This is a genomic window from Cupriavidus sp. GW823-FHT06D04 (assembly GCF_058795055.1).
The window spans coordinates 1-56,063 of sequence record NZ_JBXAHL010000009.1; the positions used below are offsets into that span (position 1 = coordinate 1).

52 protein-coding genes, 1 tRNA gene and 1 pseudogene are annotated in these 56,063 nt (G+C 66.5%); 8 read left to right on the forward strand and 46 right to left on the reverse strand.

Annotation, left to right across the window (positions count from 1 at the left end; genetic code table 11):
* Positions 1-123: 123 nt before the first annotated feature.
* Together AC1Q7H_RS13780 and AC1Q7H_RS13785 are read right to left on the reverse strand one after the other, a co-directional pair.
* Entirely contained in the window at positions 124-1,704 is a 1,581-nt protein-coding gene (locus AC1Q7H_RS13780; protein WP_211979829.1) for an isocitrate lyase, read from the reverse strand.
* 393 nt (positions 1,705-2,097) lie between these two features.
* Complete coding sequence (locus AC1Q7H_RS13785) at positions 2,098-2,985, reverse strand: helix-turn-helix domain-containing protein (protein WP_492381397.1); 888 nt, start codon at positions 2,983-2,985, stop codon at positions 2,098-2,100.
* 330 nt (positions 2,986-3,315) lie between these two features.
* On the opposite strand from AC1Q7H_RS13785, the gene AC1Q7H_RS13790 reads away from it, so the two are divergent.
* The 3 genes and pseudogenes from AC1Q7H_RS13790 to AC1Q7H_RS13800 all read left to right on the forward strand — a co-directional run bounded on the left by AC1Q7H_RS13790 (position 3,316) and on the right by AC1Q7H_RS13800 (position 5,569).
* Positions 3,316-4,137, forward strand: a complete 822-nt coding sequence (locus AC1Q7H_RS13790) for an alpha/beta fold hydrolase (protein WP_211979831.1) — start codon at positions 3,316-3,318, stop codon at positions 4,135-4,137.
* A gap of 231 nt (positions 4,138-4,368) precedes the next feature.
* Positions 4,369-4,809, forward strand: a pseudogene (locus tag AC1Q7H_RS13795) (cysteine hydrolase family protein).
* 64 nt (positions 4,810-4,873) lie between these two features.
* Entirely contained in the window at positions 4,874-5,569 is a 696-nt protein-coding gene (locus AC1Q7H_RS13800) for a dienelactone hydrolase family protein (RefSeq protein ID WP_211982277.1), read from the forward strand.
* A gap of 333 nt (positions 5,570-5,902) precedes the next feature.
* Here AC1Q7H_RS13800 and AC1Q7H_RS13805 read toward each other — a convergent pair whose 3' ends face one another.
* Positions 5,903-6,148 carry a DUF1484 family protein gene (locus tag AC1Q7H_RS13805; protein ID WP_013957083.1) on the reverse strand — a complete coding sequence of 82 codons (246 nt, stop codon included), beginning with the start codon at positions 6,146-6,148 and terminating at the stop codon, positions 5,903-5,905.
* A gap of 496 nt (positions 6,149-6,644) precedes the next feature.
* Between AC1Q7H_RS13805 and AC1Q7H_RS13810 the strand changes: the two genes are divergently transcribed.
* Complete coding sequence (locus tag AC1Q7H_RS13810; RefSeq protein ID WP_492381415.1) at positions 6,645-6,869, forward strand: helix-turn-helix domain-containing protein; 225 nt, start codon at positions 6,645-6,647, stop codon at positions 6,867-6,869.
* Positions 6,781-7,551: a LysR substrate-binding domain-containing protein gene (locus AC1Q7H_RS13815; RefSeq protein ID WP_492381398.1), complete on the forward strand. Its 771-nt coding sequence runs from the start codon at positions 6,781-6,783 to the stop codon at positions 7,549-7,551. Before AC1Q7H_RS13810 ends, AC1Q7H_RS13815 begins: the two co-directional genes overlap by 89 nt.
* Here AC1Q7H_RS13815 and AC1Q7H_RS13820 read toward each other — a convergent pair.
* The 4 genes from AC1Q7H_RS13820 to AC1Q7H_RS13835 all read right to left on the reverse strand — a co-directional run bounded on the left by AC1Q7H_RS13820 (position 7,548) and on the right by AC1Q7H_RS13835 (position 12,655).
* On the reverse strand, positions 7,548-9,050 hold the full coding sequence (locus tag AC1Q7H_RS13820; RefSeq protein WP_211979833.1) for a M20/M25/M40 family metallo-hydrolase: 1,503 nt from the start codon (positions 9,048-9,050) through the stop codon (positions 7,548-7,550). The genes AC1Q7H_RS13815 and AC1Q7H_RS13820 overlap by 4 nt on opposite strands.
* 4 nt (positions 9,051-9,054) lie before the next feature.
* Positions 9,055-10,047, reverse strand: coding sequence for a Bug family tripartite tricarboxylate transporter substrate binding protein (locus tag AC1Q7H_RS13825; protein ID WP_211979834.1), 993 nt, complete (start codon positions 10,045-10,047; stop codon positions 9,055-9,057).
* A 269-nt stretch (positions 10,048-10,316) separates the two neighbouring features.
* A complete protein-coding gene (gene aceB, locus AC1Q7H_RS13830) occupies positions 10,317-11,903 on the reverse strand; it encodes a malate synthase A (RefSeq protein ID WP_013957087.1) in 1,587 nt (528 codons plus the stop codon).
* Between the two features lie 50 nt (positions 11,904-11,953).
* Positions 11,954-12,655, reverse strand: a complete 702-nt coding sequence (locus AC1Q7H_RS13835) for a haloacid dehalogenase type II (protein ID WP_013957088.1) — start codon at positions 12,653-12,655, stop codon at positions 11,954-11,956.
* A gap of 272 nt (positions 12,656-12,927) precedes the next feature.
* On the opposite strand from AC1Q7H_RS13835, the gene AC1Q7H_RS13840 reads away from it, so the two are divergent.
* Together AC1Q7H_RS13840 and AC1Q7H_RS13845 are read left to right on the forward strand one after the other, a co-directional pair.
* Positions 12,928-13,878, forward strand: a complete 951-nt coding sequence (locus AC1Q7H_RS13840; RefSeq protein ID WP_211979835.1) for a LysR family transcriptional regulator — start codon at positions 12,928-12,930, stop codon at positions 13,876-13,878.
* Positions 13,879-14,049: 171 nt separating this feature from the next.
* Positions 14,050-14,484, forward strand: a complete 435-nt coding sequence (locus tag AC1Q7H_RS13845) for a universal stress protein (RefSeq protein WP_013957090.1) — start codon at positions 14,050-14,052, stop codon at positions 14,482-14,484.
* Positions 14,485-14,566: 82 nt separating this feature from the next.
* On the opposite strand, the gene loiP is transcribed toward AC1Q7H_RS13845, so the two are convergent.
* The 35 genes from loiP to AC1Q7H_RS14020 form a co-directional block, all read right to left on the reverse strand.
* The gene (loiP, locus tag AC1Q7H_RS13850) at positions 14,567-15,328 is read right to left on the reverse strand and encodes a metalloprotease LoiP (protein WP_114134201.1); all 762 of its coding nucleotides are present in this window, start codon (positions 15,326-15,328) and stop codon (positions 14,567-14,569) included.
* Positions 15,329-15,573: 245 nt separating this feature from the next.
* Positions 15,574-15,649, reverse strand: a tRNA-Met gene (locus AC1Q7H_RS13855).
* 273 nt (positions 15,650-15,922) lie between these two features.
* Entirely contained in the window at positions 15,923-17,218 is a 1,296-nt protein-coding gene (aceA, locus tag AC1Q7H_RS13860; RefSeq protein ID WP_211979836.1) for an isocitrate lyase, read from the reverse strand.
* Positions 17,219-17,553: 335 nt separating this feature from the next.
* Entirely contained in the window at positions 17,554-18,507 is a 954-nt protein-coding gene (locus AC1Q7H_RS13865) for an alpha/beta fold hydrolase (RefSeq protein WP_228772356.1), read from the reverse strand.
* A gap of 97 nt (positions 18,508-18,604) precedes the next feature.
* The gene (locus tag AC1Q7H_RS13870) at positions 18,605-19,021 is read right to left on the reverse strand and encodes a gamma-glutamylcyclotransferase family protein (RefSeq protein ID WP_013957094.1); all 417 of its coding nucleotides are present in this window, start codon (positions 19,019-19,021) and stop codon (positions 18,605-18,607) included.
* 2 nt (positions 19,022-19,023) lie between these two features.
* Entirely contained in the window at positions 19,024-19,521 is a 498-nt protein-coding gene (rraA, locus tag AC1Q7H_RS13875; RefSeq protein WP_211979837.1) for a ribonuclease E activity regulator RraA, read from the reverse strand.
* Between the two features lie 48 nt (positions 19,522-19,569).
* Positions 19,570-21,309 carry a thiamine pyrophosphate-binding protein gene (locus tag AC1Q7H_RS13880; protein WP_492381399.1) on the reverse strand — a complete coding sequence of 580 codons (1,740 nt, stop codon included), beginning with the start codon at positions 21,307-21,309 and terminating at the stop codon, positions 19,570-19,572.
* Between the two features lie 52 nt (positions 21,310-21,361).
* Positions 21,362-22,621, reverse strand: a complete 1,260-nt coding sequence (locus AC1Q7H_RS13885; protein ID WP_041227981.1) for an MFS transporter — start codon at positions 22,619-22,621, stop codon at positions 21,362-21,364.
* A 133-nt stretch (positions 22,622-22,754) separates the two neighbouring features.
* On the reverse strand, positions 22,755-23,579 hold the full coding sequence (locus tag AC1Q7H_RS13890) for a LytR/AlgR family response regulator transcription factor (RefSeq protein WP_013957098.1): 825 nt from the start codon (positions 23,577-23,579) through the stop codon (positions 22,755-22,757).
* Positions 23,580-23,678: 99 nt separating this feature from the next.
* Entirely contained in the window at positions 23,679-24,854 is a 1,176-nt protein-coding gene (locus AC1Q7H_RS13895) for a sensor histidine kinase (protein WP_013957099.1), read from the reverse strand.
* A 62-nt stretch (positions 24,855-24,916) separates the two neighbouring features.
* Positions 24,917-25,285 carry a DUF962 domain-containing protein gene (locus tag AC1Q7H_RS13900; RefSeq protein WP_153953593.1) on the reverse strand — a complete coding sequence of 123 codons (369 nt, stop codon included), beginning with the start codon at positions 25,283-25,285 and terminating at the stop codon, positions 24,917-24,919.
* Positions 25,286-25,552: 267 nt separating this feature from the next.
* The gene (locus AC1Q7H_RS13905) at positions 25,553-26,497 is read right to left on the reverse strand and encodes a CysB family HTH-type transcriptional regulator (protein ID WP_013957101.1); all 945 of its coding nucleotides are present in this window, start codon (positions 26,495-26,497) and stop codon (positions 25,553-25,555) included.
* Entirely contained in the window at positions 26,494-27,603 is a 1,110-nt protein-coding gene (locus tag AC1Q7H_RS13910) for a sulfate/molybdate ABC transporter ATP-binding protein (RefSeq protein ID WP_013957102.1), read from the reverse strand. The genes AC1Q7H_RS13905 and AC1Q7H_RS13910 overlap by 4 nt, the downstream gene beginning before the upstream one ends.
* The gene (gene cysW / locus AC1Q7H_RS13915; RefSeq protein WP_013957103.1) at positions 27,600-28,529 is read right to left on the reverse strand and encodes a sulfate ABC transporter permease subunit CysW; all 930 of its coding nucleotides are present in this window, start codon (positions 28,527-28,529) and stop codon (positions 27,600-27,602) included. Before cysW ends, AC1Q7H_RS13910 begins: the two co-directional genes overlap by 4 nt.
* A 1-nt stretch (position 28,530) precedes the next feature.
* Positions 28,531-29,493, reverse strand: a complete 963-nt coding sequence (cysT, locus tag AC1Q7H_RS13920; RefSeq protein ID WP_211979838.1) for a sulfate ABC transporter permease subunit CysT — start codon at positions 29,491-29,493, stop codon at positions 28,531-28,533.
* 158 nt (positions 29,494-29,651) lie between these two features.
* A complete protein-coding gene (locus AC1Q7H_RS13925) occupies positions 29,652-30,323 on the reverse strand; it encodes an RBBP9/YdeN family alpha/beta hydrolase (RefSeq protein WP_211979839.1) in 672 nt (223 codons plus the stop codon).
* The gene (locus tag AC1Q7H_RS13930; RefSeq protein WP_013957106.1) at positions 30,320-31,171 is read right to left on the reverse strand and encodes an EAL domain-containing protein; all 852 of its coding nucleotides are present in this window, start codon (positions 31,169-31,171) and stop codon (positions 30,320-30,322) included. The genes AC1Q7H_RS13925 and AC1Q7H_RS13930 overlap by 4 nt, the downstream gene beginning before the upstream one ends.
* Positions 31,172-31,358: 187 nt before the next feature.
* Positions 31,359-32,276: an ATP-binding cassette domain-containing protein gene (locus tag AC1Q7H_RS13935; protein WP_211979840.1), complete on the reverse strand. Its 918-nt coding sequence runs from the start codon at positions 32,274-32,276 to the stop codon at positions 31,359-31,361.
* Between the two features lie 35 nt (positions 32,277-32,311).
* Positions 32,312-33,115: an aliphatic sulfonate ABC transporter permease SsuC gene (ssuC, locus tag AC1Q7H_RS13940; RefSeq protein ID WP_153953598.1), complete on the reverse strand. Its 804-nt coding sequence runs from the start codon at positions 33,113-33,115 to the stop codon at positions 32,312-32,314.
* A gap of 13 nt (positions 33,116-33,128) precedes the next feature.
* Positions 33,129-34,292: an FMNH2-dependent alkanesulfonate monooxygenase gene (gene ssuD, locus AC1Q7H_RS13945; protein ID WP_011615572.1), complete on the reverse strand. Its 1,164-nt coding sequence runs from the start codon at positions 34,290-34,292 to the stop codon at positions 33,129-33,131.
* 35 nt (positions 34,293-34,327) lie between these two features.
* Positions 34,328-35,356 (reverse strand): sulfonate ABC transporter substrate-binding protein, encoded by a 1,029-nt coding sequence (locus AC1Q7H_RS13950; protein ID WP_211979841.1) that lies wholly within the window; start codon positions 35,354-35,356, stop codon positions 34,328-34,330.
* A 158-nt stretch (positions 35,357-35,514) separates the two neighbouring features.
* Positions 35,515-36,138, reverse strand: coding sequence for an NADPH-dependent FMN reductase (gene ssuE, locus AC1Q7H_RS13955; protein WP_211979842.1), 624 nt, complete (start codon positions 36,136-36,138; stop codon positions 35,515-35,517).
* Positions 36,139-36,211: 73 nt separating this feature from the next.
* Positions 36,212-37,216, reverse strand: a complete 1,005-nt coding sequence (locus tag AC1Q7H_RS13960) for a sulfate ABC transporter substrate-binding protein (protein WP_013957111.1) — start codon at positions 37,214-37,216, stop codon at positions 36,212-36,214.
* Between the two features lie 399 nt (positions 37,217-37,615).
* Positions 37,616-38,158: a ferritin-like domain-containing protein gene (locus AC1Q7H_RS13965; protein ID WP_013957112.1), complete on the reverse strand. Its 543-nt coding sequence runs from the start codon at positions 38,156-38,158 to the stop codon at positions 37,616-37,618.
* Between the two features lie 279 nt (positions 38,159-38,437).
* The gene (gene clpB, locus AC1Q7H_RS13970) at positions 38,438-41,026 is read right to left on the reverse strand and encodes an ATP-dependent chaperone ClpB (RefSeq protein WP_211979843.1); all 2,589 of its coding nucleotides are present in this window, start codon (positions 41,024-41,026) and stop codon (positions 38,438-38,440) included.
* A gap of 223 nt (positions 41,027-41,249) precedes the next feature.
* Positions 41,250-42,131, reverse strand: a complete 882-nt coding sequence (locus AC1Q7H_RS13975; RefSeq protein ID WP_013957114.1) for a MaoC/PaaZ C-terminal domain-containing protein — start codon at positions 42,129-42,131, stop codon at positions 41,250-41,252.
* Positions 42,131-44,287, reverse strand: a complete 2,157-nt coding sequence (gene phaZ2, locus AC1Q7H_RS13980; RefSeq protein WP_211979844.1) for a D-(-)-3-hydroxybutyrate oligomer hydrolase — start codon at positions 44,285-44,287, stop codon at positions 42,131-42,133. Before phaZ2 ends, AC1Q7H_RS13975 begins: the two co-directional genes overlap by 1 nt.
* 122 nt (positions 44,288-44,409) lie before the next feature.
* Positions 44,410-45,954 (reverse strand): acyl-CoA synthetase, encoded by a 1,545-nt coding sequence (locus AC1Q7H_RS13985; protein WP_013957116.1) that lies wholly within the window; start codon positions 45,952-45,954, stop codon positions 44,410-44,412.
* Positions 45,955-45,968: 14 nt separating this feature from the next.
* Positions 45,969-47,045, reverse strand: coding sequence for a branched-chain amino acid ABC transporter permease (locus AC1Q7H_RS13990; RefSeq protein WP_013957117.1), 1,077 nt, complete (start codon positions 47,043-47,045; stop codon positions 45,969-45,971).
* A gap of 11 nt (positions 47,046-47,056) precedes the next feature.
* A complete protein-coding gene (locus AC1Q7H_RS13995; RefSeq protein WP_013957118.1) occupies positions 47,057-48,082 on the reverse strand; it encodes a branched-chain amino acid ABC transporter permease in 1,026 nt (341 codons plus the stop codon).
* Positions 48,083-48,097: 15 nt separating this feature from the next.
* Positions 48,098-48,838, reverse strand: a complete 741-nt coding sequence (locus AC1Q7H_RS14000; protein ID WP_211979845.1) for an ABC transporter ATP-binding protein — start codon at positions 48,836-48,838, stop codon at positions 48,098-48,100.
* Positions 48,831-49,592: an ABC transporter ATP-binding protein gene (locus tag AC1Q7H_RS14005; protein ID WP_041227982.1), complete on the reverse strand. Its 762-nt coding sequence runs from the start codon at positions 49,590-49,592 to the stop codon at positions 48,831-48,833. Before AC1Q7H_RS14005 ends, AC1Q7H_RS14000 begins: the two co-directional genes overlap by 8 nt.
* A 92-nt stretch (positions 49,593-49,684) precedes the next feature.
* Entirely contained in the window at positions 49,685-50,872 is a 1,188-nt protein-coding gene (locus tag AC1Q7H_RS14010; RefSeq protein WP_013957121.1) for a substrate-binding domain-containing protein, read from the reverse strand.
* Positions 50,873-50,949: 77 nt separating this feature from the next.
* Positions 50,950-51,732, reverse strand: a complete 783-nt coding sequence (locus tag AC1Q7H_RS14015; RefSeq protein ID WP_492381400.1) for an enoyl-CoA hydratase/isomerase family protein — start codon at positions 51,730-51,732, stop codon at positions 50,950-50,952.
* Positions 51,729-52,382, reverse strand: a complete 654-nt coding sequence (locus tag AC1Q7H_RS14020) for a TetR/AcrR family transcriptional regulator (protein ID WP_114134230.1) — start codon at positions 52,380-52,382, stop codon at positions 51,729-51,731. Before AC1Q7H_RS14020 ends, AC1Q7H_RS14015 begins: the two co-directional genes overlap by 4 nt.
* 241 nt (positions 52,383-52,623) lie before the next feature.
* Here AC1Q7H_RS14020 and AC1Q7H_RS14025 point away from each other — a divergent pair, with 241 nt between their 5' ends.
* A complete protein-coding gene (locus tag AC1Q7H_RS14025; protein WP_013957124.1) occupies positions 52,624-53,532 on the forward strand; it encodes an alpha/beta fold hydrolase in 909 nt (302 codons plus the stop codon).
* Here AC1Q7H_RS14025 and crcB read toward each other — a convergent pair.
* From crcB to AC1Q7H_RS14045, 4 genes are read right to left on the reverse strand one after another with little or no spacing between them, the layout of a single operon-like run.
* Complete coding sequence (crcB, locus tag AC1Q7H_RS14030; RefSeq protein WP_013957125.1) at positions 53,482-53,862, reverse strand: fluoride efflux transporter CrcB; 381 nt, start codon at positions 53,860-53,862, stop codon at positions 53,482-53,484. The two genes, AC1Q7H_RS14025 and crcB, sit on opposite strands and share 51 nt — an antisense overlap.
* Entirely contained in the window at positions 53,862-54,380 is a 519-nt protein-coding gene (locus tag AC1Q7H_RS14035) for a molybdenum cofactor biosynthesis protein MoaE (protein ID WP_011615581.1), read from the reverse strand. The genes crcB and AC1Q7H_RS14035 overlap by 1 nt, the downstream gene beginning before the upstream one ends.
* A 1-nt stretch (position 54,381) precedes the next feature.
* A complete protein-coding gene (moaD, locus tag AC1Q7H_RS14040) occupies positions 54,382-54,639 on the reverse strand; it encodes a molybdopterin converting factor subunit 1 (RefSeq protein WP_013957127.1) in 258 nt (85 codons plus the stop codon).
* 30 nt (positions 54,640-54,669) lie between these two features.
* Positions 54,670-55,908, reverse strand: coding sequence for a molybdopterin molybdotransferase MoeA (locus AC1Q7H_RS14045; RefSeq protein ID WP_211979848.1), 1,239 nt, complete (start codon positions 55,906-55,908; stop codon positions 54,670-54,672).
* Positions 55,909-56,063: the final 155 nt, after the last annotated feature.

Consider the following 56,063-nt stretch of genomic DNA (forward strand, 5'->3'; position numbering starts at 1 on the left):
CTAACACTTCCCCTTGCCGGGCGTGTAGGGGACTCCCACCCCCAAGTCAGTGCGCCCTGCCGGGCGCACCCAAAAAAACGCCAACCCGTATGGGTTGGCGTTTTGCTTGGGGTATTACCGGTATCAGAACTGGTTCATGGTGTTGTCTTTACCCGCCGCTTTCAGGGCCGCTTCGCCGCTGAAATACTCCTTGTGGTCGTCGCCGATGTCCGAGCCGGACATGTTCTGGTGCTTCACGCAGGCGATGCCCTGGCGGATTTCCTTGCGCTGCACGCCAGCCACATAACCCAGCATGCCCTGGTCGCCGAAGTATTCCTTGGCCAGGTTGTCGGTCGACAGTGCGGCGGTGTGGTAGGTCGGCAGCGTAATCAGGTGGTGGAAGATTCCTGCTTCGCGCGACGCGTCGGCCTGGAAGGTCCGGATCTTTTCGTCGGCGAGCTTCGCCAGTTCGGTCTGGTCGTATTCAACGCTCATCAGCTGGGCGCGGTCATATGCCGACACATCCTTGCCCGCGGCTTTCAGCGCGTCATACGCCTGCTGGCGGAAGTTCAGGGTCCAGTTGAATGACGGGCTGTTGTTGTACACCAGCTTGGCGTTCGGGATGACCTTGCGAATCTCGCTGACCATGCCGCCGATCTGGGCGATATGCGGTTTTTCGGTTTCGATCCAGAGCAGGTCAGCGCCGTTTTGCAGTGCGGTGACGCAATCCAGTACGCAGCGCGCTTCGCCCGTGCCGGCGCGGAACTGGAACAGGTTGCTAGGCAGGCGCTTGGGACGCAGCAGCTTGCCGTCGCGCTTGATGATGACGTCACCATTACCCAGTGCGTCGGCCGACAATTCTTCGCAATCGAGGAAGGAATTGTATTGGTCGCCCAGGTCGCCCGGCGTGTGGGTCACGGCGATCTGCTTGGTCAGGCCGGCACCCAGCGAGTCGGTACGGGCCACGATGATGCCGTCGTCCACGCCCAGTTCCAGGAAGGCGTAGCGGATGGCGCGGATCTTGGCCAGGAAGTCCTCATGCGGCACGGTGACCTTGCCATCCTGGTGGCCGCACTGCTTCTCGTCGGACACCTGGTTTTCGATCTGAATGCAGCATGCGCCCGCTTCGATGAACTGCTTGGCCAGCAGGTACGTTGCTTCGGCGTTGCCAAAACCCGCGTCGATGTCCGCGATGATGGGCACGACGTGGGTGACGTGGTTGTCGATCTTCGCCTGGATGGCGGCCTTGGCAGGGCCTTGGGCAGCGTCCAGCTCGCGGAACAGGCCGCCCAGTTCACGGGCGTCAGCCTGGCGCAGGAAGGTGTACAGCTCGCGGATCAGCGCGCTGACGGAGGTTTTTTCGTGCATCGACTGGTCCGGCAGCGGGCCGAACTCGGAGCGCAGCGCAGCCACCATCCAGCCGGACAGGTAAAGGTAGCGGCGCTCGGTGCTGTTGAAGTGCTTCTTGATGGAGATCATCTTCTGCTGGCCGATGAAGCCGTGCCAGCAGCCCAGCGACTGGGTGTACTTCGACGAGTCGGCATCGTAGGCGGCCATGTCGGCGCGCATGATCTTGGCGGTGTATTTGGCGATGTCCAGGCCCGTTTTGAACTTGTTCTGGGCACGCATGCGGGCGGCATACTCGGGATTGATGGCATTCCACGCGCTGCCGTGGTTCTCTTTCAAACCAGCAACTGCCTTGATGTCGTCTTGATACTGGGCCATGGGAATTTCCTAAGAAGAAATTGAGAAAAAAGTTGAGTGTGCTGGCGGATGTCGAGGCAAGCAGCGTGGGTTCATTGTAGGGCGTTCTTGATGCGTGGCGGCAAAGTCTTATATAAGACATAAGAGTTGATTTTCCCTTATTTTTCAATGAGATAGATTGCAAATTTCGCAATGTGGAACACTTTTTCAGAGAACGAAAAATAGCGCCGGGGGAAACACGGCGTAAATTCCACAATGTGAAACGCGCTTTCAGCTGTCGGAGGCAGGGGCGAGCACGGACGGTTGGTTTGCATCTGTCGGCATGCGCGCTACCATCGCGATCCGGCCATCCAGTGGTTACGCACGCAGGTCTTCTAGCCGTTCTTCAAGTAGGTGCCCAGGCCGGGCATCGGCCTAGTGCGGCGCCTGCATGCCGAGATGCGACGCGCGCAGCGTCTGGCTGGGCAGTACGCCGAACAGCCGGCGGTACTGCATGGCGAACCGGCCGATGTCCCAGACCCCGAAGCGCATGCAGATGCTCGTGACCGTCTCGCCTGCTTTGGCATGCAACAGCGCCTGGCGCGCGCGGTGCAAGCGGTGGAGCACCAGATACCGGTGGGGGCTGATGCCGACGTACCGGTTGAACACGTTGCGAATGGTACGTTCCGAGGCACTGGTGGCCGCGCATAGGTCTTCAAGCAGGATGGGCGTGTGCCGCGCCGCTGCCAGGAAATCCATGGCCTGGCTCAGGATGCGACGGTGATTCTGGTGCCTGGCAGTGTCGGTACTGCGCGCTGCCAGCGGCAGCAGGGTGTTGAACGCGTGCCGGAGGAGTTCGCTGCGCGCGGTCTGCTCGCCAGCCGGGTGATGCAACTGGGTAGACTGGCAATCATCGATGAAGAGCAGGCGCCGGGTCAGCGCAAGCAAGGCGCCCAGGCTTGGACCGCCGGTCAAGACAAGATTGCGGGCGAGACATGACAAGTCGGCACTGTCGGCATGTGCCGCCATCCACCGGCAGACGAGCTCGCATGACATGGAGATTGTCATCCAGCTTGCCGGGCGGCTGGCATCTATATGGAACATGCGGTCCGGCGCCATCCAGCCGATTGCGTGGCGGTCGAACCGGCGCCCGTCAACCACCGTGCATTCATGTCCGCTCAGCGGCAGGAACAGGTTGAAGCATCCCGGCATGCCTGCGCCACTGTAGATCGTCGCGGCGCCTTCCTGTCCGGCCATCAAGGCAACGCCATTCAGTTCGAGCACACGCAGGCGCCAGTCCCGTCGCTGCGCCGAGCGCAGCATGTACCGGCCGTTTACGCCATACAGTGACGCTTCGAATTCATCGAACTCCGCATAGCTGGCCTTGGTCATCGTCACCCTCTTGCGCTCAAGTGGATTGGAGTGCCCTGCGGCGGGATGGCTGACACCTGGCGAAGGCTCGGCAAGGCGCCATCCGATTTGCCGATTTTACGTAGCGACTGGCCAGAGTCCAGGAGAATAATTCCGTCACCGCGATGGTTGCCGACCGTGAAGCAGGCTGCCATGTCGACAGCGCACAGGCTGGCGACGATCGCACACATCGGGTCCTCGAGCCGCCGCGGGCTTTCCAATCCCCTTCAGACGGAGCAAGCCATGGGAACGATTACAACCAGGGACGGGACCGAGATCTACCTCAAGGACTGGGGCGCGGGGCAACCAATCGTCTTTCATCACGGCTGGCCCCTGACCGCCGACGACTGGGATGCCCAGCTTCACTTCTTCCTGGCCAGGGGGTTCCGGGTCATTGCGCACGATCGCCGCGGCCACGGCCGCTCCACGCAGACCGCCATCGGCAATGAGATGGACACCTACGCCGCCGACGTAGCCGCGCTCGTTGGGCACCTCGATCTGAAGGACGCTGTCCATGTCGGCCACTCGACTGGCGGCGGCGAAGTGGCGCGCTATGTCGCGAAGCATGGCGCCGGGCGCGTGGCCAAGGCGGTCCTGATCGGTGCCGTACCGCCGATCATGGTCAAGACGGACGCCAATCCGGGGGGCTTGCCGGTGGAGGTGTTTGACGGCTTCCGCGAGCGGGTAGCGATCGACCGCGCCCAGTTCTACAAGGAAGTGCCGGTGCCCTTCTATGGCTACAACCGCGACGGCGCGAAGGTCTCGGAAGGCGTGAAGGACAACTGGTGGCGACAGGGCATGATGGGCGGGGTCAAGGCCCAATACGATTGCATCAAGGCGTTCTCGGAAACTGACTTCACCGAAGACCTGAAGGCCATCGACGTGCCGGTGCTAGTCATGCACGGCGACGACGACCAGATCGTGCCCATCGGGGCCTCGGCCCTGTTGAGCGCGGAGCTGCTGCGCAACGGCACCCTGAAGGTCTACAAGGGCCTGGCGCATGGCATGTGCACGACCCATCCGGATCTCATCAACAACGATCTGCTGGCGTTCGTGCAACGCTGACCAGTGTCGCAGAGGCACGATTGCCAGTGCCGGGGAGGACGATCATGACAGGACCCGCCTACACCAGCGAGTCCACCGGGCTTCTGCTGGTGGATCCGTACAACGCTTTCCTGCGCGAAGGCGGCAAGCTGAACGGCCTGGCCAAGCAGGTGGTCGGACAAACTCGGGACGCTGGCAAATCTGCGTGCGGTGACCAGCGCGGCGCGTTAGCGCGGCATACAGGTATTCTACGTGCCGCACCATCGCGCCCGCCCGGACGAGCATCTCGGCTGGCAGCGCGCCAGCCCCTACCAGCTCGGTCCCAGCCGCGCGCAGGTCTTTGCCGAAGGCACCTGGGGCGGGGACTGGCATCCTGATTTCCGCCCCATGGCCGGCAACGTGATTGTCCATGAGCACTGGGGCGGCAGCGGCTTCGCCAACACGGACCTGGATTTCCAGCTCAAGCAGCACGACATCCGGCAGGTCATCCTGATGGGCTAGCTGGCAAACACCTGCATCGAAGCCATGGGGCGGTTCGCGGCGGAACTTGGCTACCATGTGACCCTGGTGCGGAACGCGACCGCGGCATTCTCGCCGGAAGCCTTGCATGCCGCGCATGAGATCAACGGGCCCACGTTCGCGCATGCCATCCTGACCACCGCCGAATTGCTCGCCGCGCTGGGCGCGCGCTGACGGGGAATTGCGCTACATTGATGGCTGCCCGCATGGGCAAAACCCCCGCATAACAGGAGGCATCATGGGCGAGTACACATCGATCGACGTTCCGGACGGCAACTTCCGGGCCTACCTTGCCAGGCCGACATCAGCGGCAAGCGGCAAGGCCATAGTGGTGATCCAGGAGATCTTCGGCATCAACGACGACATGCGCGCCATTTGCGATCATTTCGCGCAACACGGTTTCACCGCCATCTGCCCGGATCTCTACTGGCGCCAGGAGCCGAACGTCGAACTCACCGACAAGAGCGATGCGGAATGGCAGAAGGCCCTGGCGCTCTACCAGGCCTTCGATGTCGATGCGGGCGTGGGCGACCTGGATGCGACCATCCAGTTCACGCGGCGGCTGGACGGCGTTACCGGCGGCGTGGGCACGGTCGGCTACTGCCTTGGCGGACTGCTGGCATTCCTGACCGCAGTCCGCACCAACGCCGAAGCGGCTGTCTCCTACTACGGCGTCGGCATCGACAAGCATCTCGGCGAGGCCGCGACGTTCACCACGCCGCTGCTGATGCATATCGCCGAGGAAGATGAATTCGTGCCGCCGGAAGCGCGGGCGCGGATCGTCGCGGTGCTGTCGGACAAGCCCAATGTCGAGATACACACGTATCCCGGCTGCATGCACGCCTTCGCGCGAAACCAGGGCGTCCACTATGTCGCCGACGCCGCCAAACGGGCCAATGCCCAGACGCTTTCGTTCTTCCAGGCAATGCCATAGCCTGCGCCGCAACCACGCTACGTCCGGCGGGACCGGGGACGGCGCCGTTGAACCCAATGCTCCCTTGGATCGTCAAGTCAGCTTCGCCGGATGAGGCTTGCGTGAATGGATCAAAAACGCAACGCCGTAGCCAGGCGGCTCAATGAACGTCCGCGCAAGACACTAGACTTCGATACACCGGCGGAACGATTTCATCAATCTGTTGCATCGACCGGTTGATTCCACAGCCGGAGTCGGTCAGCCGCTTTGCAAACAGACCCACTGTTGTTCGCGAATAGCCAGAGGGAAAGACCGCCGCCTAAGCTGCGGCCTTCCATCCGGCCAGAGCATTTCTCATCCACCGGCAACATCAGAACCCAACTCACTCGTCCGGAGAAGCTCCTCCGCAGTCTGATCAAGCTGCGCTTTGAGCATCGCCACCAGACAATGCACGCCGTGGCACACCTCTGACCGTTCGCTTTCAACTTCCAGCAGGGACAGGACGCAGCCCAGGCCGGCGCTGACGCGTCCAAGCGAGTACAGGCAGTCTGGAATGGCGGCCAGGATGATGTCTTGTTTCGAAGCGGTTTGGTCTTGCATTGCGAGCTCCTAGGGAAGGTTGGAGGACCCGCCTGATGCACTCAGTTGGAGGGTGGCGGGCCTGACAGCGGGGGTAGCAATACCGGCAATCCAAGGGAGCCCGGCCAGCCTTTCGGCTGCCCCGCCCGGCCCGCCGTTGAAAGAGAGCCAGCACATGCGCGGAGACGAGGCCGTATGAAACGGCGATCCCTTGGAGCTGTTCAGGTTGCTACGCCCGGTCGCCGTTGTTTCGGCGACGGGTCTAGTGTTGCCGTCCCTTGTGTCTGTGGCGATAAGAGGATTCGCAATCGTCCCGATGGTTCTTCGTCAGCACTAGACATCGGCACGCGTACTTCATGCTGTACGATGGCCATTGAACTGGCATCCGCCATAGTGTCTACACCGCTGTTGCAAGAGGCGCGCTTCAGCGGCGAACAGGACATACTCGTCGCCTGTCCGACGTGACAGCAGCCCATTGCTGAACGCGACACAGGACTTTGCTTACCGCCCCCTCGACATGGACATCTCCACGCGCGACCTACGCGCCTTCCTGGCCTTGATCGAAGCGCGCAACTTCACGCGCGCCGCCAGTGTGTTGGCGCTCTCGCAGCCGGCCTTCAGCGCCCTGATCGCGGCCCTGGAAAACCACGTAGGTGCGAAGCTGTTCGTGCTCCACGCGTACCATCACGCTGACACCGGAAGGCAAGCTCTTTGCCGAACACGCGGCCCGGCTGCTGGCTGAGATCAACGATGCGGTCGGCAGCGTGCGCGACCATGCTTCGCTCAAGCGCGGCCGGACCACGGTTGCCGTGATACCGAGCCTTGCCGGCGGCTGGTTTCCGGACATCCTGCAGTCATTCGCGCGCCTGCACCCGAACGTCAGCGTGCTGCTGCGAGACGAGTTCTCGCACGAAGCGATCGCCGCCGCGCGCGACGGCGACGCGGACTTCGCCATCGCGACACCGGCAGAGCCCATGATGCCCGGCATGCGGCTCGCTCATTTCCACGCGGACCGTTTCTCGGTGATCTGCCCCAAGGGACATCCCCTCGCCACGCGCCGCACGCTCAAGCCAAGGGACCTGTTGCCCTATCCCTTCATTGCCGCACCGCGCGGCAGCGTCGCCATGGCGCGGCTTGTCGCCAGGATCGCGCCTGCGCGGCTGAATGTCGTGCACGAAGTCGAGCACCTGCACACGATGCTGGGCATGGTGCGTGCTGGCGTGGGCATCAGCGTCGCTCCCAACCTGGCGCTGCAGGCACTCGCGCTGCGTGATCAGGTTGCGATTCCGCTAGACCGCAGCCTGACGCGGGACATCTACCTGGTCACGCGCGAGCCGCCCAATTTCTCTGCCGCGGCGGCGGCGCTGTTCGACTTCATCCAGGATCATCCGCCCGACACGGCGCCGCGCACGCGTAAGTGCTAGAACGGATGGGTCAGCAATCGGCGCAGCGTGCGGATGCCGTCGATGTAGTTGCCCAGACGCAGGTTCTCGTCGTGGCTGTGCTGGTTGTTGTCAGCGTTGACCAGCGGCAGCAGCACGCACGGGACGCCGAGTTCGCGCACCGCAATGCCGGTGGGAACCGAGCCGCCCATCATGCGGATGCACACCGGCGCTTCGCCATGCGCCGCGACCAGTGCTCCTTCCACCCAGCGGCACACGGGCTCGTCGGCCGGGGTACGCACCGCATGGGCCATACCGTTGAAGCGTGGCTGCACCAGGCGCGCCAGTTTTGGGTACCGTCGGCGATCATCCTCGGTGGGCTCGCCCTCGATCAGGTGGAAGCCCTGCGCCAGGACGTGCGCGCGCAGCAGCCCGAACAGCCGTTCCGGGTCTGTCTCCGGCACGGTGCGGACATCGAATGTTGCCGTGGCTTGCGCGGGAATGATCGTGCGCGCCGCTGCGCCGACCTGAGCGGCAGCGATGCCCACCACGTTGAGCGTCGGGTACTGCAGCGCTTCTTGGTATGTCCCGCCCACGCGCTCCGGCTGCGCAATGCCGGCACGCGCGCGCAAGACACCATCGTCGTCCGGCACGCTTTCGAGCTGGCGGCGGTAGTCGTCGGTCAACGCAATGCCGTCGTAGAACCCGTCCACCCGCACCTTGCCATCGTCGTCTTTCATCGACGCCAGCAACATTGCCAGGCGGAACACAGGGTTCGCCGCGTAGTTGCCGAACTGGCCGCTATGCAGGTCGCGGCGGGGGCCAAATACGGTCAGCGTGGTCATGAACGCGCCGCGATTGCCGAGGATCATGGTGGGGCGATTGCTGGCGTGCATCGAGCCGTCGAGCACCAGCATCGCGTCAGCCTTCAGGGCCTCGCGGTTGGCCGACACCACCGTCCCGAGGTTGGGCGCGCCGATCTCCTCTTCGCTGTCGAGCAGCACCTTGAGATGCACCGACGTGCCGCGCGCCTCTTCGGCCAGGCTGTCCAACGCAGCCAGCAGCATCATGATGGGCCCCTTGTCATCCGCCACCGCGCGCGCCACGAGCCGCGCATCGCGATCGATCTCGTCGCCGACAAGCGCATCGGAAGGATCGATGTATGCGACATCCGGCATCGACCAAGAGGGGCGCAGCGTTGGCTGCCACGGGCTGGGCTGGCTCCATGGCTGGTTGGCCACGGGCTGCGCATCCATATGCATGTAGCAGAGGATGGTTGGCGCTGCCGGATCCGGGCAGCGGCGCCCGGCCAGCAGCATGGGACGTTCGCCGTTTGATAGCGACGTCACCGCGAAGCCGCGGCGCGCGAATGCCTGCGACAGCCAGTCGGCCGTCTTGCATACGTCCGCGGCATCGGCTGTCACATTCGGCAGCCTCAGGAGCGCGAGAAACTCGCGCCAGCTCGCGCGCGCGGCCTGTACGGCGCGCACATCTTCAGTCGCATAGTCCGGCGCGGCGCGCATAGTGGATTGAGCCGGCATCGCGTCACTCCATGCGGATGTTTGCATCCCGCGCCAACTGGCGGAACTGCGTGATCTCTGCGCGCGTCCTGCGCCGGAACTCCTCCGCGCCGCCAGACAGCGTTTCCAGGCCCTGCTTGGCCAGGACTTCGCGATACTCTGCGTCCTGCACGATCGCACGCAACTCCGCCTGCAGCCGATCTACGATCGGCGCCGGGGTGCCCTTGGGCGCGACCAGCCCATACCAGAACGAGGCTCCGCCACTGGCGACGCCCACCTCGGCGAATGTCGGCACGTTGGGTAGCAATGGTGAACGCGTGGCCGAACTAATCGCCAGCGGACGCAGCTTGCCGGCATTGATATTCCCCTGCACGACCGCCACCGGATCGATACTCAGGTCGATCTGCCCGCCGATGACATCGGTTAAGACCTGCGCGCTGCCCTTGTACGGCACCGCCGTCATGTCCGCCTTGATGCTGCGGGCGATCATCGCGCCCACCAGGTGGGGTGCGGAGCCGGGACCGAAGGTGCCGTAGGTCACGCCAGCGCCTCCGGCATTGGCCTGCCTGGCGATATCGGCGAAGCTATGGATCTTGCCAGCGGCGCGCGTCGATACCACCACGGCGGTCTGCGCCACTATGCCGATCGGCGTCCAGGTCGTGTCGGGATTCAGCGGCAGGTCCTGCCGCAGCGCCGGCAGCACGGAGAAAGTGGTCGAACCCGAATACAGCAACGTCAGCCCATCCCGCGCAGCCTTGGCGACGAATTCGCTGCCAATCGCCGTCACCGCACCGGCACGGTTTTCGACGATCACGGGTTGGCCCAGGCGAGCCTGGAGCTTGGAGGCCAGCGCTCGCGCCGCGATGTCGGTCGTACCGCCCGCACCGAACGGTACGACGATCCTGACCGGACGCTGGGGATAAGGGTCGGCATCAGAGGCGATGGCGGCAAGCGGGACGCCTGACAGAGAGATCAGAAGCGCAACGCCAAGGCGTCGACGCAGGGGGGCAACAAGCATGACGGGAACTCGTGGGGGGATCTGTCTTGCATGCACTCTACGTTTCCGCAACTGAGTTGTGAAATCGATTGTTCAGGTCAAACTATTTGTTTTTCAGATCGAAAATCTGCGCCCTAACACGTCTAGTTGCCAGTATTTGACCATTCGTCATTCGTCTGACAGGCCGACGACCGCATGGGCCCGCAACAATCCTGACATGGAGGGAGACTCCCAAAAGAAAAAACCGCAGCCAAAGCTGCGGTTTTTCATCCTGCTAGAGCCCTACCCGCTCAAACTTCCTCATACAGCGGCAGCGTCAGGAACTCAGCAAAATCCTCCGACGTAGACATCTGCTCAAAAATCTCGGCAGCCCGGTCATACGTCTTGGTATCGCCACCCACCAGTGCCTTCACCTTCGCCAGCTCTTCCGGAATCAGCTTGCGCACCAGCTCAGCGGTCACCTTGGTGCCGTCTTCCAGCTTGCCCTTCGGCGAGCGGATCCACTGCCACACCTGCGAGCGCGAGATCTCGGCGGTAGCAGCATCTTCCATCAGGTTGTGGATCGGCACGCAGCCGTTACCGTCCAGCCAGGCGCCCAAGTAGTGGATGCCGACGTTGATGTTCATGCGCAGGCCGTGCTCGGTGATCGGCGTTTCTGGCTTGAAGTCGAGCAGGTCGGCGCCCTTCACTTGCACGTCCGGGCGTTGCTTGCCGAACTGGTTGGGCTTGTCGCCCAGCACTGCCACGAATTCCTTCATGGCCGGCTCGACTAGGCCCGGATGGGCCACCCAGCCGCCGTCGTAGCCGTCGGTGGCGTCGCGGCGCTTGTCGCTGATGATGCCTTCCATGGCGATGGCGTTCTTCTCCGGATCGTTCTTGATCGGGATCAGCGCGCTCATGCCGCCCATGGCGGGAGCGCCACGGTGGTGGCAGGTCTTGAGCAGCAGCAGCGCGTAGGCGCGCATGAACGGCGCGGTCATGGTGACCTTGGCGCGGTCGGCCAGGCAGAAGTCCTTGTCGTTCTTGAACTTCTTGATGCACGAGAAGATGTAGTCCCAGCGGCCGGCGTTCAGGCCCGCGCTGTGCTCGCGCAGTTCATACAGGATTTCGTCCATCTCGAACGCCGCCAGGATCGTTTCGATCAGGACGGTGGCCTTGATGGTGCCTTGCGGTAGGCTGATTTCGTTCTGCGCCATCACGAAGATGTCGTTCCACAGGCGTGCTTCCAGATGGCTTTCCATCTTGGGCAGGTAGAAGAACGGGCCGGCGCCGCGGGCGATCTGCTCCTTGGCGTTGTGGAACAGGAACAGCGCGAAGTCGAAGATGCCGCCCGAAATGCGCTTGCCGTCGATGGTGACGTGCTTCTCGTCCAGGTGCCAGCCGCGCGGACGCACTTGCAGGGTGGCGATCTTGTCGTTCAGCTTGTATTGCTTGCCCTTGGATTCCAGGGTCAGCGTGCGGCGCACGGCGGCCTTCAGGTTGACCTGGCCCTGCAGCTGGTTGTGCCAGTTGGGGGTGTTGGAATCCTCGAAGTCGGTCATGTAGCTGTCAGCGCCCGAGTTGAAGGCGTTGATGACCATCTTGGCCTCGACCGGGCCGGTGATTTCCACGCGGCGGCATTCCAGGGCCTGGGGGATCGGGGCAACTTTCCAGTCGCCTTCACGGATGCTCTTGGTTTCCGGCAGGAAGTCAGGGATCTCACCGGCGTCCAGGCGCTTGGCGCGTTCCACGCGCGCGGCCAGCAGTTCCTGACGGCGCGGCTCAAAGGCGCGGTGCAGCTTGTCTACCAGGGCCAGGGCTTCCGGCGTGAGGATATCTTCGTAGGCCGGCAGGATCTCGCCGGTAATCTTCATGCCCGCGGGCAGCGTGATAGCCATCAGTCTTCTCCTGTGTTCGATAGCGATAAGGCTTGGTTGAAGGGACCCTGCTACACCGCCACGCCACGGGCGCGGACGAATTCCAGCAGGTCGTTCATGTCGTGCCCGGTGCCGGAGGGGGCTACGTCGAGCCGCTCCGCCGGATGGCCGGCACGGTTGATCCAGAACGTGGTGTAGCCGAACCAGGTGGCGCCGCAGGCGTCCCAGCCGTTGGATGAGACAAAGAGCATCTCTTCCGCGGGCAGGCTGAAGGCTTGCGGCCCCAGCGCGTAGGTGGCCGGCGCGGTCTTGTACTGGCGCACGGCGTCCACCGACAGCACGTGGTCGAACAGGCCATGCATGCCGGAGCTCTTGACCGAGATGTCCAGCATCTCGGCATTGCCGTTGGACAGGATGCCCAGCGGCAGCCTGGCGCGGCGCAGGCGCTTGAGCGCTCCCAGGTTCTCCGGGAACGCGGACAGGCACGCATATTCCTTGAGCAGCTGCGCTTCGGCGGCTTCGTCCAGCGTCAGGCTCAGGCGCTCGGCTGCGTAGCGCAGCGCGTCCACGGTGATCGCCCAGAACGGCTTGTAGCGCGAGCCATCGGGGGCGGCCATGGTGCGGATGCGCGTGTAGTCGATCTGCCGGTCCCGCCACAGCAGCGCCAGCGCCTCGCCGCGGCCCGGGAACAGTTGTTCCGCGCGCGCGGTGACGGAATACACGTCGAACAGCGTGCCATAGGCATCGAAGACGACTGCGCGGATCTTGTTCATGAGGGCCTGGGCAACCTGCAACGGTACGGGCGACTGGGTGGATGGACGAGCAGACCACAGCTGCGTGGCTCTGTACACCATTGAATGCATCGAATTGTAGGGAGACGCTGCAGTGCGGCAAAGTGGTCGCGGGTCACTTGATCTTTTACTTTTAGGCCACTAATCTTGGCTGACTAAAACAAAACTCCGCACCAAATTCTCCTCACTGCCGGCCATATGGACGCAACGCCACCGATTGTGTGCCCATGCCGGCACACAGCAGGCAAACATTTGTGGACCATTTCAAACAACTGGAGACCTTTGTATCCGTCGCGTCGCGCGGCAGCCTTTCCGCAGCGGCGGCGGCCGAAGGCGTGGCGCCGGCCATCATCGGGCGGCGCATCGACGCGCTGGAGGAGCGCCTGGGCGTCAAACTGCTGGTACGGACCACGCGCAAGATCAGCCTGACCTTTGAAGGCTCTGCCTTCCTGGAAGACTGCCAGCGCATCCTGAACGACCTGCACAACGCCGAGGCCAGCGTCTCTGCCGGCGGGGTCAAGGCCAGCGGGCACCTGCGCGTGACCGCCCCGGCGGGCTATGGCCGCAAGCACGTGGCGCCGCTGGTGCCGCTGTTTATTGAGTCGCACCCGGACGTTTCGATCACGCTGGACCTGTCTGACCGCGTGGTCGACCTGGTCAATGAAGGCTTCGACTGCGCCATCCGCCTGGGCGACCTGCCCGACTCCAGCCTGGTATCGATCCGGCTGGCGGAAACGCGCCGCGTGGTGGTGGCCTCGCCCGAGTACCTGGCGCGCGCCGGGCGTCCCGGCGCGCCGGAAGACCTGCAGCGCCACAACTGCCTTGCCTTTGGCGCCAGCGCCAATGTGCAGCGTGGCTGGGTGTTCCAGGAGGAAGGCCGCGCGGTCACGGTCAAGGTGGGCGGCACCATGGAATGCAGCGACGGCGCGGTGCTGCATGAGTGGTGCCTGCAAGGCAACGGGCTGGCGTGGCGCTCCTGGTGGGAGGTGGGCAGCGAGATCGGCAGCGGGCGGCTGGTGACGGTACTGGATGAGTTCCAGGCGCCGCCGATCGGCATCCACGCGGTGTTTCCGCAGCGCAAGCACCTGCCGCTGCGGGTGCGGCTGTTTATCGATCACCTGAAGAACACCTACGGCAACCCGTCCTACTGGCGCCGTGCCGAACAGGCCGCGGCCATGCCGGTTGCGGAGGTCCTGGCGGACTGAGGAATGGGGCGCATGCGGGTGTACTGAGACACTTTCATTGCAATTGATTCCGCGCAATGCCCTTCTCGGCACACTGACTACAATGGATTCGTGACAGGCGCTTCCCGTCGCCCCGGCAACCACCGAGCTGGCTGCCCTGCCCCGATCCCCTAGTCAGAAAAGGAGCCCCGCATGTTCCAACATATCCTGCTACCCACCGACGGCTCGGAACTCTCCAAGAAAGCCATCAACGGCGGACTGGAGCTCGCCAAGGCCATCGGCGCGCGCATCACAGCCTATGTCTGCCTGGAGGAGTACCCCTACACGCCGTTCAGCGAAATCGTGGTCGAGGCCCCGCAGTCCTTCAAGGACCGCATCGAGAACCAGGCCAAGCTATACCTGAAAGAGGTCGAGAACCTGGCCACGGCGGCGGGCGTGACCTTCGATGCCGATATGTCGACCTTTGCCGTGCCCTACCTGGGCATCATCGACGCTGCCGAGCGCCATGGCTGCGATGTGATCTTCATGGCGTCGCACGGCCGGCGCGGCTTGTCCGGCCTGTTGCTGGGCAGCGAGACGCAGAAGGTGCTGACGCATACCGACATCCCCGTGATCGTCTACCGCTGACCCCCGGCGCATAGCGCCAGCAAAGCAAAACCGCCCGCACCGGCATGATCGGTGCGGGCGGTTTTTTGCTTGCGCAGTCCGCTTACGAAGCCTTGCTGATGCGCTGCTCGATATGCTTGGCGCGGTCTTCCGAGCCCGGGTGCGACGAGAACATGCTGGACTTGCCGCCGTCCAGCTTGGCCAGCTTCTGGAACGCCGTCACCAGGCCACGCGTGTTGGCCTTGTTCTTGGTCAGCAGGTCGAAGGAATAGTCATCCGCCGCGCTTTCCTGCGACTGCGAGAACTGCGCATTGATCAGCTGCTCGCCCAGTTCGCCCAGTTGCGACTGCGACAGCGCCGCCACCGCACTGTTGCCGGCAGCTGCTGCTGCGCCGCGTGCGGCCGTGGCCGTGTACGCAACCTGCATGGCCTTCTTGGTGTGGCCCAGCGCCACGTGGCCCAGCTCATGGCCCAGCACGCCACGCACTTCGTCGTCGGTCATCATGTCCATCAGGCCGCTGTAGACGCGCACGCAGCCGTTGGCCATGGCCCAGGCGTTGACGTCCTTGGTCATGTAGACCTTGGCGTTGACGTTGGGCACATCGCTGTTCTTCAGCCCGCTCATGATCTTGACCAGGCGCTTGCTGTAGGTGGTGTTGGCAGCAGCGATCTTGTTGGTCTTGTCCGATTCAGCGCAAGCTTGGTCGGACAGGCTCTTGACGTCGGCGTCAGACAGCGTGGCGGCCTTGGCCAGCGACGTGCCGGCGCTCATCACGCCATCGAGATTGGTGGGCATGCCGCCGGAACAGCCGGCCAGCAGTGCCGCCGCGACGGCGCAGGAAGCGAGCGAGAGAGATGCTTTCATGATGTTGTTCTTGGTGAGTAGCTCGGAAGTGCCGATAAAGGCCCCGGCACTTTAAGCCATCCTTCTTACGGCGGGAATCACCCAAATGCTGCAAGTCGCCAAAAATGACAATTTATTGCATTCCAGCAGATTCGCGCCCGCCGCAAGCCCAGCGCTTCGATGCCGGCTCACGGCAATGCATCTCTTCGACCAGGTCGCCAATACAAAAAAACCCGCGCGGCGCGAACCGGGCGGGCTTTCGAATCTGGTTGCGGGGGCAGGACTTGAACCTGCGACCTTCGGGTTATGAGCCCGACGAGCTGCCAACTGCTCCACCCCGCGGGGCGCAATATACGCGAGTTGGCAGCATCTGGATACCCTTGAATGAGAAAAGCCGCTCCGGCGTGAACCTGGCCAGGCTTGGGAGGCAACTCTGCATAGCTTTGAGTCTTGAACACCCGTTGAACGGCAACCCGCCAACCCTCCCCGCGTCGGAAAATAAAAAAACGCGCCGTCCCTGAGAGAGAACGGCGCGGCGCCTAAATCAGAAAGCGTGATGGTCGCACGCCTTCTTTAACCGCCGGACCCACGTTCCGGCGGGGGTGACCAGGAGAGTCAGGCCACTTTCTTGTCTTCGAAGAACTGTTCGTTTTCGGTCGAACCTTTCAGGGCGGTCGTCGACGACTGGCCGCCTTCGATGGTCTGGGTCACGGCGTCGAAGTAGCCGGTGCCGACTTCGCGCTGGTGCTTGACCGCGGTGAAGCCCTTCTCGGCTGCCTTAAACTCGGCTTCCTGCAGTTCCACGAACGCGCTCATCTGGTTGCGGGCGTAGCCGTAGGCCAGGTTGAACATCGAGTAGTTCAGCGAGTGGAAGCCGGCCAGGGTGATGAACTGGAACTTGTAGCCCATAGCGCCCAGTTCCCTCTGGAACTTGGCGATGGTGGCGTCGTCCAGGTTCTTCTTCCAGTTGAACGACGGCGAGCAGTTGTAGGCCAGCATCTTGCCTGGGAACTTGGCGTGCACGGCTTCGGCAAACTTCTTGGCGAACTCGAGGTCCGGCTTGCCGGTTTCGCACCACACCAGGTCAGCCACTTCAGCGTAGGCCAGGGCGCGCGAGATCGACTGCTCCAGGCCGTTGCGCACGCGGTAGAAACCTTCCACGGTGCGCTCGCCGGTGCAGAACGGCTTGTCGTTCTCGTCTACGTCCGAGGTCAGCAGGTCGGCGGCCTCGGCGTCGGTACGGGCGATCACCAGGGTCGGCACGCCCGAGACGTCGGCGGCCAGGCGGGCAGCGGTCAGCTTGGCGACGGCTTCGCGGGTCGGCACCAGCACCTTGCCGCCCATGTGGCCGCACTTCTTCACCGAAGCGAGTTGGTCTTCGAAGTGCACGCCGGCGGCGCCCGCTTCGATCATCGACTTCATCAGTTCGAACGCATTCAGCACGCCGCCGAAGCCGGCTTCAGCATCCGCCACGATCGGGGCGAAGAAGTCGGTGTCGCCCTTGCCTTCGCTCCACTGGATCTGGTCGGCGCGCTGGAAGGTGTTGTTGATGCGCTTGACGACTTGCGGCACCGAGTTGGCCGGGTACAGCGACTGGTCGGGGTACATTTCACCGGCCAGGTTGGCGTCGCCTGCGACTTGCCACCCCGACAGGTAGATGGCCTTCAGGCCGGCCTTCACTTGCTGCATGGCCTGGTTGCCGGTCAGCGCGCCCAGCGAGTTGACGAACGGCTCGGTGTGCAACAGGTTCCACAGCTTCTCGGAGCCGCGGCGTGCCAGAGTGTGTTCGACCTGAACCGAACCACGCAGGCGCACCACGTCTTCGGCGGTGAAGTTGCGCTTGATACCCTTCCAGCGGGGATTGGTATCCCAGTCTTTCTGCAGGGCCTGGATCTGTTCTTGGCGGGTCATGGTCACTCTCCTGATGATGCGGGGATGGCTGAGAATCTCTTGACCACCTGGCCTGGGCTGATCGCGGTGCTGCTGCGTGGGTCGCTGTTTTTCGCGCCTCAGGTCATAGGTCTTATATAAGAGTGTAGAAAACCCTCCCGCGTTGCAACAACCTTGATCTGCGATTGTCGCTTAGTTTTTTATCTCAATAATTCAATGACTTAGCGATTTTATTTCACAATACGGGACATGATCTTCCATCATGAGAAATGGTGTTGTGCTACGCAAACCATGTATTTTTGCGGTCCAAAACATCTTTCCACATTGTGAAAAATGCGCAGAATGCGCTGCCTCCGCTAGCGGATGCGCGCGGCAAACAGCTCCGGTGAGGCAGGCTCCCCTTCCATATGCTCGACAAATTCCCGCACCATGGCGGCAAACCCCTGGGCGTCGGCCAGCGGCAGCCAATGGTGCGCGGGCACGGTGCGGCGCCAGAGTTGCGTGGTCCAGCGGTGCAGGTCTTCGGTCAGCGCCGGCTTCACATACCGGTCATGCAACGGCACGATCACCTGCACCGGCGCATGGGCATGACGCTGGCGCGGGGCACGCAGCACGGGCAGGAAGTTGGCGCGGTACAAGCGCACGCCGTGGCAGCCGTCGGCAGTTTGTGTGGGACTGGGCGCCGTGCGCAGGTCCTCGGTCAGGCGCAGGTAGTGCGGCCACGCACGGCCCAGCCACAGCCGCCAGGTCAGTTCAGGCAGCCACGGCAGGTGGAAGGCGCCGATATACCAGGATGCCGCCAGCTGCCTCAATGTCTTGCCCAACGCAGCCAGCGACCGCTGCCCGCGTAGTTCGCGCAGGCCGATTGCCGCGTGGTCCAGGCATGGGCCGGAGCAGGAGGTAAATGAGGCGATGCGCCCTTGCAGGCGTGCATCGGTGACGAACTCCCAGCTCTGGATCGAACCCCAGTCGTGGCCCACCAGGTGCACCGGGCGCTGCGGCGAGACCTCATCGATGACTGCGATGAAGTCATCGGCAAGCTTCTGCAGCCTGTAAGCGTCTGTCGCACGCGGCGTGGTTGAGCGCCCTGCCCCGCGCACGTCATAGGCCACCACATGGAAGCGCCCCGCCAACTGCGCCGCCACGCCGTGCCAGACCTCGCTGCTGTCGGGATAGCCGTGCACCAGGACGATGGTGGGCCGCCCTGGCCCGGGCTCACCCCAACTGGTGGCGGACAGCCGCACGTCGCCGGCGTGGATAAAGAACTGCTGGGGGAAGACCTGCGGCTGCAGGGATTGCGGAGCGTTCATGGCCGTCGATTCCATTGGTCGATGTCATCGACGGCCATGCTACGCAAAAGCAAACGGCGCCGCGAATCGGCGCCGTTTGTTTGAAACGAGCCGGGGCTCAGGCCTCGGCCGTATCGCGTGCGCGGCGATAGGCCACCCAGTCGCCGCTGACGATGCGCGGCAGCGTGGCCACGGCCGACTCGGCCACTGGATAGAGCAGGCAGGCAACCGGCTGCCCATCCTGCAACACGGCCCGTTCCTCGCGCACGAACAGCGTGGCCTGGCCGGGATAAACCTCTTCGATCTCGTCGAGCACTGGCAACAGCGCGTCGGCAATCTCGTAGAGATCGCCCACGACCGGCCCGCCACCGGCGTCCAGCACCAGGCCGGGATAGGTGCCGAAGTCATAGAGCCTGCCGGCCACCGTACCCGTGCCCAGCAGCGTGGGCGCGGCAATGCCGTGGCGCTGGGCGGCGGCGTTCAGGTCGTTGACCTCGCCGGCACGCAGCGTGCCGTAGACAAAGACGCGCGGCATGCTCAGTTCCCCAGCTTTTCGTCCGAGACCAGCACGCCGTCGGCGTCGACGTAGATCCAGTTGCCCGGGCGCACCACGGCGCCGGGCATCTGCACCGCGACGTCGCTTTCGCCGACGTTGCGCTTCTGGCTTTTCTGCGGATGCACGGCCAGCGCGCGGATGCCGATGTCGCACACGTCCAGCTCGGCGGTATCGCGGATGCAGCCGTTGACGACGATGCCGACCCAGCCGTTCTTCTCGGCCAGCAGGCCAAGGTTGCCACCCACCAGCGCGCAGCGCAGCGAGCCGCCGCCGTCGATCACCAGCACGCGGCCCTGCCCCGGCGCTTCCAGCGCGGCGCGCACCAGCGAGTTGTCTTCGAACACCTTGAGCGTGGCCGCGGGGCCGGCAAAGGCGCCCTGCTTGCCGAAGACTCGGAACACCGGCGCCATCACGCGCAGGGTGCCGTCGGCAAGGCGGTCTTCATGCGCGTCGCACAGGTCGGTGGTGACGGGCTTCATCGATGGTCTCCTGATAGGTAAGAAAGAATCCGCTCGGGCCGCACCGGCTCATGGCTTCTGACTGGCCAGCGCCTGCGCGCGGATCGCGCTCAGCGTGGTGCGCGGCGTGATCACATCCGGGTCCACCTGGATCTCGATCAGCGTCGAGACCGGCGCGGCCAATGCCTCGCGCAATGCCGGGGCAAAGGCTTCGGTCGTGGTTACGGTTGCGCCGCGCGCACCATATGCGCGTGCCAGCGCGGCAAAGTCGGGGTTGTGCAGCTCGGTGCCCGAGACATGGGTCGGGTATTCGCGTTCCTGGTGCATCCGGATGGTGCCGTACATGCCGTTATTGACGACGATGAAGATCACCGGCGCCTGGTATTGCATCGACGTAGCGAGTTCCTGGCCATTCATCAGGAAGCAGCCATCGCCGGCCAGCGCCACCACGGTGCGCTGTGGGAACGCGATCTTGGCACCGACCGCCGCCGGCACGCCATAGCCCATCGCGCCACTGGTCGGGGCCAGCTGGCCGCGGCCGCCGCTGGTGAACGGGCGATAGTGGAAATAGCGGTGCAGCCAGCCAGCGTAGTTGCCGGCGCCATTGGTCACGACCGCGTCGGCCGGCAGCAGCTGGTCCAGCGTGCGGATGACTTCGGCCATGTCGACGCCCTGACCCGTGAACGCGGGCGGCTGCAGGTAGCGTTCATAGTCGGCATGCGCGGCTGCAGTCCACGCCTGCCAGCGCGGCGCGGCGGCGGGCTGCAGACCGGCCAGGCGCGCGCCAATGGCCGGCATCGATGCCTGGATCATCAGGTCGGCCTGGTAGACGCTGCCCAGTTCCTCGGCGCCGGCGTGCACGTGGATCAGTTTTTGCGCGGGCCGCGGCGCGGCGATCAGCGCGTAGCCGCCGGTGGTCATCTCGCCCAGGCGCGGGCCAATGGCCAGCACCAGGTCGGCATTGCGGACGCGCTCGGCCAGCGCCGGGTTGATGCCGATGCCGACATCGCCGGCGTAGTTGGGATGGCGGTTGTCGAACAGGTCCTGGCCGCGGAAGGCGCAGCCCACCGGCAGCGCGAAGCGCTCGGCAAAGGCCTGCAGGTCGGCGCAGGCCTGCGGCGTCCAGCCGCTGCCGCCAGCCAGCACGAATGGGCGCTCGGCGGCGTTGAGCATCTCGGCCAGCCGCGCCAGGTCGGCCTCGCCAGGCCAGCTCATGACGCGCTGGTAGGCCTGCAGCTGCGGCACGGCGGCAGTCTGCGCCAGCATGTCCTCGGGCAGCGCCAGCACCACCGGGCCCGGACGGCCCGAGGTGGCGGTCTGGTAGGCGCGCGCAATGTATTCGGGGATGCGTTCGACCCGGTCGATTTGCGCCACCCACTTGGCCATCTGGCCGAACATGCGGCGATAGTCGATTTCCTGGAAGGCCTCGCGGTCCATGAAGTCGGTGCCGACCTGGCCGATGAAGAGGATCATCGGCGTCGAGTCCTGGAAGGCGGTGTGCACGCCGATGCTGGCATTGGTGGCGCCCGGCCCGCGCGTGCAGAAGGCCAGCCCGGGGCGGCCGGTCAGCTTGCCGTAGGCCTCGGCCATGACTGCGGCCCCGCCCTCCTGGCGGCAGATGATGAAGCGCAACTGGTCGCGGCGGCGGTGGAAGCCGTCCAGCACGGCCAGGTAGCTTTCGCCCGGCACGCCGAAGGCCAGCTCGGCGCCGTGCGCCAGCAGCGCATCGACCAGGATATGGCCGCCCGGCAGCGGGGTGCCGTGTTCGGAATCGTCAGGCTGGGTGGCATTGGCCGGCGTCATTGACATGAAAGCATCCTCAGGCAATCGAATTCGGAAGGCGGTGCTTGGGTGGCCCGGGCTAGGCGGCCTCCGCCTGGCCCGCCGCGCCGCGGCGCGAGCGGTTGCCGTTGCCCACCGTCACCGCGGTGAAGATCGACAGCAACTGGAAGCCGCCGATCATGAAAAACACCCAGGCCGGCAGCTTTGCATCCATTAGCGCACCGAAGAACAACGGGCCGCACGCCAGGCCGATATCCAGGCCCGAGTAGACCACGCCATAGACACGCCCGGTGGCACCGGCGGGGGCGGCCGCGCGCACCAGCAGGTCGCGCGACGGCCCGGCAGTTCCGGCGCCAAAGCCGATCACGCCCATCAGCACCGGCACCAGCAGTGCCGGCACCAGGTCCAGCCCGACCAGCACCGCCATCAGCCCCGACACCGTGAAGCTCACCGCGATCAACCGGTCATGGTTGCTGGTGCGGCTGGCGGCAAAGCCGCCGACGATCATGCCGCCGGCGCTGCACAGCATGTAGATGGTGTAGGACGCGGTCGCCAGCGTGAACGGCATGCCGTACAGGTAGGTCAGCGCGGTCGGGGCAAAGCTCTGGATGCCGGCGGCGGAGAACGTGGTCAGCAGGAAGAAGGCCCAGCACACCCACACCTGCGGCAGGCGCAGGAAGCCCAGCACGCTTCCGCCCGCCGCAGCCTTGGCCGCGGGCCGGCCCACGGCGCCCTGCACTTCGCGCGGGTCCAGCACATGGCGCAGCGCCACCAGCACGGCCAGCACGATAAAGGCCACCGCCGAGGCCGCCGCCAGTGCCACGCGCCAGCTGGCCAGGTTGGCAATCGCCACCAGGAACAGCGGCGCCGCCGCCCAGCCCAGGTTGCCGGAAATGCCGTGCACCGAGAACGCGTGGCCCAGCCGGGGTTGCGACACATGCTTGTTTAGCAGCGTGAAGTCGGCCGGGTGGAACACGCCATTGCCCAGCCCCGCCACGGCCGCACCGAACAGCAGCGCGGCGTAGCCGGAACTGGTCGACAGCAGCAAGGCCGCGGCGCCCAGGAAGGCCAGCCCGGCAAACAGCACCGGCCGCGCGCCGAAGCGGTCGACCACAAAGCCTGACGCGGTCTGCACCACCGCCGATACCGCGAAGAACACCGTCATCAGCAGGCCCAGCTCGGCATAGCTCAGGCCGAATTCCGCCTTGATCCATGGGAACAGCGGGGCCAGCAACAGGTGGTAGAAGTGGGAGACCCCGTGGGCCAGGCCGACCAGCCCGATCACCTGGGCATCATGACGAAGGGGATTGCGCGTGGGATCGAGTGCGGCAGTGGACATGGCGCTGGTGGCAGGGGCTATGCGGCAGGACGGAAGGCGGCAGCCCAAAAAAATACGGGCCGAAGCCCGCATCATAGAGGAAAACCCCTGCCCTCTGCAGCCAGGTGGCGGCCACGCTGCCCGCCGACCGCGCTTACATCTGCTTGAACAGGTGCGCGTACTGGCGCGCCACCGGCAGCAGTTCAGGACGGTCGCGCAGCCGCAGCGACAGCCGTCCCAGCGACTGGTTGACCGCGCTGGCCACGCAGGTGATGTTGACCACCGTGCCGCGATGCACCTGCCAGAAGCGCTCCGGGTCCAGCTGCTGGGTCAGCTCGCGCAGGCTGGTGCGGATCAGCGCTTCGCCGGCGCCGGAAACCACGTTGACGTACTTGTCGGTGGCCTCCAGGTAGATGACTTCGTCCACGGGGATGATGCGCACCTCCTGCCCCACCAGCGCCTTGATAAAGCGCAGGTACTGCCGCTGCGGCGCACCGCCCGGGCCCGGGGTGGCGTGCTCCAGCGATTCCAGGCGCGCCAGCAACTGGCCGAGCCGGTCCGTCTCCGCGATCGAGGCTTCGGACTCGGTGTCTTCATCGTCAGCGGGACCGGCCAACCGGTCCTTCAGGCGCTGCACCGTGGCCTCCAGCCGTTCGCGCTGCACCGGCTTGAGCACATAGTCCACCGCGGCGCGCTCGAATGCCTCCAGCGCGAACTGGTCGTAAGCGGTCACGAAGACCACCAGCGGCGGGGTGTCGAATTCGATCAATTCGCGCGCCACGTCCATGCCGCTCATGCCCGGCATGCGGATATCCAGGAAGGCCACGCGCGGCTGGTGCTCGCGCGCCGCCGCCAGCGCGGCCACGCCATCGTGGACCACGGAAACGATACGGGCCTCGGGCCACAGCGACGTCAGTTCGGATTCCAGCACGCGCGCCAGCAGCGCTTCGTCATCGGCGATCAGAAGGGTCGGGGTCATGGGGGCGTTGGGGTGGTAGATGGGTCCTGGCGTTGTCAGCGGCACCGCCACGGGCGGTGCCAGCCGTTCTTCTTGTCAGGCGTGCTGGCAGGCGGGCGCTCAGAGCCGTTGCATGGCCGGGGTCGATACTGGCATGCCCTCCGGCACGCTGGTGACTGTCTGGGTCAGGGTGGGCGCTTCGGCCGGGCGCTCCAGCGGCAGCGTCAGCCGCACCACCACGCCGCGCGGGGTGTTCTCTTCCATCTGCATGGAGGCCGCCGCGCCAAAGATGCGCGCCAGCCGCTCGCGCACATGGGTGATGCCCAGGCCCGAGCCCTTGCCCGAGGCATGGCCGAAGCCGACGCCGGTATCGGCGATGACGACCTGCACCGCATTGTCGCCGGCCGCGCGCGCCGACAACTGGATATGGCCGCCGATCATGCAGGGCTCGATGCCGTGCGTGACCGCGTTTTCCACCAGCGGCTGGATCAGCATGGGCGGGATCTCTACCTTCGCCAGTTCCCGCGGCAGGTCAATGTCGAACGAGAGCCGCTGGCCGAAGCGCATACCCTGGATGTCCAGGTAGCTGCGCAGCAGCTCGAACTCCTGCCGCAGCGTGCATTGCTCGGCGCGGGTATGTGCCAGCGACATGCGCAGGAAACCGATCAGGCGCTGCAGCAGCTGGCGCGCGGCGGGCGGGTCGGTGGCGATCAACCCGTCGAGGTTGGCCAGCGAGTTGAACAGGAAATGCGGCTCGATCTGCGCCTGCAGCGCCATCAGCTGTGCGCGCACCAGTTGCTTTTCAGCTTCCTCGCGCTGCAGGGCGTCCAGCGCGGCTTGACGCTCCAGCGAGGCCAGCTTCTCGCGCGACCAGTAGAAATAGATCATCGAGGCCGCGGCCAGCATGCCCACCACCAGGCACATGCGCAGCATGCCGCCGGCTTCGTCCGCCGATTTGGGCGGCAGGTCCAGCACCACGCGCGTGGCCCAACTGCCGAACACCACGCCTGCGGGCACCGCGGCGGCGGCCAGCAGCAGGAAGGGCCAGCGGCGCGGCCGGTCGTTCCACCAGATCACCACGCGCGGAATGTCGATCAGCACCCAGATCGACAGGCCGATCAGCTGGCTGTAGACAAAGTTGTGCCACAGGCTGCCGCCGGTCTGGAAGCCGTAGTTCAGGCTGATGGCGATCACCGAGTTCATGCACAGCACGAACAGCAGGTCGCGCCCGAGGATATTGAGCCGGGAGGGGATGGCGGTGGCGACGTTGGAGAAGCAGCGGTCCATGGCGTTCATGTTAGCGCGGACTGAGCCTGGCGCAATGCGGGAATGTGATGAGGCGGGCAGCGCGGGCCACCTCAGCCACCCTGCCCGGCACGCCGGCCGGCCAGCGCGCGCCACCATTGCCCGGACAGCACATAGCGGGGGAATGTGATCCACTGCTCGGCCAGGATGCGGCCCGCGATGTCCGCCGGCCCGGCAAAGGGTTCCGGTGCATGGGCTTCCAGCCGGTGTCCGCGGCCCTGCAGCGCCATCGACATACCCATGCACACCAGCCCCAGCGCCACCGCTGGCAGGCTCAGGTGCAGCAGGCCGTAGAGGCCCAGCACGGTGCCGGCCATGAACATCGGCACGGCCACGATATGCAGCAGCAGGTTGCGGGGATGCTGGTGGTTGCGGGCATAGCCGCGCCACTGCCAGCGCAGCAGCGGTTCGTCTTCGCGCATGATCGTCTCTCTCTCCCTTGCCCGGCCTTTGCAGACCGGCGGCCGCGCGCAAGCTTTGTTGCGCTGCGGTACACGTGCGACGCTCGCCGGACGGCAAGCCGCGGGCACGTGCAAGGAATGTACCCCTCACCCGGGCACGAAGAAAGTCTCTTGCGACGAACGGCGGGCACGGGGCGCGAACGGCACCGTGCCGGAGCGGATGGCGCAGGCCGGCGGCGCTCGGGTGCCCCCTGCGCCGCCTGGCCGCCACCCGCGGTCAGGCCGGAATCAGGCCGCCAGGGCTTGGCGCTCTTGCTCTGAGAGCGCGCTGCTGACGGTGTCGGGCGACAGGTGCGGCGCGAACATGTTGATAAAGGCGTGCGCATAGCCGCGCAGGTAAGCGCCCCGCCGCACCGCCACGCTGGTGGTGTTGGGCGCGAACAGGTGGTCGGCCGAGATCCGCACCAGGCCGGAATCCTTGCGCTCGTCATAGGCCATCGAGGCAATGATGCCCACGCCCAGGTCCAGTTCGGCGTAGGTCTTGATCACGTCGGCGTCCAGCGCGGTCAGCACGATCTCCGGCTGCAGGCCGGCCTCGGCAAAGGCGCTGTCGATCTTGCGGCGGCCGGTGAAGCCGGCGTCGTAGGTGATGAGCTGGAAGCCGGCCACGTCTTCGAGCGTCGGCTCGGGCAGGCGCGTGAGCGGATGGCCGGGCGAGACCACCAGCACGTGCCGCCAGCTGTAGGCCTCGAACGAGGTCAGCCCGGCCTCGGTGGCCAGGGCCTCGGTGGCGATGCCGATATCGGCCTGCCCCGTCAGCAGCAGCTCAACGATATGCGTGGGAGACGCCTCCTGCAGTGCCAGCGTCACATGCGGGTATTCGCGGCGGAATGCCTGCACCACGCGCGGCAGTGCATAGCGCGCCTGGGTGTGGGTGGTGGCAACGGTCAGGCGGCCGGTATGGCGGCCGGCGTATTCGTCGCCGGCCTGGCGCAGGTTCTCGGCCTCAAGCAGCAGGCGTTCGACGATGCGCACGATCTCGCGCCCCGGCTCGGTCAGCCCGGTCAGGCGCTTGCCGTAGCGCTCGAAGATCTCCACGCCCAGTTCTTCTTCCAGCTCGCGGATCTGGCGCGACACGCCGGGCTGCGAGGTGTAGAGCGCATTGGCGACTTCGGTCAGGTTGAACTGGCGGCGCACCGCCTCGCGGATCGATCGGAGTTGCTGGAAGTTCATGTCGTCGCCTTTTCTTGTTGGGTGGACGTGGTACGCGGTTGCGTGAACACACGCAGCTGGCGCGGGCGCACCGCGAGCAGTTCGCCTTCGCGGAAGCCCGCGTGGCGGAAGCGCTCAAGCGGAAGCGCGACTTCGATCACGTCCTGATTGTCTTCGCGTTCGAGCTCAAGCTGCGCGACTGGGCCCAGCGTCAGCGCGCGGCGCAGCGTCACGGCGATGCCGTCGGCGCCGGGCGCGTAGCGCTCCAGGTCCAGGTCATGCGGGCGCACATAGGCCACCGCGTCGCCGGCGGTCTCATGGCCGCTGCCGACCACCGGCAGCACCGCTTCGCCGGTATGCAGCAGGCCGCCGCTCTCGCCCACCTCCAGCCGGCCGTGGAACAGGTTCACGTTGCCGAGGAAGCCGAACACGAAGGGCGTGGCCGGATGGTTGTAGACCGCCTCGGGCGAGCCGTACTGCTCCACGTGGCCGCGGTTCATCAGCACCACCTGGTCGGCCACTTCCAGCGCCTCTTCCTGGTCATGGGTGACGAACACGCTGGTCACGTGCAGTTCATCGTGCAGGCGGCGCAGCCAGCGGCGCAGCTCCTTGCGCACCTTGGCGTCAAGCGCGCCGAAGGGTTCATCCAGCAGCAGCACGCGCGGCTCCACCGCCAGCGCGCGGGCCAGCGCGATACGCTGGCGCTGGCCGCCGGAGAGCTGCGACGGGTAGCGGTCGGCCAGCCAGTCGAGCTGCACCAACTCCAGCAGCGAACGCACCTTGTCGCGGATCTGCGCTTCGCTCGGGCGCTCGGCGCGCGGCTTGACGCGCAGGCCGAAGGCCACGTTCTCGAACACGCTCATATGCTTGAACAGCGCATAGTGCTGGAACACGAAGCCCACCTGGCGCTGGCGCACATGCTGGTCCGAGGCATCGCGCCCGGCCAGCACGATCTGGCCCGCGTCGGCGCGCTCCAGGCCGGCGATGATGCGCAGCAGCGTGGTCTTGCCGCAGCCGGACGGCCCCAGCAGCGCGGTCAGCTCGCCCTCGTCGAAATCGAGCGAGACGTTGTCCAGCGCGACAAAGTCGCCAAAGCGCTTCTCTACGTTCTTGACCTGGATGCTCATGATGCTTGTCCTTGCAAACTTGCCAGCGGCCGCTCGGGTGCAGCCTCTTCGGTTTCCTTGCGGGCGCGGAATTCCACCAGCGTCTTGATGCCGAGGGTGACCAGTGCCAGCAGTGTCAGCAGCGAGGCCACCGCAAAGGCCGCCGCGAAGTTGTACTCGTTGTAGAGGATCTCCACATGCAGCGGCATGGTGTTGGTCAGCCCGCGGATATGGCCCGACACCACCGACACCGCGCCGAACTCGCCCATCGCCCGTGCATTGCACAGGATCACGCCGTACAGCAGGCCCCAGCGGATATTGGGCAGCGTGATATGGCGGAAGGTCTGCCAGCCCGAGGCGCCCAGCACGATCGCGGCCTCTTCTTCTTCACTGCCCTGCGCCTGCATCAACGGGATCAGCTCGCGCGCAACAAAGGGGAAGGTCACGAAGATGGTCGCCAGCACGATGCCCGGCACCGCGAACATGATCTTGATGTCGTGCGCTTCCAGCCACGGCCCCAGCCAGCCCTGCGCGCCGAACAGCAGCACGTAGACCAGGCCGGAGATCACCGGCGACACCGAGAACGGCAGGTCGATCAGCGTGATCAGCAGGTTCTTGCCGCGGAAGTCGAACTTGGCAATGGCCCACGCCGCCGCCACGCCGAACACCACGTTCAGCGGCACCGCGATCGCCGCCACCGTCAGCGTGAGCTGGATCGCGGCGAGTGCGTCGGGTTCGATCAACGCTTCCCAGTAGGTCTGCACGCCCTTGCGCAAGGCTTCATAGAACACCGAGGCCAGCGGCACGAACAGGAACAGCGTGAGGAACAGCACTGCCACCGTGATCAGCGTGTAGCGCACCCACGGCGCTTCGCCAGTGGCGTCAAACCTGTGATGGGCCTGGGCGTTGGCTTGCCCGCCCAAGCGTCCCGCAACTGCGCCGGCCATGTCAGAACTCCTTGCCCGTGGCGGGCGCTTCGGGTGCCAGCGCGGCGCGCACACCGGATTGATGGCGGCGCGTCCAGGCCTGCAGCAGGTTGATCAGCAGCAGCAGACCGAAGGAAATCACCAGCATCACCACCGCCACCGCGGTGGCGCCGGCATAGTCGTATTGCTCCAGCTTGGAATAGATCATCAGCGGCGCGATCTCGGACACCATCGGCATGTTGCCGGAGATAAAGACCACCGAGCCGTACTCGCCGGTGGCGCGCGCGAACGACAGGGCAAACCCGGTCAGCAGCGCCGGCAGGATGGCGGGCAGGATCACGCGCTGGAAGGTCTGCAGGCGGTTGGCGCCCAGGCTCGCGGCCGCTTCTTCCAGCTCCTGCTCAACGTCCTCCAGCACCGGCTGCACCGTGCGCACCACGAACGGCAGGCCGATAAAGGTCAGCGCCACCACCACGCCCAGCGGCGTGAACGCGACCTTGATGCCGAGCGGCTCAAGATAGCGGCCAATCCAGCCATTGCCGGCGAACAGCGCCGTCAGCGCAATACCGGCCACCGCCGTGGGCAGCGCGAACGGCAGGTCCACCAGCGCGTCGATCAGGCGCTTGCCCGGGAAGCGGTAGCGCACCAGCACCCAGGCCACCACCAGCCCGAACACCGTATTGACGATGGCCGCCACCAGCGACGCGCCAAAGCTCAGCTGCAGCGACGCCACCACGCGCGGCGCCGTGACCGAGGTCCAGAACGCGTCCCACGTCATCGTGAACGTCTTCAGGAACGTGGCCGACAGCGGGATCAGGACAATCAGCGTCAGGTAGAACAGCGTGAAGCCGAGCGACAGGCCGAAGCCGGGCAGCACGGTAAAGCGCTGCCTGGACGGGTTGCGCGGCGCGCGCGTGGCGCTGGAGTCAGGGGCACGGGGAGCGGCTGGCGGCGGATTGTCCGCCAGGGAAATGGATGGAGGCATGTCGTCTCGTCTGTGAGCGGTGCGCCGCCGGACCCTGATGGCTGGTCCCGGCGGGCCGTTCTTTATGACGCCAGCGCATATTGCGCCGGCCTACGAGACAGATTCTGCAGAGTCGCCCTTATAAACAGAACGAATCTTTATGAATTTTCTTAGACGGTTTAGATATAAGGGACGGTAGACACAACCTCGATGCCAGACTCCCAGGCGGCGGATGACTCACTTATGGAGCCGGCATCGCCTGCCTGCGCGATGCGCTGGACCAGGGTATCGAGCAGCGCGAGGCCTTCAGGCCACTCACCCAGTGCGGAATCGGCATTGATGTGGCCCAGGCTGCCCGCATCGACCAGCTCACTGCCCCACAGCGTGCCCCAGCTGAAAGCGGTGCGCTGCGGCATCCAGGGATCGTTGCAGCTGGCTACCATGATGGTCGGGAACGGCAGCCGGTAGGCCGGCAGCAGCGCCGCCACGCCAAATTTGTCCGGATCGGCCGGCGCCACCAGCAATGCGCCGGCAATGCCGACCGGATCCAGCGCCGCCTGGCGCAGCGACGCCAGGCAGCCAAAGCTGTGCGCCACCAGCACCGCGCCGCGCGCGGCCACGCGCTGGGCGCGCATCACGCCTTCGGAGACACGCTCGGCCCACAGCGGCAGGCTGGGGCGCGACCAGTCGTGCTGCTCCACCCGCTGCCAGTCCGGGAAGCGCTGCTCCCAGCGGCTCTGCCAGTGTCCCGGGCCGCTGCCATGCAGCCCCGGCACGGTCAGCACCTGCAGGTGCCGCGGGATGTCCAGGCGCGTGCCATGAGCGCCGGAAAGCCGGTTCGCTTGCGTCATACCACCTCCTTGTCCAATGCATGCGCGGCGCTCGCCAGGCCTGCGCGCAGCCCTGCCGCACTGACCGGCGCGCCGGCGAAGGCGCCCTGCCCCAGGCCGATGCCCGCGGCCTGCAGGCGCTCGATGCTTTCGGCGTTCTGCAGGCGCCGCCCGATCAGCGTTACGCCGGCACTGGCCGCGCTGGCACGCAGGCCCGACAGCTGGCGGTCGGTCCAGGTGCGGCGCATGTCCAGCTTGAGCCAGTCCGGCAACGCGTGCGCCATCAGTGCACCGGCTTCCGCCGGATCCGACGCCTGCAGGCTTACCGCGAAACCGTTGCGCCGATAGTTGCCAACGACATGCAACAGCAGTGACAGGTCGTCATTGGCGCTGGCCGGCACCTGGATCACAAAGCGCTCCAGCGGCAGGCCCAGCGATTGCAATGCGCGCCGGAAGGCAGCGCCGTGGTCGTCGGTGACCGCGGCCAGCAGCCGGTTATGCACGTTCAGCACCAGCTTGTGCTCGCCCTCGGCGGCAAAGTAGTTGATGGCATGCAGCAGGCGCGAAAGCCGGTCCAGCGACACCAGGGTGTTGTCGTCGGCCGCCATCGCAAACAGCTTCCATGCCGCCAGGCCCACGCCGTCCTCTGCGTACGTGTGGATCGAACCCTCATGTGCCACCACCTGCCGGTCTGCCAGCGTCACCAGCGGCTCGAACGCGCTGGTCAGCGAGCAGTTGAAGAACTGGCCCTGCACCTGCCCGCGCGCGTCGCGCCACAATTGCCGGTCAGCCAGCGGCTGGCGCGGCAGCGATTCCAGATAACGTTGGAGCGCAGGCACTGCGCCCGCGGGTTCATGCACGCCTGGCATGGCATTCCTTCGGTTGACCGGGCCCCTCGGCCTCGTGGTCGGATTAGTGATGACGGGCGCTCCATGCGCCCTCTGTGCTGTCGCACCGCATCGGCCTGCCTGCTCATGATAGGAGGTCAGCGGGCGCGAGCGAATGAAGATTACGGCCTGTCGATATGCGCGGCGCACATTGCCGCAGGTGGCACGCTCAAGTTGCCCAGCTCACGTTCAGCTGCGCGGTCGTGGCGCCAGGTTCGGCATGCGCACCGGCATGCGACGGTACCTGCCCCTGCGCCTGCGGCGCTTGCCGCATCACCCGCTGCAGCACCTTCGCCTCCAGTCGCGCAAAGCCAGCCGCGCCGCGTTCGCGCGGGCGCGCCAGCGCCACGCGCTCATCCATGGCGATGCGGCCCTCCTCGATCAGCACGATGCGGTCGGCCAGCGCCACCGCTTCGGACACGTCGTGCGTGACCAGCAGCGCCGTGAAGCCAAGGCGGCGCCACAGCGACTCAATCAGCCCCTGCATCTCGATGCGCGTGAGCGCATCCAGCGCGCCCAGCGGCTCGTCCAGCAGCAACAGCTGCGGGTGGTGGACCAGCGCACGCGCCAGGGCCACGCGCTGGCGCTGGCCACCGGACAGCCGTGCGGGCCAGGCCTGCGCGCGGTCGGCCAGGCCCACCTGCGCCAGCACATTGGCGGCTTCACTGCGGCGTGCGCGCGGCAGGCCCAGCGCGACGTTGTCCAGCACGCGCTTCCACGGCAGCAGCCTTGCGTCCTGGAACATCACGCGCACGTCGGCGTGCCGCGCGCGGCCTTTCGCCGCGGATTCACCGTCGACGGTGATGCTTCCGCCATCGGCCGCTTCCAGCCCCGCCACCAGCCGCAGCAGCGTGCTCTTGCCGCAGCCGCTGCGCCCGACGATCGCCAGGAACTCGCCCGGCGCCACGTCCAGCGCCACGTTGTGCAGCACTTCGCGGCCGTCATAGCGCTTGACCACCTGGCGCACGTGCAACGCCACACCACCCGCCGTGCGCGGCACCTCGGCCACCGGACGGGCCGCCTCGCGGCGCGCCAGGCCGGCTTCCAGTTCGGCCAAAGCCGCTTGTTCCACCGGATACATCTGCATCTCGATCTCCTTGCTTGATTGGGGCGACGGGCCGCTCAGGCCGCGGCGTAGCCCGGATGCCAGCGCAGCCAGTAGCGCTCAAGCCCGCGCGACAACCAGTCGGCCAGCTTGCCCAGCAGCGCATAGAGCAGGATGCCCACCAGCACCACGTCGGTTTGCAAGAACTCACGCGCGTTCATGGTCATGTAGCCGATGCCCGATTGCGCGGAGATGGTCTCCGCCACGATCAGCACCACCCACATCAACCCCAGCGCGAAACGCACGCCCACCAGGATGCCCGGCAGCGCGCCGGGCAGGATGACCTCGCGGTACAGCTGCCAGCCAGACAGGCCGTAGCTGCGTGCCATCTCCACCAGTCCCGTATCGACCGAGCGGATGCCGTGATACGTGTTCAGGTAGACCGGGAAGAACACGCCCAGCGACACCAGGAACAGCTTGGCAGTCTCGTCGATGCCGAACCACAGGATCACCAGCGGAATCAGCGCCAGCGCCGGGATATTGCGCACCATCTGCAGCGTGCTGTCGAGCAGCGTGGCCGCGGTGCGGAAGGTGCCGGTCAGCAGCCCCAGCAGCAGGCCCAGCCCGCCGCCGATGGCAAACCCCACCAGCGCGCGCCAGGTGCTGACCCCTACGTGCTTCCACAGCTCGCCCGAGCGCGCCAGTTCCCAGGCAGCCTGCACCACGGCCAGCGGGGCCGGCAGCACGCGGCTGGAGAGCCAGCCGTTCTGCGAGGCCAGCTGCCAGACCACGATCAGCAGCACCGGCACGATCCACGGAGCCAGCGCGCGCGCCAGTGCCTGAGGTGCCTGACGCGGCGGCTGCGATAGAGGAGCGTTCATGGTTGCCCTCCCCTCAACTCTGCGCGGCGCGCGGCACGATGCCTGTCGCCATGACTTCACCGAACGGACCCGACAGCACCTTGCCCGGCAGCTTGTCGCGCACCGAGCGCGGCAGCAGCGGGAACACCAGTTCGGCAAAGCGGTAGGCCTCTTCCAGGTGCGGGTAGCCGGACAGCACGAAGGTGTCGATGCCCAGCTCGGCGTATTCGCGCATGCGCTCGGCCACGGTGTGCGGATCGCCCACCAGCGCGGTGCCGGCACCGCCGCGCACCAGGCCAACGCCAGCCCACAGGTTGGGGCTGATCTCCAGCGCCTCGCGCGTGCGGCGCGCGCCGCCCGCGTGCAGCGCGGCCATGCGGCGCTGCCCTTCGGAATCCATCTTGGCGAACACGGCTTGCGCACGCGCCACGGTCTCGTCATCGAGCCGGCTGATCAGATCATCGGCCGCAGCCCAGGCGGCGGCTTCGGTCTCGCGCACGATCACATGCAGGCGGATGCCGAACTTCACCGTGCGGCCATGGCGCGCGGCCTGGCGGCGTACGTCGTCGAGCTTCTGCGCCACGTCAGCGGGTGGCTCGCCCCAGGTCAGGTAGGTATCGACCTGCTCGCCGGCCAGCGCATGCGCCGGCGCCGACGAACCGCCGAAGTACACCGGCGGATGCGGCTGCTGCAGCGGCGGATAGAGGACGGTGGCACCTTTCACGCTCAGGTGCTTGCCCTCGTAGTCCACCTTGTCCCCGTCATGGCTGGCCGCCAGCACCTGGCGCCAGATGCGCAGGAACTCGGCCGAGGCCTCGTAGCGCGCGGTGTGGTCCAGGAACAGGCCGTCGCCTTCCAGCTCGGCGGTATCGCCGCCGGTGACCAGGTTGATCAGCAGCCGGCCGTTGGAGATGCGGTCGAAGGTTGCCGCCATCCGTGCGGCCAGCGTCGGCGCCATCAGGCCGGGGCGCACCGCGACCAGGAATTTCAGGCGCTGCGTGACGGCCGCCAGCGCCGATGCCGCCACCCATGGGTCTTCGCACGAGCGCCCGGTCGGGATCAGCACGCCTTCGTAGCCCAGCGTATCGGCGGCCACGGCAACCTGCTTCAGGTAATCGAAGCTAACCTCGCGCGCGCCTTCCGAAGTGCCGAGGTAGCGGCTGTCGCCGTGGGTGGGGATGAACCAGAATACCTGCATGTCGTTGTCCTTTTTGTTCCTGGCGATGGAGGTGGCTATCGCTTCGCCTGCTGCTGCGGCACGTCCCAGCGCGCATCGGCCACCTTGACCGGCTTGGGGATCAGCTTGAGCGAGTGGAAGGCGTCGGCGATGCGTTGCTGCTCGGCCATTACCTCGGCGCTGACCGGGCGTGCGCCGTAGGAGAAGCGCGAGACGGCAAGCTCAAGCACGTCGGCCGGCAGCCCGGTTTCGCCGGTCAGCACCGTGGTGGCCTCCTTGGGGTTCTTTTGCGCCCAGGTGCCCAGCGTGGCCAGTTCGTCCAGGATCAGGCTGACGATCTCCGGCTTTGCTTGTGCATAGGGGCGCGAGGCCAGGTAGAACTGGTGGTTGCTGACCACGTTCTTGCCATCCGCGCCGCGGCCATCGGCGAGCACGCGCGCGCCCAGTTGCTTCTCGGCTGCGGCGAGGAACGGGTCCCAGATCACCCAGGCATCGACCGCCCCGCGCTCGAAGGCGGCACGCGCATCCGCCGGCGGCAGGTAGACCGGCTGGATCTCGCTGTACGGGATGCCGGCCTTCTCCAGCTGGCGCACCAGCAGGTAATGCACGTTCGAGCCCTTGTTCAGCGCCACGCGCTTGCCGCGCAGTTCCGCCACCGAACGGAGCGCCGAGCCCTTGGGCACGACGATGGCCTCGGCCACCGGCGCCGGCGGCTCATTGCCGACGTAGACCAGCTGCGCCCCCGCGGCCTGCGCAAAGATCGGCGGCGCCTCGCCGACGGTGCCGAAATCGACGGCACCGACGTTCAGCCCCTCAAGCAGTTGCGGCCCGGCGGGGAACTCGGTCCATTTGACGGTGATGCCTTGCGGCGCCAGGCGTTTTTCCAGCGAGCCGCGCGCCTTCAGCAGCGTCAGCGTGCCGTATTTCTGGTAACCGATGCGCAGCACCTTGGGGTCGATGTTCTTCGACTGCGCTTCGGCGCGGCCGGGCAATAGTCCGTAGGCCAGGCCGGTGGCAAGCACCAGCGCGGCGGTAATCAGGCGGCGGCGCTGGCTGGCCGCGCGCAACGGGTTGGTCAGTGTCATGCGATGTCCTCCATGGCCCGGGGCAATGCCCTGCTGGCCGGATTGATGTCCAGGATGGTGGCGGCAGCACGCATCCCTGCCGGCCCCGCGTGGCGGGTGGCATGGCGTCGCTGCCGTCGCGCCGGGCAGGCCGGCGCCACTTCAGTCAATCAGTCAGTTCAGGCGGAACATCGCTCGGCCACCGCGATCGCGGCGGCGCGTTGGACCAGGGCGCCGGGCACCACATCGAGCGGCACCTCGATGCGCGAATGCGCCAGCGCATCGCGCACGCGCAGCACGCCCTCGTCCAGGCGTGCCGACAGCGCGGCATCGAAGCGCGCCTGGCGCACGCCGGCGGCTTCAAAGGATTCGATCTGCTGGTCCACGGCAAAGATGCCGGGCAGGATCTGGCGCGAGCCCAGCGCGGACAGCACCGGGCGCAGCGCGTAGTCGATCGCCAGCGCATGGGCCAGGCTGCCGCCGGTGGCGATCGGCAGCACGATCTTGTCGCGCAGGCCGGTCTGCGGCAGCAGGTCCAGGAAGGCCTTGAGCAGGCCGCTGTAGGCGGCCTTGTAGACCGGCGTGGCCAGTACCACCACCTGCGCCTCGGACACGGCATGCGTGGCGGCGGCGATGACGGGGTCGTCCACGCGTGCCGCCAGCAGCGGGCCTGCGGGCAGGTCGCGCAGGTCGAGGTGGCGGGTGCGTTCGCCGGCAGCCTCAAGCGTGGCACGCAGGTGCGCCAGCACTAAGCCGGAGCGGGACTGGACCGACGGGCTGCCGGAGAGCGTCAGGATGGACATCGGGCTTCCTTATTCTGATGGACCGGTCGGCGCCGCGGCCGCCCCACGCGGCCCGGCGCGCCGGCCTCGTGGTTTATTTCTTGCCGGGCTGGTAGATCTGGTCGAACGTGCCGCCATCGGCAAAGTGGGTCTTCTGGGCTTTCTGCCATCCGCCGAAGGCTTCATCGATGGTGAACAGCTTCACCTTCGGGAAGTTGGCCGCGTACTTGGCCGCCACCTTCTCCGAGATCGGGCGGTAGTAGTTCTTCGCCGCGATCTCCTGGCCTTCTTCGGTGTACAGGAACTGCAGGTAGGCCTCGGCCGCCTTGCGCGTGCCCTTCTTGTCGACCACCTTGTCGACCACGGCCACCGGCGGCTCGGCCAGGATCGACACCGACGGCGCGACGATATCGAACTTGTCCGGGCCCAGTTCCTTGATGGCCAGGATGGCTTCGTTCTCCCACGCGATCAGCACATCGCCCAGGCCGCGCTCGACAAAGGTGGTGGTGGCGCCGCGCGCGCCGGAATCCAGCACCGGCACATGCTTGAGCAACTCGCCGACAAACTCGCGCGCCTTGACGTCATTGCCGCCCGGCTGGCGCTGCGCATAGCCCCACGCCGCCAGGTAGTTCCAACGCGCGCCGCCGCTGGTCTTGGGGTTGGGCGTGATCACCTGCACGCCCGGCTTGACCAGGTCGCCCCAGTCCTTGATGCCCTTGGGGTTGCCCTTGCGCACCAGGAACACGATGGTCGAGGTGTACGGCGAGGCGTTGTGCGGCAGGCGCTTCTGCCAGTCCGGCTTGATCAGGCCCTTGTCCGCGATGGCGTCGATGTCATAGCCCAGCGCCAGCGTGACCACGTCGGCGTCCAGCCCGTCGATCACCGAGCGCGCCTGCTTGCCCGAGCCGCCGTGCGACTGGCGCACGGTCACGGCGTCGCCGCCTTGCGCCTTCCAGGCCTTGGCAAAGGCGGCATTGACGTCGACATACAGCTCGCGCGTCGGATCGTAGGAAACGTTCAGCAGGTTGGCGGCCGCTGCGGTCTGCGCCGCGCTCAGGGCGCCAAGTACGGCCAGGCTGATGGCCAGTTTGCGGATCATCTTGTATTGCTCCCGTCAGTGTCGTGAATGGGCGCGAGGCGCCTCTTGCCTTGCCCGCCTTGGGTGGCGGACTTGTGTCAGGAGCAAGACTACCGAGGGGCCTATCTGAACGGAACGAATGGTTTCGCCGATGCTTCGCTGTTTTTTGCATAAGATCGGACGGAAATATGGGCATGCCTGCGGGCGCAGGCGCGGCGGGCGCAGGTGGCGCACGCAGGTGGCGCAATCGGCACGCACAAAAGAAAACGCCCGCACCGGCAAGCCGGTGCGGGCGAAGTTTCCATTCTGGAAACGGGTAGACAAGTCATGAAGAGCGCCCCCGCATCTCCATGACAGGACGAATCTTATCGGGCAGGCCGCTGGCGCGGCTTGACCAATATCAAGTGCGTGGCGATCCGGTCAGCCGCCGGACTGCCGGCTCAGCAGGTCGGCCATCTCGTCGGCATGCTCCTCTTCGACGGCGAGGATGCCCTCCATCATCCGGCGCGAGGTCGGGTCGCGCTCGCCCAGGAACCGGATGATTTCCCGGTAGCTGTCAATGGCGATACGCTCGGCAACCAGGTCTTCCTTGATCATTTCGGTCAGCGAGGTGCCCGCCACATATTCCGCGTGCGATCGGCTGGTGAGGCCGTCCGGGGCAAAGTCGGGCTCGCCGCCCAGCTGGACGATGCGCTCGGCAATCTGGTCAGCATGACCTTGTTCCTCGTTGGAATGGGCCAGGAATTCATCCGCCACGCTTTTCGAGTTCGGACCCTTGGCCATGTAGTAGTGTCGGCGATAGCGCAGCACGCAGACGATTTCGGTGGCCAGCGCAGCGTTGAGCAGCTTCAGCACGGTATCGCGATCCGCGGCATAGCCCGCGGTCACGGCGCCATCATCGATGTGCTTGCGGGCGCGCTCGCGCAATGTCTTGACGTCTGAGAGGAAAGGCTTGTCGGTCATTGAAGGGCTCCTTGGGGATGCGGCTGCGTCAGCGCAGCGCCTTGTAGGGAAACTCAACCCTTGTGCAACGCGAGAAGTGTGCCACTCGGCGGATAGCGCGGAACGGCGCGTCTGGCGACGACCCGTGGCATCGTGGCGTGAAAAAATTGCACGGGGCGGGACCGCCTTACACGCAATGCGCGATGGCAAGACAAAAAAAAACCCCTGCGTGGTATCGCAGGGGCCTGGCTATGATCGACTGCTTGTGTGCTCCGGCAGTCTATCGAGCCATGGGTAGCCTTAGTCCAGCTTCCGCCCGAACGTGAACTCGCCATCGACATAATCCACCGGCACCACATCCTTGGCGGCGAACTTGCCCTCCAGGATGGCCCGTGCCACCGGGTTCTCGATCTGCTGCTGGATCGCACGCTTGAGCGGGCGCGCGCCAAACACCGGGTCGTAGCCCGCGCTGGCGATCTTCTCCAGCGCCGTCTCGCTCACCTCCAGCGTCATATCCATGCGGGCCAGGCGGGCCTGCAGGCGATGCAGCTGGATGCGTGCGATCGACTCGATATGCTTCTGGTCCAGCGCGTGGAACACCACGACTTCATCGATCCGGTTCAGGAACTCCGGCCGGAAATGCGTGCGCACTTCCTGCCAGACCGCGCCCTTGATCGCTTCCTGCGGCTCGCCGGTCATCGACTGGATGATCTGCGACCCGAGGTTGGACGTCATCACGATCACCGTGTTCTTGAAGTCCACCGTGCGGCCCTGGCCATCGGTCAGGCGGCCGTCGTCCAGCACCTGCAGCAGCACGTTGAAGACGTCCGGGTGGGCCTTTTCGACTTCATCGAGCAGCACCACGCTGTACGGCTTGCGGCGCACGGCCTCGGTCAGGTAGCCGCCTTCCTCGTAGCCCACGTATCCCGGCGGCGCGCCGATCAGGCGGCTGACGCTGTGCTTCTCCATGAACTCGCTCATGTCGATGCGGATCAGGTGCTCTTCCGAATCGAACATGAACTCGGCCAGGGCCTTGCACAACTCGGTCTTGCCTACACCGGTCGGGCCCAGGAACAGGAACGAGCCATAGGGCCGGTTCTCGTCCGCCAGGCCGGCACGCGAACGGCGGATGGCGTCGGACACCAGCCGCACGGCTTCGTCCTGGCCCACCACGCGCGCATGCAGGCGGTCTTCCATCTTCAGCAGCTTCTCGCGCTCGCCCTGCATCATCTTCGATACCGGGATGCCGGTGGCGCGGCTCACCACTTCGGCGATTTCCTCGGCGCCCACCTGGGTGCGCAGCAGCTTGTTGGGCTGCTTCTGCTCGCTGGCCTCGGCGTCGGTCGCGGCCTTGAGCTTGCCTTCCAGGCCCGGCAGCTTGCCGTATTGCAGCTCGGCCACCTTGTCCAGCTTGCCTTCGCGCTGCAGCTTGGCGATCTCCAGCTTGACCTTCTCGATCTCTTCCTTGAGCGCGGCCGTGCCCTGCGCGGCGCCCTTCTCGGCCTTCCAGATCTCGTCCAGGTCGGCGTACTCCTTCTCCAGGCGCGCGATTTCCTGCTCGATCAGCTCCAGGCGCTTCATCGACGCCTCATCGGTCTCTTTCTTGACCGCCTCGCGCTCGATCTTCAGCTGGATGGTGCGGCGCTCGAGCTTGTCCATCGACTCCGGCTTGGAATCGATTTCCATCTTGATGCGCGCGGCCGCCTCGTCGATCAGGTCGATCGCCTTGTCGGGCAGGAAGCGGTCAGTGATATAGCGATGCGACAGCTCCGCCGCGGCGACGATGGCCGGGTCGGTGATCTCCACGCCGTGGTGCAGCTCATACTTTTCCTGCAGCCCGCGCAGGATGGCAATGGTGGCCTCAACGCTCGGCTCATCCACTAGCACTTTCTGGAAGCGGCGCTCCAGCGCGGCGTCCTTCTCGATGTACTTGCGGTACTCGTCCAGCGTGGTGGCGCCGATGCAATGCAGCTCGCCGCGCGCGAGCGCGGGCTTGAGCATGTTGCCCGCGTCGATCGCGCCCTCGGCCTTGCCGGCGCCGACCATGGTGTGGATCTCGTCGATGAAGACGATGGTCTGGCCCTCGTCCTTGGCGACGTCGTTCAGCACCGCCTTCAGACGTTCCTCGAACTCGCCGCGGTACTTGGCGCCGGCCAGCAGGCCGGCCATGTCCAGCACCAGCACGCGCTTGTTCTTCAGGCTCTCGGGCACTTCGCCGTTGACGATACGCTGCGCCAGGCCTTCGACGATCGCGGTCTTGCCCACGCCCGGCTCGCCGATCAGCACCGGGTTGTTCTTGGTGCGGCGCTGCAGGATCTGGATCGCGCGGCGGATCTCGTCGTCACGGCCGATCACGGGGTCGAGCTTGCCGATGCGGGCGCGCTCGGTCAGGTCGATGGTGTACTTCTTCAGTGCCTCGCGCTGGCCCTCGGCCTCTGCGCTGTTGACCGAATCGCCGCCGCGCACGGCCTGGATGGCCGACTCGAGCGACTTGCGGTTCAAGCCGTTTTCACGCGCGATGCGGCCGGCGTCGCCCTTGTCGTCGGCGACGGCCAGCAGGAACAGCTCGCTGGCGATGAACTGGTCGCCGCGCTTGATGGCTTCCTTCTCAGTGGCGTTGAGCAGGTTCACCAGGTCGCGGCCGATCTGGACCTCGCTGGTGCCCTGCACTTGCGGCAGGCGCTTGATGGCGGCGTCTAGCGCGCTCTGCAGGCCCTGCACGTTGACGCCGGCGCGCGCCAGCAGCGCCTTGGCGGCGCCGTCGTCCTGCGCCAGCAGCGCGCGCAGCAGGTGCTGCGGTTCGATGTATTGGTTGTCGTTGCCCAGTGCCAGGCTTTGCGCATCAGCCAGCGCTTCCTGGAACCGGGTGGTCAGCTTGTCAAGACGCATAAGGATTCCCTCTCTCGGATAAGGTCGTGTCCTGATGCGGGGGCCTCGGCGCCGGTCTTCGTTGCCGGAGCGCCCGTATGCCCTGCCGGACACTGGATGTCTTTCCGAAAGATAAGGCTTTGTCGCGACATTTCAAGGCCGCGCCGGTACGCAATGACCCCGATCCGCCGCTATGTCGGCAACCCCGGCTCCCACGCTCGCAAGTGCCGCAAGCGACACGCGGCTAGGCGGCGCGGCAGGCGCCCTTGTCCGCCAGGTTGCGCACCAGCACGAGTGATTCGCCCTGCACCACCACGCGCCCGTCCGCGCCCGTGACCACGCTGGCCAGGTTGACCAAGTCCTTGCCGGCGCGCAGCCGCACGATGCGCACGCATGCCGTCAGCGGCTCATCCAGCCGCGCGGCTGAAGCGAGGCGCAGCGACTGCTTCATCCACCCCGTGCCCCGTCCGGGCAGTTGCGTGCCGAGCAGGTCCGAGAACATGCCGGCCAGCAGCGGCAGCGGCACCACCGGCCCGCCAAACCCGCGCGCGCGGGCAAAGGCCGGATCGGCGTGATACGGGTTGGCGTCGCCGGTCAGGGTGATGTATTCGTCCAGGTCTGCCTGGGCGAAGGCGCGCGTCGCACGGGCTTCCTGACCAGGGCGCAGGCCGTAAAGGATGGCGTCGCCCGCCTCTGGCGCCTGTGCCGTCTCGCCGGGCAGCCAGGCCAGTGCGTCCGGCCCGGCATCCGGCAGCCAGAGCGATTCGCCCACGGCCGTAACGCGCGGCGCCTCGCCCGGCCCACCCGCGCTGCCAACGGTGGTGCCGTAGCGCGCCAGTCCGGCTGGCGCGTGCTGCGGCGCCAGCGCGATCTGCACCGTATCGCCAACGAAGGCCGGCGTCGGGAACATCAGCGTCTGCCCGACCGGCAACGCCGGCCCGGGCACCTGCCGCCAGGTGTGGGCGCACAGCAGCGAAAACAGGAACATGCCGTGCGCCACGGTGGCGCCGAAATGCGTGCCACGGGCAAAGGACGGATCGCAGTGGATCGGGTTGTCGTCGTGCGACAAGGCGGCGAAGCGGTCAAAGTCGCGCTGCGACAGCACGCGCGGCAGGGCATCGTTCATCAGTCAGGCACCTGTACGGTATTAGCGTTGACGGTAATCGCGTTGCCGGCCGCAGGCGATGCGGCGAACGGCGGCACGTTGGACGGCAGCAGCGTCGGCGCCGGCGTATTGAGGGTGCCCCCGCGCGGCGTGGTGCGCACCACCTGCGACGGCGGCAGCGCCTTGCCCGCGGTGAGGTTGTCGTAGACCGCATCCAGGGCCCGGTTCAGGTAGACGTGCAGCGGCACATAGCGGTTGCTGTAGCCCGGCACCAGGCCGATGAAGGCATCGAAGTGCTGGGCGTTCTCGACCTCCACGTATGACAGCTTGCTGGTCACCCCCTCCTGTTGCCGGTTCAGCCCGAGATACGGGCGCGAGGTATGGTTGACCGGCAGCAGCCCGTCGCTACGCCCGTGCACGATCACCGCCGGCTTGCCGCGCAGGTTGCCGTTGCGCAGCGTCAGCGCCTGGCCGGCTTGCAATGCGCGTGCCGCGGCGTCGGAGCCGGCCAGCAGGCTGCGCAGGCAGTTGGCGCCGTCGTAATTCAGGTCTGCCCGCAGCGTCAACGGTGAAACCGACGCCAGGTTCAGGTACGGGCCATGCTGCGGATCGAGGTCATTGATCAACTGGACCGGCGGCTGCGGCGGCACGCCGTTGCCGGTGGCGAACATCGACGCCAGCGCCGCGGGCGCGATTGCCGCGGGCTTCAGGTCGGTCAGCGTGCTGGCAAAGCTGTAGCCGCACAGCCGGTCGGTGACGCTGGCCTGCGCATACGCGTTGGCATAGTTGACCGAGATCGCGGCGGCGACGTCAAACACGGCCAGCGACGGGTGCAGATCGTCCGATTCCGCTTCCCAGCCAGCGGCACGCAGCGCCTGCAGCGCGCTGGCGCTCTGTTCGTCCGTGTTCGTGCCGCTCACCAGGCCCTTTTCCGCCAGCGTCTGGCAGCGGTTGGCAAAGAACGTCGCCGTGGCGGGGTTGGTGTAGAACGGCGCCTGGGTCAGCGCGGTGGCCCGCGCGGCGCAGTGCTGCAGCAGGTTGGCCGTGGTGGTGTAGTCGTACAGCGTGCGGCCCGAAGCCGCCACCGGCGTTGCGCCGCGTTGCACCACGATGCCGGTATTTGGCGGCATGTTCAGGTTGGGCTCGCCCACCGCCACGCCGTCGATCAGCCCGCCGGCATCCTGCTCGGCCGCCGCTACCGCGGCACCGCCGCCGTTGGACACGCTGGAGGCGATCACCACGATCCTGTCCTTGCCCAGGGTGCGCTGGCGGGTGCCGTTGGCCGACACGGCGCCAAAGCGGTCATTGATCGCCCAGATCGCAAATTCCACCGCCTGCAGCGTGAACTTGCCCCAGTCCTTCTCCGGGTTGCGCTGCGAATGCGCATGCTTGAACGCCAGCCGGTGCGGGTTGGCAGCGGTAAATTCCGCCAGCGAGGTGGCCCCCGCCGGCGCGGCAAACTCCGCGTTCTTGCCGGCCGCCGCGCGCGTGGCGCGGGTGCCGTCGATCAGCGGCACGGTGTCGGTATCCAGGTCATGCGGCGCGGCGCCGGTACCCTTGTCGGTATAGGCCACCGCGCAGCCGCGCTTCAGGCCCCACTCGCCAGTGGCGATGGCGCCATAGACGCCACGCGAACCGGATGAGGTGGCGGTGATCATGCACGGCTTCGACGTGTTGAACGACGCGGGGATCTGCACCAGCATGGTCACGTTCTGCTGGCCCGAGCCATCGTCCGAAAAGGCCAGGTACTCCACGCCGGCCACCTTGCCTTCGGAGCCGGTGACATTGCCCTGCGCGTCGACATTGGGGCCGTAGAGCGAGCCGTAGCCGCCGCTGGCGGTGGTGTCGACAATGGCACGATAGTTGGTATGGATCGCATAGCGCCGCAACTCCGCCGCGGTCGGCGCGGTGGGGTTGGCCGGCAGCGGCGCGGCGGCGCTGGCCAGGCCGTCCTTGCCCAGGCCCGCGGTCAGCAGGTCGTCGGTGGTGCCGTTGTAGCTGTTGATGGTGACCGTGCCGATATTCGCCGGCTTGGTATTGGGGTTGCTGCCGTTGCCGTTGTTGTTGTCATCGCCCGAACCGCAGGCGGCGGCCAGCATCGATGCGGCGGCCGCCAGCACCTTGAGCCTGAGACGGCGTCTCTGTTTCTGCTGCGGCGGGATCTGCGTGGAATGCATGTCAACCTCCTCCTGGCGCACCCGGATGGCCGGGGCTGTCGAGTTGTCTTCAGATCGAGGACTGCGGAGACTGCGAACTGCGGAAATCAAAAACACGGCAACGGCTGGCGCGGCCATGCACCTCAGCCAGAAAACTTTGCGCGCAGCTTGTGCTTTTCCACCTTGCCGGACGGCGTGCGCGGCAGCGCATCGAGAAAGCGTACATGGCGCGGCACCTTGTAGCCGGCCAGCTGCGCCTTGCAGTGGGCGATCACGGCATCGGCCTCCAGGGCTGCGCCCGGGCGCAGCACCACCAGCGCCATGCCGACCTCGCCCCAGCGCGCATCCGGCGCGCCGATCACGGCGGCCTCGGCCACGCCCGGCAGCTGGAACAGCACGCTCTCGACTTCGGCCGGATAGACGTTCTCGCCGCCGGAGATAAACATGTCCTTGGCCCGGTCGACGATGTAGTAGTCGCCGTCCTCGTCGCGGTAGGCGATATCGCCGGAATGGAGCCAGCCGTCGCGGATCGCGGCCGCGGTGGCCTCGGGCAGGTTCCAGTAGCCTGGCGTCACGCCGGGGCCCTTGATCAGCAGTTCGCCACGCTCGCCCGGGCCTACGTCCGCCCCAACCGCATCGACGATGCGCGTCAGCATCGACCCCACCGGCTTGCCGATGGTGCCGATCTTGCGGCGCGCGGTATCTTCGTCGCAGACAAAGACCGTGGGGCCGGTCTCGGTCATGCCGAAGCCGAAGCAGATGGTCACGCCCTTGGCCAGGTAGGCCTCCAGCAGCGGCCTGGGCACCGGCGAGCCCCCCGCCGACATATTGCGCACGCCGGCGAAGTCCGCCTGCGCGAAGCGCGGGTGCTGGCTCAGGAACAGGTACACCGCCGGCACCGCGAAGAACATGGTGATGCCCTCGCCGCTGGCGCGGTCGAGCTTGCCCAGCACCACCTGCGGCTCGAACTGCCGCATGATGTGCACCGTGCCGCCCGCGTGCAGCACCGGGTTGGCATACAGGTTCAGTCCGCCGGTGTGGAAGAACGGCAGCACGTTGAGGAACACGTCGTCGCGCGTGATCTTGTTGGCCAGCATCGCGTTGACGGCGTTGAAGTAGACCATGCCATAGGTCTGGATCACGCCCTTTGGCTTGCCGGTGGTGCCGGAGGTATAGAGCAGGTGCCAGACCTCGGACTCATCGCGGCACGGCATCTCGATGATGCGGCCGGAGGCGGCGTCGAGCACCGCCTCGTACTCGGTCCAGCCACCGGGAACGTCGGCGGCCTCGTCGTCGGCGAGGTGCAGCACCGCGCGCAGCGGGATCGCGCGCGCCAGCTCGGCGGCCACGGCCAGGAAGCCGTCGCCGGCCACCAGCACCTCGGGCGTGCAGTCCTGCAGGATCGGCAGCAACTCTGCCGCCGGCAGGCGCCAGTTCAGGCACACCATCACCATGCCGGCCTTGGCGCAGCCATACAGCATCTCGAAATAGTCCGAGCTGTTGTGCGCCAGCACCGCCACGCGCGTGCCCGGCGCCAGTTGCAGGTGGTCACGCAGGTATTCCGCGAAGCGGCTGGCGCGTTCGTTGAAGTGGCGATAGGTCACCTGGCGGCCGCTCTCCACGTCTACCAGCGCGACCTTGTCGGGGAAATGCTGCGCGTTCTTGTGCAGCCAGTCGATGACGTACATGCGCTAGCCTCCGCTCAGCTTGCCACATCCTGCACGGGCCCGGTGCCGCGCAGCCGCCCCACCACGCCCTGCGGGAAATAATAGACGCTCAGGATAAACAGCAAACCCAGCCACAGCAGCCACCGGTCCGGATGCAGCAGCGACGACAGCAGCGGCAGCGCGGCGGTGGTGTCGCTGGCCAGTTTCATCACGTCCTGCAGGTAGGTCTGCGCCACCAGGAACAGCACCGTGCCGATCACCGCGCCATAGAGCGTGCCCATGCCGCCGATCACCACGATCAGCAGGATGTCGACCATGATCTCGAACGACAGCGAGGTATCGGGCCCGTTATAGCGCAGCCAGATCGCCATCAGCACGCCGGCCAGCGTGGCGAACATCGCCGACAGCACCGTCGACACGGTACGGTACACCACGGTGCGGTAGCCGATCGCCTCGGCACGGAAATCGTTCTCTCGGATCGCCTGCAGCACCCGGCCAAAGGGCGAGTTGACGATGCGCAGCAGCACCAGAAACAGCACCACCGCGCCGGCGAACACCAGGTAGTAGCTGAGCAGCTTGCCGCTCAGCGGCACGCCCAGCCATTCGGCCTCGCCCAGCGTAAAGCCGGGACGCAGCACCTCCGGCACCTTGAAGGTCAGCCCGTCTTCGCCACCGGTCCATTCCGACAGTTGCGACACCAGCGTGGCGAAGGCGGTCGCCACCGCCAGCGTGATCATGGCAAAGAAGATGGCCCGCACCCGCAGCGAGAACAGCCCGATCAGGAAAGCCAGCAGCGCCGACACCGCCAGCGCGCCGACAGTGCCCACCAGCAGCGCCCCCCAGCCTGGTTCCATGCGCGACATGGCGATGGCCACGCCATAGCCGCCAATGCCGAAGAACATGGTGTGGGCGAAGGAAACGATGCCGGTATAGCCCAGCAGCAGGTCATAGCTGGCCACCAGCACCACGAAGATGCAGATCTTGGCCGCCATGTTGAGCGCACGCGCGCCGGGGAAGGCGAATGGGGCGCACGCCAGGGCCACCAGGATCAGCAGCAGGATCACGGTCAGCACGCGGCTGCGCGGCAGGTCGCCGGAGAGAAGTCGGATCATGATCGTTGCCCTCAGCGCCGCGCCACCGGAAACAGCCCCTGCGGGCGCCACAGCAGCACCAGCATCATCAGCAGGATGTTGGAGAACAGAGCCACCTTGGGGAACAGGAAACCGGTGTAGTTGGCCATCAGCCCCACCAGCAACGCGCCGACAAAGCAGCCGGTAGTCGATCCCAGCCCGCCGATGATGATGACGATAAAGATCAGCACATTCACCTGCGCGCCGATCGCCGCGGTGATGTTCTGCTGGTACAGCCCCCACAGCACCCCGCCCAGCCCCGCGAGCGCCGCGCCCGCGACGAACACGCTGATAAACAGGCGCCGCACGCGGTAGCCAAGCGCCTCGACCATCTCGCGGTTCTCCACGCCGGCGCGGATCAGCAGGCCGATGCGGGTGCGGTTGAGCAGCAGTAGCATCGCGATAAAGATCACCAGCCCCAGTGCCATCGCGATCAGCCGGTATTTCTCGATGGCGGCATCGCCCAGCAGCACCGCGCCGCGGAAGGTGGTGGGCACCTGCAGCGCAATGGTCTCAGGACCCCAGATCGCCTTGATCAGCTGCTCGGCCACGATCATGCCGCCCATCGTGATCAGGATCTGCTTCAGGTGCTGGCCGTAGACCGGGCGCACCACCACGCGCTCGAAGAACAGCCCGACCGCGCCGGCTGCGACCATCGCGGCTACGATCGCCAGTGCAAACACCGACAGGTTCAACGCCAGGCTGTCGGCCTCGACCCAGCCTGCCAGTGGCAGCAGGACCGAGGCGGCCACATAAGCACCCAGCGCGATGAAGGCGCCGTGGCCGAAGTTGAGCACATCCATCAGGCCGAACACCAGCGTCAGGCCGGACGAGACGACGAAGATGATCATGCCCATCGCCAGGCCGGCAATGGTCAGCGTCAGCCAGGTCGACGGGCTGCCGACCAGCGGATAGGCCAGCAGCATCAGCAGCGGCGCCAGCGCCAGCGGGGTCCAGTCGAGCCGGACCTTGGGCAGGTCCGTCGGTGCGGCGGCCGGCAATGTCGTTGAAGTGGTCATGTGTGTTGTCCCGCGTTACTGGTGCGCCGCCAGCGACAGCCCCAGCAGCTTCTGCTGCAGCAAGTCGTCTCCAGCCAGCGCCGCCATCGTGCCCGTGTGTACCGTGCGGCCATCGTCCATCACCGCCACCGTATCCCCCACCGACTTCGCCATATGGAAGTTCTGCTCCACCAGCAGGATCGACACCTCGGTCTGCTTGAGCTCGCGGAACACATGGATCATGTTCTGGATGATGGCCGGCGCCAGGCCCTTGGTGGGCTCGTCGACGATCAGCAGCTGGCGCGGCTCGATGATGGCGCGCGCCACCGACAGCATCTGCTTCTGCCCGCCCGACAGCACGCCGGCACGCTGCTGCCAGAAGGTCTTCAGCGCCGGGAACATGCGGAACACCCAGTCCAGCCGGCGCTCATCGATGGCGCCGGTGCGCGCTGCCAGGCGCATGTTCTCGGCCACGGTCAGGTCAGAGAACACGCTCATGTTCTCCGGCACGTAGGCAATGCCGGCCTGCGCGATCGCGGGCGTGCTGTGGCGCGTGATGTCGGTGCCGTCAAAGGTCACCGTGCCCGCGCTGGCCTGCCACAGGCCCATGATGGTGCGCAGCGCGGTGGTCTTGCCGGCGCCGTTGCGCCCCAGCAGCATGGTCACGCCGCCGCGCGGCACCTCGAAGCTCACGCCGTGCAGGATGTGGTACGGGCCGATATGGGTCTGCACGCCCTGCAGCCGCAGGATCGGCCCGGTTGCTTGTGCGTCAGCCATGGCTGCCCTCCTCTTCCGGCATGCCCAGGTAAGCCTGCTGCACCACCGGCGAGGCGATCACCTCGGCCGGGTCGCCGTCGGCCACCAGGGTGCCGTTGTGCAGCACGATGATGCGGTCGGCCAGCGAGCGCACCACGTCCATCTTGTGTTCGACAAGCAGCACGGTCTTGCTGCGGTCCTGGCGGATCTCGCGGATCAGGTCAAGGATCACCGGCACTTCATCCACGCTCATGCCCGCGGTGGGCTCATCAAACATGAACACGCGCGGCTGCAGCGCCAGCAGGATGCCGACCTCCAGCTTGCGCTGGTCGCCGTGCGGCAACGAGGCCACTGTCAACTGGCGCTTGCCGGCCAGCGCCACGCGCTCCAGGATCGCCATGGCCTGGGCCTGCACGTCGCGGTGGCTGGTCCACATCGAGAACAGATCGATGCCGCGCTGCTGGCGCGCCTGCACCGCCAGCCGCACGTTCTCCAGCACCGACAGCTGCGGAAACAGGCTGGTCAGCTGGAAGGCGCGGCCAATGCCGCGGCGCGTCTTCTGCGACACCGGCAGGCGCGTCACGTCCTCGCCATCCAGCAGGATCTGCCCCGCCGTGGGCGGCAACTGGCCCGAGACCAGGTTGAAATACGTGGTCTTGCCGGCGCCGTTGGGGCCGACGATGCAGGTCAGCTCGCCGGGCCGGAACGCGCACGACACCGCATTGACGGCCACGTGGCCGCCAAAGCGGATGGTCAGGCCGCGCGTTTCCAGCAGCGGCTGCGCCCCGGCGGCAGTCGCGCCGGCGTGCCCGGCGGCCGGCTGCGACGGCGCCGGCGCGGACCGGGCGAAAGAGGCTGGCGCGTTCATCAGCGGTGGTTGCGCACGGGCACGGCCATCTCTTCGGGCTTGATCTCGCGCACGAGTTCAGGCACGCCCCAGGCGAAGGCCGGATCCACCTTGATCTTGAAGTGGTACATTGACTGCATGGCCTGGTGGTCTTCCTTGCGGAAGGTCATCTTGCCCTTGGGCGTGTCGAACGACATGCCCTCCATCGCCGTGATCAGCTTCTCGGTGCCGGTCTCGCCGCTGGTCTTCTTCAGCGCCTCGACCAGCGCGATGCCCGCAGTCATGCCGCCGGCCGTGAAGAAATCGGGCGGCGCCTTGAACTTGCTGTAGTGGTTGGACACCAGCCACTCATTGGCCTTGTTCTTGGGGATGCCGAAGTAGTAGTACGTGGCCCCTTCCATGCCCGGGAAGTTCTTGTAGCTGGCCATCGCCGGCAGGATGTTGCCGCCGGTGGCAATCTCGATGCCGTAGCGCTTGGGATCGAGATCGGCGATCTTGAACGGGTTGCCGGCACCGGCCCAGATGATGAAGATCACCTTGCGGCCCGGCTTGTCCTTGAGCGAATCAAACAGCCGCTGCGCGCCGGCGGTGAAGTCCGTGGTGCTGGTCGGCAGGTATTCCTCATGCACGATCTTGGCGTTCTTCAGCGCGCCCTTGAAGGCCTTGACGCCGTCGCGGCCAAAAGCGTAGTCCTGCGCCAGCGTGGCGATCTGCACGCCCGGCTTGTCCAGCGCCACGGCGTTGGAAATTGCGTCCTGCGACGAATTGCGGCCGGTGCGGAAGATATAGCGGTTCCACTTGTCGCCGGTGATCGAGTCAGCCACCGCGGGCTCGACCAGCAGCACCTTCTTGTATTCCTCTGCCACCGGCAGCATCGCCAGCGCGGTGCCGGAAGAGGTGGGGCCGACCGCGATATCGGCGCGGTCGTCGCTGTAGGCAGCGGCCAGCTGGGCCTTGGCCACGTCCGGCTTGCCCTGGGTGTCTTTCTCGATCACCACCAGCTTGTTGCCGTTGACGGTCATGGTGCCGTTGGTGGCGTACTCCAGGCCCATCATCAGGCCGGTCTGGGTCTGCTTGGCGTAGGCCTCGAGCGCGCCGGTCTTGTCATAGACGTGCGCGATGCGGATGTCCTTGGCCAGCGCGGTGCCGGCGGCAAGCAGGCCGGCGGCCATGACCAGGGCACGTACGGCGAGTGGGTTGCGTTGCATTGCTGTCTCCTGTGTTCGGTCTCGTTTGTGTTTGTCTGGATGAAACCTGCTGCAACTGCTTTGGAATGCTGTACGGACTATTCGCGCGTGCGTCCTGCCAGGAAGCACCGCATGCCGTCGGCGGTCTCGGCACTGGCGATCTGGGCGACAAAGGCCGCGCGCTCTCGCTCAAGGCCGGCCGCCAGGGTGTCGGCGTCCCAGCGCAACAGCGCGCGCGTGCGGGCCACGCTGCCCGACACCTTGCGCATGACGCCGCGCGCCAGCGTCACGGCATCGGCCTCGGCCGAACCCGGCGCGGCCAGCGCGGTGGCCAGGCCAAGTGCCTCTGCCTTCGGCGCGGCGACGATCGTATTGTTCAGCTGCCAGGCGCGCGCCTGCGGCGTGCCGACCAGCTGCGGCAGCATCGCGGTCCAGCCGCCGTCCGGGCTGAAGCCAACCACCGTGTAGTACGGCGCGATGCGCGCATCCCGCGCCAGCACCGCCATGTCGCACGCCAGCACCAGGCCCAGCGAGCCGCCCGTCAGCCAGCCCTCCACCGCCGCCACCACCGGGCAGCGCAGCGCTGCCAGTCGCAGGATCGAGCGGTTCAGCAGTGCCAGCAGCCGGTCGGCGTAGCTGGCTATCGCGTCGCCCTGCGCAGCGAATGCCGCGACGTCGCCGCCGGTGGAGAAATTTTTTCCGGCATGCGTCAGCACCACGGCATGGATCGCGGGGTCGACTTCAATCTCGTCCAGCGCGGCCAGCAGCGCTTCCAGCAACTCGGGCACCAGGCTGTTGTGCCGCTGCGGCCGGTTCAGGCGCAGCAATGCCACGCCATCGGCGCGCTCCCACTGCACCAGGGGTTCTGCGTGGGCGTTCATCGCGGCTGCAGGCCGTGCGAGATCAGGTCGAAGGCGGTGTCGACCACCTTCTCCATCGAAGGCGGGCGCTTCCAGCGCGCATAGCGCATGCCCAGGAAGTTGCTGATGCCAATCAGGCACCAGGCGCGCACCTCGGCGTCGCCGGGCACGATCTCGCCCTGCTCTTCGGCGCGCGTCAGGCGCCGGCTGTAAAGCTCGGCAAACACCTGGAAATAGCTGCTGTAGATGGTCTCGTCCACCGAGTACGAATCCAGCACGATCCGGTACAGGTTCTTGTGGCGCGACACGAATGAGAGAAATGCCTTCAGGCCCAGGCGCTCGGCTTCCATCTGGGTGGCCGCGGCGGCAACGTGCTTGCGCAGGTGGGCGCGCACCAGTTCCAGCATGTGCGCGACCAGTGCGCGGAAGATATCTTCCTTGTCCTTGAAATACAGGTAGAAGGTGCCCATCGCGACCTTGGCTTCCTGCGTGATCTCGGAGATCGACGCAGCGTAATAGCCTTTCTCACCGAACACCTTCTCGGCCGCGCGCAGCAGCGCCTCGCGCGTCTTCTGCCCGCGCGCGGTCTTGGGCGGGCAGATGCCGCCGGCGTGGCCGGGTTCGCGGATTGCGCCGGTTTCGGGCGGTGCGCCCGTGTCGGTCTGGGACATCTTGTCTCCGGTGGCGCTGCGCGCCTTGTCATTGGAATGCCAGCCGCTTCCTGCCATGCCGGCGCAGGCAGGCGCCTCCTCCGCGCCTGCCTGCGCCGGGAATCGCCACTCAGGCAAAACCTGATAGCTGATTCATGTTTCATCGTATAAATTGCCCACCATGGATGTCAATAGAGAGGCACCCTCACCCGGTGGCATCCAGGCCGCTGCCCTTTACCCTCCTGCCAGGAGAGAACCATCGTTGGACGCTCCCGATTCGGCACCTGCCGGCCCCACTCCGCCGCCCTTCGCCAGCCACCCGGCGCGTGGCGCCTTGCCAGGCTGGCGCGAAACCGGCCAGGGACGGCCGCTGCTGCTGCTGCACGGCTGGTCGGTCACCGGCGAGGCCTTCGACGGCCAGCGGGCGCTCGCACTGGCGGGATTCCGCGTGATCGCACCCGACCATGCCGGCCACGGCCTGTCGCGCGAACGCGACGGCACCACGATCACGGCGCTGGCGCGCGACGTCGCCGGACTGGTTGCGCACCTCGGGCTGACAGACGTGGTGGTGGCTGGCTGGTCGATGGGGGCGATGGTGGCATGGGCGCTGCTGCGAGACCATCCGGGTCTTCCGCTGGCAGCGGTCGGCAGCATCGACATGACACCCAGGCTGGTGACCGATCCGGCCTGGCCGCATGGCCTGCACGGCCACTATGAGATTGCGCACGCCGCGCAGATGGCGGCCCGCATCCGGGCCGACTGGCCCCGGCTGGCGCCGTCGGTTGCACTGGGAATGTGGTCGGCGGGAAGGCGCCCGGAAGGCACCGCAATGCAGCGCATCGCGCACATGGCGGACCAGTGCGATGTGGCGGCGCTTGCCGCGCTATGGGAAGACATGGCGCGCCAGGATTTCCGGGAGACACTGCGCGGCACCGGGCGGCCGCTGTTCCATTTGTACGGGGAAGCCAGCCGGCTCTATGCGCCCGCGGTGGGTGCCGCCACGCTCGCACTGCGGCCCGAGGCGGGATTCAGCGTGGTGGCCGGCGCCGGTCATAGCCCCCACATGGAGCGGCCGCAGGCGTTCAATGCCGCGCTGCTGGACCTGATCGCCAGGGCCGCGTCAGGCCAGCAAGCGGTAAGTCCAGAGGCCGAACGCGGTCAGCAGCAGTGAGCCGCCCAGGTGCAGCAGCAGGTGCAGCGCCGCCCAGCCGTAGTCGCCGGCAATCAGGTTCGCCAGCACCTCGCTGGAAAAGGTCGAGAACGTGGTCAGCCCGCCAAGGAAGCCGGTGATAGCCAGCAGGCGCCATTCCGGCGGCAGGCCCGCGTGCGTATCGAAGAATCCGACCGCCAGGCCGATCAGGTAGCCGCCCAGCAGGTTGGCCGCCAGCGTGCCATAGGGTAGCGCGGGATTGATCGCGTTCCACAGCACCGCGAAGCCCCAGCGCAGCCACGCACCGGCCGCGGCGCCCACGCCCACGGCGACAAAGCCGAGCGGCCCCATCAGGGCTGGCTCCCGCCCTGCTTCTCCGGTGGTGCGCCAGCATCGTCGCCGCTGGCATTGAACGATGCGATCCCCCAGCGCTGGAGGGCGGCTTCGTCAGTCACGCGGGCATCGACCCAGCGCGCGCCTTCCGGGGTGTCTTCCTTCTTCCAGAACGGCGCTTCGGACTTGAGGTAGTCCATGATGAACTCGCACGCGGCAAAGGCATTGCCGCGATGCGCCGACGCCACCGCGACCATCACGATCTGGTCCAGCGGCTGCATCGGGCCCACGCGGTGGATGATGGTCACGCCCAGCAGCGCCCAGCGCGCGCACGCAGCCGCCTCGATCTGCGCCAGCGCCTTCTCGGTCATACCCGGATAGTGCTCCAGCTCCATCGCGCTGACCGCGCTGCCGTCGCTGACATCGCGCACGGTGCCGATAAAGCTGGCCACCGCGCCGACCGCCGGATTGCCGGCTCGCAGCGCCGCGACTTCCGCGCCAAGATCGAAATCCTCACGCTGCACCCTGACGCTCATCTCAGCCTCCGGTCACTGGTGGGAAAAAGGCGACTTCGCAGCCGTCGGCAATCGCCGTATCGGGGCGCGCCACCGCATGGTCGACAGCCATGCGCAGCGCGCGCCCTTCAGCCAGGGTCTCGGCCCAGGCGCCGCCGCGCTGGCGCAGCCACTGGCGCAGCTCGCCCACGGTGCGCACGTCGGCCGGCACCTCGGCGCGCTCTTCGGTCACGCCCAGCTGCTCGCGCACGCTGGCAAAGAATCGGAGTTCAATGATCATCACTGCTTCTGTCCTGGTCGTGCTGGCCGGCTACGCGAGCAGGCCGTCAAACGGAATGAACTGCACGGTATCGCCGCGCGCGATCGCCTGGTTGGGCGGATTGTCGATCAGGCCGTCGCCCCAGACGGTCGAGGTCAGCACGCCCGAGCTCTGGTTGGGGAACAGGTCCAGGCCGCCCTCGGCATTGATGCGCGCGCGAAGGAACTCATTGCGGCGGTCGCCCTTGTTCAGTTCGAAATCCGCGCGCAGCGGCAGGCGCCGCGGCGTCACGCCGGCCACGCCCTGCAGGCGCAGGATGAACGGGCGCACGAACAGCAGGAAGGTCACGAAGCTGGACACCGGGTTGCCAGGCAAACCCAGGAAGAACGCCGGCTCGGCATCGTTGTTGACCTGCCCGAACGCCAGCGGCTTGCCCGGCTTGATCGCGATCTGCCACATGTCGAGCCGCCCTTCAGCCTCGACCGCGGGCTTGATATGGTCTTCCTCGCCGACCGAAACGCCGCCCGAGGTGATGATCAGGTCGTGTCCCTGCGCCGCGCGGCGCAGCGTCTCGCGCGTGGCGGCCAGCGTGTCGGGCACGATGCCGAAGTCGCTGACCTCGCAGCCCAGGTTTTCCAGCAGGCCGCGCAGTGTGAAGCGGTTGGAGTTGTAGATGGCGCCCGGCTTGAGCGGCTCGCCCGGCATCGCCAGTTCGTCACCGGTAAAGAACACCGCCACGCGCACGCGCCGCACCACGTCCAGCTTCGCCTGGCCGACCGATGCGGCCAACCCCAGCGCCTGCGGCGTCAGCCGCGTGCCGGCCGGCAGGATCACGCTGCCGGCTTCGATATCCTCGCCCGCGCGCCGCACCCATTCGCCGGGTTGCGGCACGTGGTTGACGATCACGTCCTCGCCCTCGACGGTGCATTGCTCCTGCATCACCACGGCGTCGGCGCCCCGCGGAATCAGCCCACCGGTGAAGATGCGCGCGGCGGTGCCGGGTTCCAGCGCGGTGCCGACATGGCCGGCGGGAATCCGTTGCGATACGCGCAGCCGCGTGCCGGCAGCGGGCACATCGGCCGCGCGCATGGCGTAGCCGTCCATCGAGGTGTTGTCGGCCGGCGGCACGCGCAGCGTGCTGGTCACGGGCGCGGCCAGCACGCGGCCGTTGGCGTCGAGCGTATCGATGGATTCAACCTGCGCCAGCGGACGGGCGGCGCCGAGCAGCGCGTCGAGCGCCTGGGCCATGGTCAGCATCGGGGGGCGGGAAGGTGCTGCGGCTTGGGTCATGGTGCGATGTGGGAAAGAGTTGGCCCACGAAAAACGGCCCGCGCATTGCCGGCACCCACTTGATTGGGGCAGGCAATCCGGGGGCCGAAGATCGGGCCCGCAGCCTGATTGTAGCGAGTTGGCGCGGGCCCGGCATGCGGCAGCGCCGCAGCGGG

Excerpts from the sequence above, each read along its gene's own strand:
- AC1Q7H_RS13925 (WP_211979839.1), bottom strand. The coding sequence starts at position 30,323 with ATGACGCAAGCGAACCGGCTTTCCGGCGCTCATGGCACGCGCCTGGAC.
- aceB (WP_013957087.1), bottom strand. The coding sequence starts at position 11,903 with ATGGCTATCACGCTGCCCGCGGGCATGAAGATTACCGGCGAGATCCTG.
- AC1Q7H_RS13895 (WP_013957099.1), bottom strand. The coding sequence starts at position 24,854 with ATGAACGCCATGGACCGCTGCTTCTCCAACGTCGCCACCGCCATCCCC.
- AC1Q7H_RS13885 (WP_041227981.1), bottom strand. The coding sequence starts at position 22,621 with ATGTCCACTGCCGCACTCGATCCCACGCGCAATCCCCTTCGTCATGAT.
- AC1Q7H_RS13785 (WP_492381397.1), bottom strand. The coding sequence starts at position 2,985 with ATGCTGCGCTCGGCGCAGCGACGGGACTGGCGCCTGCGTGTGCTCGAA.
- AC1Q7H_RS14035 (WP_011615581.1), bottom strand. The coding sequence starts at position 54,380 with ATGAGCGTCAGGGTGCAGCGTGAGGATTTCGATCTTGGCGCGGAAGTC.
- ssuE (WP_211979842.1), bottom strand. The coding sequence starts at position 36,138 with ATGTCCATCCTGACGCTCTCCGGCAGCCCGTCGGTCCAGTCCCGCTCC.
- AC1Q7H_RS13990 (WP_013957117.1), bottom strand. The coding sequence starts at position 47,045 with ATGATCCGACTTCTCTCCGGCGACCTGCCGCGCAGCCGCGTGCTGACC.
- AC1Q7H_RS14045 (WP_211979848.1), bottom strand. The coding sequence starts at position 55,908 with ATGACCCAAGCCGCAGCACCTTCCCGCCCCCCGATGCTGACCATGGCC.
- loiP (WP_114134201.1), bottom strand. The coding sequence starts at position 15,328 with ATGAAAGCATCTCTCTCGCTCGCTTCCTGCGCCGTCGCGGCGGCACTG.
- AC1Q7H_RS14015 (WP_492381400.1), bottom strand. The coding sequence starts at position 51,732 with ATGAACGCCCACGCAGAACCCCTGGTGCAGTGGGAGCGCGCCGATGGC.
- AC1Q7H_RS13905 (WP_013957101.1), bottom strand. The coding sequence starts at position 26,497 with ATGAACTTCCAGCAACTCCGATCGATCCGCGAGGCGGTGCGCCGCCAG.
- AC1Q7H_RS13780 (WP_211979829.1), bottom strand. The coding sequence starts at position 1,704 with ATGGCCCAGTATCAAGACGACATCAAGGCAGTTGCTGGTTTGAAAGAG.
- AC1Q7H_RS13870 (WP_013957094.1), bottom strand. The coding sequence starts at position 19,021 with ATGCCGCGCGTCTTTGTCTACGGCACGCTGCGTGCCGGCGAGGTCAAC.
- AC1Q7H_RS14020 (WP_114134230.1), bottom strand. The coding sequence starts at position 52,382 with ATGTCCCAGACCGACACGGGCGCACCGCCCGAAACCGGCGCAATCCGC.
- AC1Q7H_RS13845 (WP_013957090.1), top strand. The coding sequence starts at position 14,050 with ATGTTCCAACATATCCTGCTACCCACCGACGGCTCGGAACTCTCCAAG.
- crcB (WP_013957125.1), bottom strand. The coding sequence starts at position 53,862 with ATGGGGCCGCTCGGCTTTGTCGCCGTGGGCGTGGGCGCCGCGGCCGGT.
- AC1Q7H_RS13995 (WP_013957118.1), bottom strand. The coding sequence starts at position 48,082 with ATGACCACTTCAACGACATTGCCGGCCGCCGCACCGACGGACCTGCCC.
- AC1Q7H_RS13805 (WP_013957083.1), bottom strand. The coding sequence starts at position 6,148 with ATGCAAGACCAAACCGCTTCGAAACAAGACATCATCCTGGCCGCCATT.
- AC1Q7H_RS13825 (WP_211979834.1), bottom strand. The coding sequence starts at position 10,047 with ATGCTTGTTGCCCCCCTGCGTCGACGCCTTGGCGTTGCGCTTCTGATC.
- AC1Q7H_RS13930 (WP_013957106.1), bottom strand. The coding sequence starts at position 31,171 with ATGCCAGGCGTGCATGAACCCGCGGGCGCAGTGCCTGCGCTCCAACGT.
- cysT (WP_211979838.1), bottom strand. The coding sequence starts at position 29,493 with ATGCCTCCATCCATTTCCCTGGCGGACAATCCGCCGCCAGCCGCTCCC.
- AC1Q7H_RS13900 (WP_153953593.1), bottom strand. The coding sequence starts at position 25,285 with ATGCGCGAAGACGAACCGCTGCTGCGCTGGCAGTGGCGCGGCTATGCC.
- AC1Q7H_RS13910 (WP_013957102.1), bottom strand. The coding sequence starts at position 27,603 with ATGAGCATCCAGGTCAAGAACGTAGAGAAGCGCTTTGGCGACTTTGTC.
- AC1Q7H_RS13975 (WP_013957114.1), bottom strand. The coding sequence starts at position 42,131 with ATGAACGATGCCCTGCCGCGCGTGCTGTCGCAGCGCGACTTTGACCGC.
- AC1Q7H_RS13950 (WP_211979841.1), bottom strand. The coding sequence starts at position 35,356 with ATGACACTGACCAACCCGTTGCGCGCGGCCAGCCAGCGCCGCCGCCTG.
- aceA (WP_211979836.1), bottom strand. The coding sequence starts at position 17,218 with ATGACCCGCCAAGAACAGATCCAGGCCCTGCAGAAAGACTGGGATACC.
- AC1Q7H_RS13985 (WP_013957116.1), bottom strand. The coding sequence starts at position 45,954 with ATGTACGTCATCGACTGGCTGCACAAGAACGCGCAGCATTTCCCCGAC.
- clpB (WP_211979843.1), bottom strand. The coding sequence starts at position 41,026 with ATGCGTCTTGACAAGCTGACCACCCGGTTCCAGGAAGCGCTGGCTGAT.
- AC1Q7H_RS13800 (WP_211982277.1), top strand. The coding sequence starts at position 4,874 with ATGGGCGAGTACACATCGATCGACGTTCCGGACGGCAACTTCCGGGCC.
- AC1Q7H_RS13880 (WP_492381399.1), bottom strand. The coding sequence starts at position 21,309 with ATGTCAATGACGCCGGCCAATGCCACCCAGCCTGACGATTCCGAACAC.
- AC1Q7H_RS13935 (WP_211979840.1), bottom strand. The coding sequence starts at position 32,276 with ATGCAGATGTATCCGGTGGAACAAGCGGCTTTGGCCGAACTGGAAGCC.
- AC1Q7H_RS14000 (WP_211979845.1), bottom strand. The coding sequence starts at position 48,838 with ATGGCTGACGCACAAGCAACCGGGCCGATCCTGCGGCTGCAGGGCGTG.
- rraA (WP_211979837.1), bottom strand. The coding sequence starts at position 19,521 with ATGAAGCCCGTCACCACCGACCTGTGCGACGCGCATGAAGACCGCCTT.
- AC1Q7H_RS14010 (WP_013957121.1), bottom strand. The coding sequence starts at position 50,872 with ATGCAACGCAACCCACTCGCCGTACGTGCCCTGGTCATGGCCGCCGGC.
- cysW (WP_013957103.1), bottom strand. The coding sequence starts at position 28,529 with ATGGCCGGCGCAGTTGCGGGACGCTTGGGCGGGCAAGCCAACGCCCAG.
- AC1Q7H_RS13835 (WP_013957088.1), bottom strand. The coding sequence starts at position 12,655 with ATGAACAAGATCCGCGCAGTCGTCTTCGATGCCTATGGCACGCTGTTC.
- AC1Q7H_RS13890 (WP_013957098.1), bottom strand. The coding sequence starts at position 23,579 with ATGACCCCGACCCTTCTGATCGCCGATGACGAAGCGCTGCTGGCGCGC.
- moaD (WP_013957127.1), bottom strand. The coding sequence starts at position 54,639 with ATGATCATTGAACTCCGATTCTTTGCCAGCGTGCGCGAGCAGCTGGGC.
- AC1Q7H_RS13960 (WP_013957111.1), bottom strand. The coding sequence starts at position 37,216 with ATGATCCGCAAACTGGCCATCAGCCTGGCCGTACTTGGCGCCCTGAGC.
- ssuC (WP_153953598.1), bottom strand. The coding sequence starts at position 33,115 with ATGAACGCTCCTCTATCGCAGCCGCCGCGTCAGGCACCTCAGGCACTG.
- AC1Q7H_RS13865 (WP_228772356.1), bottom strand. The coding sequence starts at position 18,507 with ATGAACGCTCCGCAATCCCTGCAGCCGCAGGTCTTCCCCCAGCAGTTC.
- AC1Q7H_RS13790 (WP_211979831.1), top strand. The coding sequence starts at position 3,316 with ATGGGAACGATTACAACCAGGGACGGGACCGAGATCTACCTCAAGGAC.
- AC1Q7H_RS13820 (WP_211979833.1), bottom strand. The coding sequence starts at position 9,050 with ATGCCGGCTCAATCCACTATGCGCGCCGCGCCGGACTATGCGACTGAA.
- AC1Q7H_RS13810 (WP_492381415.1), top strand. The coding sequence starts at position 6,645 with ATGGACATCTCCACGCGCGACCTACGCGCCTTCCTGGCCTTGATCGAA.
- AC1Q7H_RS13965 (WP_013957112.1), bottom strand. The coding sequence starts at position 38,158 with ATGACCGACAAGCCTTTCCTCTCAGACGTCAAGACATTGCGCGAGCGC.
- phaZ2 (WP_211979844.1), bottom strand. The coding sequence starts at position 44,287 with ATGCATTCCACGCAGATCCCGCCGCAGCAGAAACAGAGACGCCGTCTC.
- ssuD (WP_011615572.1), bottom strand. The coding sequence starts at position 34,292 with ATGCAGGTATTCTGGTTCATCCCCACCCACGGCGACAGCCGCTACCTC.